Annotated in this window: 47 protein-coding genes and 1 pseudogene; 22 read left to right on the top strand and 26 right to left on the bottom strand. The window is 72.1% G+C overall.

Annotation, left to right across the window (positions count from 1 at the left end):
• Nucleotides 1–331: 331 nt before the first annotated feature.
• A complete protein-coding gene (locus ACIA6T_RS32700; protein ID WP_399450147.1) occupies nt 332–1,339 on the bottom strand; it encodes a stage II sporulation protein M in 1,008 nt (335 codons plus the stop codon).
• A 149-nt stretch (nt 1,340–1,488) separates the two neighbouring features.
• On the opposite strand from ACIA6T_RS32700, the gene ACIA6T_RS32705 reads away from it, so the two are divergent.
• Complete coding sequence (locus ACIA6T_RS32705) at nt 1,489–2,451, top strand: RDD family protein (protein WP_399450191.1); 963 nt, start codon at nt 1,489–1,491, stop codon at nt 2,449–2,451.
• A 20-nt stretch (nt 2,452–2,471) separates the two neighbouring features.
• Here ACIA6T_RS32705 and ACIA6T_RS32710 read toward each other — a convergent pair whose 3' ends face one another.
• The gene (locus ACIA6T_RS32710; RefSeq protein WP_399450148.1) at nt 2,472–3,086 is read right to left on the bottom strand and encodes a hypothetical protein; all 615 of its coding nucleotides are present in this window, start codon (nt 3,084–3,086) and stop codon (nt 2,472–2,474) included.
• Between the two features lie 151 nt (nt 3,087–3,237).
• A complete protein-coding gene (gene ahcY, locus ACIA6T_RS32715) occupies nt 3,238–4,695 on the bottom strand; it encodes an adenosylhomocysteinase (protein WP_399450149.1) in 1,458 nt (485 codons plus the stop codon).
• Nucleotides 4,696–5,043: 348 nt separating this feature from the next.
• On the opposite strand from ahcY, the gene lepB reads away from it, so the two are divergent.
• Entirely contained in the window at nt 5,044–5,718 is a 675-nt protein-coding gene (gene lepB / locus ACIA6T_RS32720; protein ID WP_399450150.1) for a signal peptidase I, read from the top strand.
• A 95-nt stretch (nt 5,719–5,813) separates the two neighbouring features.
• Here the strand turns inward: lepB and ACIA6T_RS32725 are convergent, their stop codons facing one another.
• The 7 genes from ACIA6T_RS32725 to ACIA6T_RS32755 all read right to left on the bottom strand — a co-directional run bounded on the left by ACIA6T_RS32725 (nt 5,814) and on the right by ACIA6T_RS32755 (nt 13,557).
• The gene (locus ACIA6T_RS32725; protein WP_399450151.1) at nt 5,814–6,794 is read right to left on the bottom strand and encodes a cation diffusion facilitator family transporter; all 981 of its coding nucleotides are present in this window, start codon (nt 6,792–6,794) and stop codon (nt 5,814–5,816) included.
• A gap of 144 nt (nt 6,795–6,938) precedes the next feature.
• Complete coding sequence (gene manA / locus ACIA6T_RS32730; protein WP_399450152.1) at nt 6,939–8,090, bottom strand: mannose-6-phosphate isomerase, class I; 1,152 nt, start codon at nt 8,088–8,090, stop codon at nt 6,939–6,941.
• A gap of 112 nt (nt 8,091–8,202) precedes the next feature.
• On the bottom strand, nt 8,203–9,330 hold the full coding sequence (locus ACIA6T_RS32735; protein ID WP_399450153.1) for an SIS domain-containing protein: 1,128 nt from the start codon (nt 9,328–9,330) through the stop codon (nt 8,203–8,205).
• Nucleotides 9,331–9,386: 56 nt separating this feature from the next.
• The gene (locus ACIA6T_RS32740) at nt 9,387–9,557 is read right to left on the bottom strand and encodes a Trm112 family protein (protein ID WP_385058477.1); all 171 of its coding nucleotides are present in this window, start codon (nt 9,555–9,557) and stop codon (nt 9,387–9,389) included.
• 380 nt (nt 9,558–9,937) lie between these two features.
• A complete protein-coding gene (locus ACIA6T_RS32745) occupies nt 9,938–11,305 on the bottom strand; it encodes a phosphomannomutase/phosphoglucomutase (protein WP_399450154.1) in 1,368 nt (455 codons plus the stop codon).
• A gap of 72 nt (nt 11,306–11,377) precedes the next feature.
• Complete coding sequence (locus tag ACIA6T_RS32750) at nt 11,378–12,994, bottom strand: L-lactate permease (RefSeq protein ID WP_399450155.1); 1,617 nt, start codon at nt 12,992–12,994, stop codon at nt 11,378–11,380.
• Between the two features lie 140 nt (nt 12,995–13,134).
• Nucleotides 13,135–13,557 (bottom strand): DUF3499 domain-containing protein, encoded by a 423-nt coding sequence (locus tag ACIA6T_RS32755; RefSeq protein WP_184765947.1) that lies wholly within the window; start codon nt 13,555–13,557, stop codon nt 13,135–13,137.
• A gap of 283 nt (nt 13,558–13,840) precedes the next feature.
• On the opposite strand from ACIA6T_RS32755, the gene ACIA6T_RS32760 reads away from it, so the two are divergent.
• Nucleotides 13,841–14,296, top strand: coding sequence for a metallopeptidase family protein (locus ACIA6T_RS32760; RefSeq protein ID WP_385058472.1), 456 nt, complete (start codon nt 13,841–13,843; stop codon nt 14,294–14,296).
• A gap of 267 nt (nt 14,297–14,563) precedes the next feature.
• On the opposite strand, the gene ACIA6T_RS32765 is transcribed toward ACIA6T_RS32760, so the two are convergent.
• The 3 genes from ACIA6T_RS32765 to ACIA6T_RS32775 all read right to left on the bottom strand — a co-directional run bounded on the left by ACIA6T_RS32765 (nt 14,564) and on the right by ACIA6T_RS32775 (nt 20,264).
• A complete protein-coding gene (locus tag ACIA6T_RS32765) occupies nt 14,564–16,078 on the bottom strand; it encodes a DUF5719 family protein (protein WP_399450157.1) in 1,515 nt (504 codons plus the stop codon).
• The gene (locus ACIA6T_RS32770) at nt 16,075–19,743 is read right to left on the bottom strand and encodes a glycosyltransferase (protein WP_399450158.1); all 3,669 of its coding nucleotides are present in this window, start codon (nt 19,741–19,743) and stop codon (nt 16,075–16,077) included. Before ACIA6T_RS32770 ends, ACIA6T_RS32765 begins: the two co-directional genes overlap by 4 nt.
• A gap of 257 nt (nt 19,744–20,000) precedes the next feature.
• On the bottom strand, nt 20,001–20,264 hold the full coding sequence (locus ACIA6T_RS32775) for a WhiB family transcriptional regulator (RefSeq protein ID WP_003975777.1): 264 nt from the start codon (nt 20,262–20,264) through the stop codon (nt 20,001–20,003).
• A gap of 723 nt (nt 20,265–20,987) precedes the next feature.
• On the opposite strand from ACIA6T_RS32775, the gene ACIA6T_RS32780 reads away from it, so the two are divergent.
• Genes ACIA6T_RS32780 through ACIA6T_RS32795 form a run of 4 tightly spaced genes read left to right on the top strand, consistent with a single transcriptional unit; the run spans nt 20,988 to nt 24,913 of the window.
• On the top strand, nt 20,988–21,566 hold the full coding sequence (locus ACIA6T_RS32780) for a cysteine dioxygenase (RefSeq protein WP_399450159.1): 579 nt from the start codon (nt 20,988–20,990) through the stop codon (nt 21,564–21,566).
• A gap of 33 nt (nt 21,567–21,599) precedes the next feature.
• On the top strand, nt 21,600–22,559 hold the full coding sequence (cofD, locus tag ACIA6T_RS32785; protein WP_399450160.1) for a 2-phospho-L-lactate transferase: 960 nt from the start codon (nt 21,600–21,602) through the stop codon (nt 22,557–22,559).
• Entirely contained in the window at nt 22,556–23,857 is a 1,302-nt protein-coding gene (locus ACIA6T_RS32790; RefSeq protein WP_399450161.1) for a coenzyme F420-0:L-glutamate ligase, read from the top strand. Before cofD ends, ACIA6T_RS32790 begins: the two co-directional genes overlap by 4 nt.
• 54 nt (nt 23,858–23,911) lie before the next feature.
• A complete protein-coding gene (locus tag ACIA6T_RS32795; protein ID WP_399450162.1) occupies nt 23,912–24,913 on the top strand; it encodes a DNA-3-methyladenine glycosylase family protein in 1,002 nt (333 codons plus the stop codon).
• Nucleotides 24,914–25,491: 578 nt separating this feature from the next.
• On the opposite strand, the gene ACIA6T_RS32800 is transcribed toward ACIA6T_RS32795, so the two are convergent.
• Together ACIA6T_RS32800 and ACIA6T_RS32805 are read right to left on the bottom strand one after the other, a co-directional pair.
• Nucleotides 25,492–26,574, bottom strand: a complete 1,083-nt coding sequence (locus ACIA6T_RS32800) for a sugar phosphate nucleotidyltransferase (protein ID WP_399450163.1) — start codon at nt 26,572–26,574, stop codon at nt 25,492–25,494.
• Nucleotides 26,575–26,670: 96 nt separating this feature from the next.
• Nucleotides 26,671–28,056, bottom strand: a complete 1,386-nt coding sequence (locus ACIA6T_RS32805) for a peptidoglycan recognition protein (protein ID WP_399450164.1) — start codon at nt 28,054–28,056, stop codon at nt 26,671–26,673.
• A gap of 129 nt (nt 28,057–28,185) precedes the next feature.
• Between ACIA6T_RS32805 and ACIA6T_RS32810 the strand changes: the two genes are divergently transcribed.
• From ACIA6T_RS32810 to ACIA6T_RS32835, 6 genes and pseudogenes are all read left to right on the top strand, one after another.
• Nucleotides 28,186–28,947, top strand: a complete 762-nt coding sequence (locus tag ACIA6T_RS32810; protein WP_399450165.1) for a TIGR03089 family protein — start codon at nt 28,186–28,188, stop codon at nt 28,945–28,947.
• A gap of 383 nt (nt 28,948–29,330) precedes the next feature.
• Entirely contained in the window at nt 29,331–30,494 is a 1,164-nt protein-coding gene (locus ACIA6T_RS32815; protein WP_399450166.1) for an LCP family protein, read from the top strand.
• Between the two features lie 242 nt (nt 30,495–30,736).
• Nucleotides 30,737–32,497, top strand: coding sequence for an LCP family protein (locus ACIA6T_RS32820; RefSeq protein ID WP_399450167.1), 1,761 nt, complete (start codon nt 30,737–30,739; stop codon nt 32,495–32,497).
• A gap of 122 nt (nt 32,498–32,619) precedes the next feature.
• A pseudogene (locus ACIA6T_RS32825) lies at nt 32,620–33,045 on the top strand (LytR C-terminal domain-containing protein); the annotation flags it as partial.
• Nucleotides 33,046–33,203: 158 nt separating this feature from the next.
• Nucleotides 33,204–34,802, top strand: coding sequence for an LCP family protein (locus ACIA6T_RS32830; RefSeq protein WP_399450168.1), 1,599 nt, complete (start codon nt 33,204–33,206; stop codon nt 34,800–34,802).
• Between the two features lie 380 nt (nt 34,803–35,182).
• Nucleotides 35,183–35,602 carry a spore-associated protein A gene (locus ACIA6T_RS32835; RefSeq protein ID WP_399450169.1) on the top strand — a complete coding sequence of 140 codons (420 nt, stop codon included), beginning with the start codon at nt 35,183–35,185 and terminating at the stop codon, nt 35,600–35,602.
• A 141-nt stretch (nt 35,603–35,743) separates the two neighbouring features.
• On the opposite strand, the gene ACIA6T_RS32840 is transcribed toward ACIA6T_RS32835, so the two are convergent.
• Nucleotides 35,744–36,781, bottom strand: a complete 1,038-nt coding sequence (locus tag ACIA6T_RS32840; protein ID WP_399450171.1) for a glycosyltransferase family 2 protein — start codon at nt 36,779–36,781, stop codon at nt 35,744–35,746.
• Between the two features lie 260 nt (nt 36,782–37,041).
• Here ACIA6T_RS32840 and ACIA6T_RS32845 point away from each other — a divergent pair, with 260 nt between their 5' ends.
• Nucleotides 37,042–38,403, top strand: coding sequence for an LCP family protein (locus ACIA6T_RS32845; protein ID WP_399450173.1), 1,362 nt, complete (start codon nt 37,042–37,044; stop codon nt 38,401–38,403).
• 435 nt (nt 38,404–38,838) lie between these two features.
• Here ACIA6T_RS32845 and ACIA6T_RS32850 read toward each other — a convergent pair whose 3' ends face one another.
• Nucleotides 38,839–39,396, bottom strand: coding sequence for an acyl-CoA thioesterase (locus ACIA6T_RS32850; protein ID WP_385059155.1), 558 nt, complete (start codon nt 39,394–39,396; stop codon nt 38,839–38,841).
• 119 nt (nt 39,397–39,515) lie between these two features.
• Between ACIA6T_RS32850 and ACIA6T_RS32855 the strand changes: the two genes are divergently transcribed.
• Nucleotides 39,516–40,793: an LCP family protein gene (locus tag ACIA6T_RS32855; RefSeq protein WP_399450174.1), complete on the top strand. Its 1,278-nt coding sequence runs from the start codon at nt 39,516–39,518 to the stop codon at nt 40,791–40,793.
• 54 nt (nt 40,794–40,847) lie between these two features.
• Here ACIA6T_RS32855 and ACIA6T_RS32860 read toward each other — a convergent pair whose 3' ends face one another.
• Entirely contained in the window at nt 40,848–41,213 is a 366-nt protein-coding gene (locus tag ACIA6T_RS32860; RefSeq protein WP_399450176.1) for a four-helix bundle copper-binding protein, read from the bottom strand.
• A 169-nt stretch (nt 41,214–41,382) separates the two neighbouring features.
• Here ACIA6T_RS32860 and ACIA6T_RS32865 point away from each other — a divergent pair, with 169 nt between their 5' ends.
• The gene (locus tag ACIA6T_RS32865) at nt 41,383–42,546 is read left to right on the top strand and encodes a phosphatidylserine/phosphatidylglycerophosphate/cardiolipin synthase family protein (protein ID WP_385059368.1); all 1,164 of its coding nucleotides are present in this window, start codon (nt 41,383–41,385) and stop codon (nt 42,544–42,546) included.
• A gap of 72 nt (nt 42,547–42,618) precedes the next feature.
• Here ACIA6T_RS32865 and ACIA6T_RS32870 read toward each other — a convergent pair whose 3' ends face one another.
• Complete coding sequence (locus ACIA6T_RS32870) at nt 42,619–43,776, bottom strand: acyl-CoA dehydrogenase (RefSeq protein ID WP_399450177.1); 1,158 nt, start codon at nt 43,774–43,776, stop codon at nt 42,619–42,621.
• 181 nt (nt 43,777–43,957) lie between these two features.
• Between ACIA6T_RS32870 and ACIA6T_RS32875 the strand changes: the two genes are divergently transcribed.
• Nucleotides 43,958–45,301 carry a UDP-glucose dehydrogenase family protein gene (locus ACIA6T_RS32875; protein WP_399450179.1) on the top strand — a complete coding sequence of 448 codons (1,344 nt, stop codon included), beginning with the start codon at nt 43,958–43,960 and terminating at the stop codon, nt 45,299–45,301.
• A 445-nt stretch (nt 45,302–45,746) separates the two neighbouring features.
• Here ACIA6T_RS32875 and ACIA6T_RS32880 read toward each other — a convergent pair whose 3' ends face one another.
• A complete protein-coding gene (locus ACIA6T_RS32880) occupies nt 45,747–46,253 on the bottom strand; it encodes a CGNR zinc finger domain-containing protein (protein WP_399450180.1) in 507 nt (168 codons plus the stop codon).
• A gap of 116 nt (nt 46,254–46,369) precedes the next feature.
• Here ACIA6T_RS32880 and ACIA6T_RS32885 point away from each other — a divergent pair, with 116 nt between their 5' ends.
• Both ACIA6T_RS32885 and ACIA6T_RS32890 read left to right on the top strand, forming a co-directional pair.
• Complete coding sequence (locus ACIA6T_RS32885; protein WP_399450181.1) at nt 46,370–46,729, top strand: VOC family protein; 360 nt, start codon at nt 46,370–46,372, stop codon at nt 46,727–46,729.
• A gap of 30 nt (nt 46,730–46,759) precedes the next feature.
• On the top strand, nt 46,760–47,152 hold the full coding sequence (locus tag ACIA6T_RS32890; RefSeq protein ID WP_399450183.1) for a VOC family protein: 393 nt from the start codon (nt 46,760–46,762) through the stop codon (nt 47,150–47,152).
• A gap of 170 nt (nt 47,153–47,322) precedes the next feature.
• Here ACIA6T_RS32890 and ACIA6T_RS32895 read toward each other — a convergent pair whose 3' ends face one another.
• The gene (locus tag ACIA6T_RS32895; RefSeq protein WP_399450192.1) at nt 47,323–47,682 is read right to left on the bottom strand and encodes a MerR family transcriptional regulator; all 360 of its coding nucleotides are present in this window, start codon (nt 47,680–47,682) and stop codon (nt 47,323–47,325) included.
• Nucleotides 47,683–47,737: 55 nt separating this feature from the next.
• On the opposite strand from ACIA6T_RS32895, the gene ACIA6T_RS32900 reads away from it, so the two are divergent.
• Nucleotides 47,738–48,871 carry an alkene reductase gene (locus ACIA6T_RS32900; RefSeq protein WP_399450184.1) on the top strand — a complete coding sequence of 378 codons (1,134 nt, stop codon included), beginning with the start codon at nt 47,738–47,740 and terminating at the stop codon, nt 48,869–48,871.
• On the opposite strand, the gene ACIA6T_RS32905 is transcribed toward ACIA6T_RS32900, so the two are convergent.
• From ACIA6T_RS32905 to ACIA6T_RS32915, 3 genes are read right to left on the bottom strand one after another with little or no spacing between them, the layout of a single operon-like run.
• Nucleotides 48,820–50,001, bottom strand: coding sequence for a dipeptidase (locus ACIA6T_RS32905; protein WP_399450185.1), 1,182 nt, complete (start codon nt 49,999–50,001; stop codon nt 48,820–48,822). The two genes, ACIA6T_RS32900 and ACIA6T_RS32905, sit on opposite strands and share 52 nt — an antisense overlap.
• A 5-nt stretch (nt 50,002–50,006) precedes the next feature.
• Nucleotides 50,007–50,531: a 5-(carboxyamino)imidazole ribonucleotide mutase gene (purE, locus tag ACIA6T_RS32910; RefSeq protein WP_399450186.1), complete on the bottom strand. Its 525-nt coding sequence runs from the start codon at nt 50,529–50,531 to the stop codon at nt 50,007–50,009.
• Entirely contained in the window at nt 50,528–51,667 is a 1,140-nt protein-coding gene (locus ACIA6T_RS32915; RefSeq protein ID WP_399450187.1) for a 5-(carboxyamino)imidazole ribonucleotide synthase, read from the bottom strand. Before ACIA6T_RS32915 ends, purE begins: the two co-directional genes overlap by 4 nt.
• Nucleotides 51,668–52,009: 342 nt before the next feature.
• On the opposite strand from ACIA6T_RS32915, the gene ACIA6T_RS32920 reads away from it, so the two are divergent.
• The gene (locus ACIA6T_RS32920; protein WP_399450188.1) at nt 52,010–52,549 is read left to right on the top strand and encodes a GtrA family protein; all 540 of its coding nucleotides are present in this window, start codon (nt 52,010–52,012) and stop codon (nt 52,547–52,549) included.
• Nucleotides 52,550–52,552: 3 nt separating this feature from the next.
• On the opposite strand, the gene ACIA6T_RS32925 is transcribed toward ACIA6T_RS32920, so the two are convergent.
• Nucleotides 52,553–53,827: an ATP-binding protein gene (locus tag ACIA6T_RS32925; RefSeq protein WP_399450189.1), complete on the bottom strand. Its 1,275-nt coding sequence runs from the start codon at nt 53,825–53,827 to the stop codon at nt 52,553–52,555.
• Nucleotides 53,828–53,881: 54 nt separating this feature from the next.
• Complete coding sequence (locus ACIA6T_RS32930) at nt 53,882–54,559, bottom strand: response regulator transcription factor (RefSeq protein WP_030821646.1); 678 nt, start codon at nt 54,557–54,559, stop codon at nt 53,882–53,884.
• Nucleotides 54,560–55,074: 515 nt separating this feature from the next.
• On the opposite strand from ACIA6T_RS32930, the gene ACIA6T_RS32935 reads away from it, so the two are divergent.
• Nucleotides 55,075–56,571, top strand: coding sequence for an oligopeptide:H+ symporter (locus ACIA6T_RS32935; RefSeq protein WP_399450190.1), 1,497 nt, complete (start codon nt 55,075–55,077; stop codon nt 56,569–56,571).
• Nucleotides 56,572–56,706 lie beyond the last annotated feature (135 nt).

Consider the following 56,706-nt stretch of genomic DNA (forward strand, 5'->3'; position numbering starts at 1 on the left):
CCCTTCGGTCTTGCGTTTCCGACTCTATCAGATCTTTCCGATCCGATTTCCTCGGTGCTTTCCGGGGTTCCGCTCTCGCGTTTCCCTTTCCGGCGATTCCCACTTTATCAGAAGTTTCAGGGCGGACTTACCGGCCTTCGTTTTCCGATTTATCGGGAGGTGCTTCTTCGAAATCAGTGTTTCGATGAGAAGCTGATAGACGCTCACTGTCGCCCTCCGGGTCAGACCCCGTCTCCAGGCAACTGTTTGAATCTACCTCCCCGCCTGCTCCGTGTCAACGGTTCCTGCGGGGCGAAGAGGAGACTAGCAGCTCAGCGGGGTCTCGCGCACATCAGGCGGCCGCGGGCACGTCGGCGCTGCGTTCGAACGCCTCCAGGTCACCGGTCTCGCCGGCGCGCGCCGCACGTCCGCCCAGGACATAGACGTAGGCCAGGAAAGCCAGCTCGGCGATGACTCCGATGGTGATGCGCGCCCAGGTGGGCAGATCCGACGGGGTGACGAAGCCTTCGATGGCGCCGGAGACGAAGAGGACCAGGGCGAGGCCGATCGCCATGGCCAGGGCTGCCCGGCCTTCCGCCGCCAAGGCTGTGCGTCGGGTGCGGGGGCCCGGGTCGATGACGGTCCAGCCGAGGCGGAGGCCGGTTCCGGCCGCGACGAAGACCGCGGTGAGTTCCAGGAGGCCGTGCGGCAGGACCAGGCCGAGGAAGGTGTCGAGACGGCCGGCGGAGGACATCAGACCGAAGCCGACACCCAGGTTGAGCATGTTCTGGAAGAGGATCCAGAGGACCGGCAGGCCCAGGAAGACACCCAGGATCAGGCAGAGGGCCGCGGCCCACGCGTTGTTCGTCCAGACCTGGGCGGCGAAGGAGGCCGCGGGGTGGCTCGAGTAGTACGTCTCGTACTGGCCGCCGGGACGGGTGAGCTCGCGCAGCTCGCTGGGGGCCGCTATGGACGCCTGTACTTCGGGGTGGGTGCCTATCCACCAGCCGAGGAGCGCCGCGACGGCTGTGGAGAGGAGTGCTGTGGGCACCCACCAGTGCCGTGACGTGTAGACGGCGGCCGGGAAGCTGTGGGACAGGAAGCGTGTGACGTCCCGCCAGGAGGCGCGGCGGGCGCCGGTCACCGCACTGCGCGCGCGTGCCACCAGTTGGCTGAGCCGGCCGGTCAGCTGCGGGTCGGGGGCGGCCGACTGGATCAGGGAGAGATGGGTGGCCGTGCGCTGATAGAGGACGACGAGTTCGTCGGCCTCCGCGCCGGTGAGGCGGCGCTGGCGCCGGAGCAGGGCGTCGAGGCGGTCCCACTCCGCGCGGTGGGCGGAGACGAAGACGTCGAGGTCCATCGGTGTGCCTGCTCCTCGGCTGTTCGTCGGCGGTCGGCCTGACCGGTGGAAGGATGATCGGCTTGATCTGCTGGTCGTACTGCGGTGCGATGTGCCATCAGCTTGGCAGACTGGCGGTGTCCGGGGCAGGCCAGGGAAGGGCGGCGGGCGTGAGTGAGCTGGTGACGGGCGAGGCGGTGGCATTGGAGCTGCGCCCCGCGAGGCTGCCCAGCAGGGCGCTGGCCGTGCTGCTCGATCTGGTGGCGGCCGTGGCCGTCTATGTCGTGGTGACCATCGCTCTGGTGGCTGCCACGGCCTCGTTGGACGAGGCCGCGCAGACCGCGATCTCGATCGCCTTGTTCGTCCTCGTGCTGGTCGGTGGGCCGATCCTGGTCGAGACGCTCAGCCATGGGCGGTCGCTCGGGAAGATGGCCTGCGGACTGCGGGTGGTGCGGGACGACGGGGGGCCGATCCGGTTCCGGCACGCGTTGGTGCGAGGCCTGATCGGTGTGATCGAGATCCTGATGACGCTCGGGGTCGTGGCCTGCATCGCGTCTCTGGTTTCGGCGCGGGGACGGCGGCTCGGAGACGTGTTCGCGGGGACTCTCGTCGTGCGGGAGCGGGTGCCGGCCGGGCAGGCGGGGTTCGTGCCGCCGCCTCCGCCGTGGCTGACCGGGCGTTTCTCGGGGCTCGATCTGTCGGCGGTGCCCGATGGTCTGTGGCTTGCCGTCCGGCAGTACCTGACGCGGATGGGGCAGCTCGATCCGCAGGTCGGTTGGTCGATGGCGGAGCGGCTGGCCGCGGACCTGGCCGGGCGCACGGGGGCGCCGGTGCCGCCGGGGGTGCCGCCCGCGGCGTATCTCGCGGCGGTGGTGCAGGAGCGGCAGGCCCGGGAGGCCCGGCGGGCGTTCGGACAGGGGTCGGCCGGGGGTGGCGGACCCGTGGGTACGGCTGGTCCGGCGGGTGCCTACGCTCCGCCGGTGTATCCCGTCGCGGCCGTCGCGCCGGATGCGCGGCCGGCTGTGTATCCGCCGACGGATCCGGGAGCCGTGGTACGTGGGGAGCGGGCCGCCCCGCCGCCGGAGGGATCGTCGGCCGACCGGCCCTCGACGGGGTTCGCTCCGCCCGCGTAGGCGCCTTCGAAAGGCGCCGGTCAGTCGAGGACCGACGGTGGTGATTCGAGGTCCTCCAGTTCGATGCCGGGGGCCGCGAGGACCACGTCCCCGGCGATGTGCACGGAGTGCTGTTCGCCCGTGTCCAGGGCTGTGACCTGGTATTCGTCCACGGTCAGGGGGCCGTTGTCAGTGGTGTGTGCTTCTCTTTTCACCAACGCCCAGGACTGGTCCAGGGTACGCGGGGCGAGGACCGGGTCCGTGAAGGCGACGAGGCGTACACGGGTGGCTGATGCCGAGGGGGTGAGGCGCAGGAGGCGAGCGGTGGCGATGAGGAAGGCGGGGGACGAGCCGGTGAAGGCGTGAGCGCGCACATTGCCTTCGGTGGCGTGGGTTCCGGTGGGGTCGGTGCGGACCCAGGTGACGCCGTCGAGGGCGGCGCCGCGGACCTGCCAGCTCGCGGCGTGGAGTTCGAGGCGGATGGGGCGGCCGAGTTCGTCGAGGGCGAGGTCGACCGAGCCCAGATGATCGCCTGCGGGGGCGGTGAGCTGCGAGACGTAGCGCCAGCCGGAGGGGCCGGGGGCGCAGTGGAAGTGTTCTTCTGCGAGGGGGGTGTGATCGTGCGGATCGTGGAGCGAATAGCGGCCGCGGGGCATGGGGGTCCTGGGTCGTGACGGGCTGGGCCGGTCGCCGGTCCGCCAAAGGGGCAGGCCCCCGGCACGGGGGTGCGGGGGCCTGCCTCGGAGGACCTGCTGCCGGGGAGCGCGTCCGTGCACCGGACGCGCTCCCCGCGGCGGGAGCGTGGGCTCAGTAGCGGTAGTGGTCCGACTTGAACGGGCCCTCGACCTGCACGCCGATGTACTCGGCCTGCTCCGGGCGGAGCGTGGTCAGCTTGACGCCGAGTGCGTCGAGGTGGAGGCGGGCGACCTTCTCGTCGAGGTGCTTGGGCAGCACGTAGACGCCGGTCGGGTACTCGTCGGGCTTGGTGAACAGCTCGATCTGGGCCAGCGTCTGGTCCGCGAAGGAGTTGGACATCACGAACGACGGGTGGCCGGTGGCGTTGCCCAGGTTCAGCAGGCGGCCCTCGGAGAGGACGATGATCTTCTTGCCGTCGGGGAAGGTCCAGGTGTGGACCTGCGGCTTGATTTCGTCCTTGACGATACCGGGGACCTTGGCGAGGCCGGCCATGTCGATCTCGTTGTCGAAGTGGCCGATGTTGCCGACGATGGCCTGGTGCTTCATCTTGGCCATGTCGGCGGCCATGATGATGTCCTTGTTGCCGGTCGTGGTGACGAAGATGTCGGCCTTGTCGACGACCTCGTCGAGCGTCGTGACCTGGTAGCCGTCCATCGCGGCCTGCAGGGCGCAGATCGGGTCGATCTCGGTGACGATCACGCGGGCGCCCTGACCGCGCAGGGACTCCGCGCAGCCCTTGCCCACGTCGCCGTAGCCGAACACGACCGCGGTCTTGCCGCCGATCAGGGTGTCGGTGGCGCGGTTGATGCCGTCGACCAGGGAGTGGCGGCAACCGTACTTGTTGTCGAACTTCGACTTGGTGACGGCGTCGTTGACGTTGATCGCCGGGAACAGGAGGGTGCCGTCGCGCTGCATCTCGTACAGGCGGTGGACGCCGGTCGTGGTCTCCTCGGTGACACCGCGGATCTCGGAGGCGAGCTGGGTCCACTTCTGCGGGCTCTCGCTCAGGGTGCGGTTGAGCAGTTCGAGGATGACGCGGTGCTCGTCGGACTCGGCGGTGTCGGGCGAGGGGGCCTTGCCGTCCTTCTCGTACTCGACGCCCTTGTGGACGAGGAGGGTGGCGTCACCACCGTCGTCGAGGATCATGTTGGGGCCGCCGGTGGGGCTGTCCGGCCAGGTCAGCGCCTGCTCCGTGCACCACCAGTACTCCTCCAGGGTCTCGCCCTTCCAGGCGAAGACGGGAACGCCCTGCGGGTTGTCGGGCGTGCCGTTCGGGCCGACGGCGATGGCGGCCGCGGCGTGGTCCTGGGTGGAGAAGATGTTGCAGGACGCCCAGCGGACCCGGGCGCCGAGGGCGACCAGGGTCTCGATGAGGACGGCGGTCTGCACGGTCATGTGCAGGGAGCCGGTGACGCGGGCGCCGGCCAGGGGCTGGGCGTCGGCGTACTCCCTGCGGATCGCCATCAGGCCGGGCATCTCGTGCTCGGCGAGGGTGATCTCCTTGCGGCCGAACTCGGCCAGGGAGAGGTCGGCGACCTTGAAGTCCTGTCGGTTGTCGACAGTCGTCATTGCGAGCTGCTCCTCGGGGTGTGGGTCGAGGTGGGTACGGCTGGTCTGCGCGGCGGCGGACACAGGGGTGCCCTGAGGAGGACACAGGCATGCCCGCGTGCGCGCAGCGCAGTCCGTCGGAGGCCCTCTCTCCCTCGGCCGGTCCGCGGTGGGACCGCCCGACCGCCATCAGCAGCGACGTCTGGCTCCGTCCCAAGCTACACCGCCGGGCCCGGCCGGCCCCAGTCCGCCCGCGTACACATCAGGCCGATCTGACGGGCGCCCCCCTCACCGGTCCCCGGCGGCCGTCGCCGAGCGGACCGCTAGCCTCACCCCGCGCGGGTGGTCCGCGCGGGGAGGGACGCGGGCATGGACACGGGGCGGGGAATGCTGGTCACGGGGTGGGTGATGCTCGCGGCGGGACTGCTGTCGGTGGTGGCGTCCCTGGGGGCGCTGCGGCTGAACTACGGGACGGCCGATGTGCGGGGCGAGAGCATGACGCCGACGTACCGGCTCGGTGACGACGTCTTCTACGCGCGCGTGGAGGGTGACGAGGTGCGGCGCGGTGACGTGGTGCTGTTCGCGGCGCCCGACCGCTATCCGGGAGGCGGGCTCGTCGTGCAGCGGGTCATCGGGGTGGGCGGTGACCGGATCGTGTGCTGCGAGGGGGAGGGGTCCGCGCGGCGGCTCACGGTGAACGGCAGGGCGTTCGAGGAGCCGTACGTCAAGGACGGGGACGCCAACGGCCCCTTTCCGCAGCGGTACGACGTCCGGGTGCCGCCGGGGCGACTGTTCCTGCTGGGCGACCACCGTCTGAACTCGCGGGACTCCCGTTTCTTCACCGATGACCACGGCGGCACGGTGCCCGTGGAGGCGGTGCGGGGCCGGGTGACGGAGGACCGCCTGGGTGTGGTGCTGCTCGCCGGGGCCACGCTGTTCGGGCTGCTGCTGGCGATCGCGGGTCTGATCTGTGCGCTCGCGGGGCGGACCAGGCGGCACCGGCCGGCGGAGTTCGACACGGAGTTGTGGCCCGCGCACCTCTGAGGCGTGGGGCCGCCCAGGACGGCGGAGGGGCCCGCCGCTGTGATGCGGCGGGCCCCTTCGTCGTAGGGTCCTGCGGGTCCCGGTGGGGCCGGGACTCAGTGAGCGGTGTCGTGGGAGGCGGGGCCGCCGGGGGTGGCCTCGGGGTCGGCGCCCTTAGTGGCCTCGGTCTCGCTGTAGATGTCGGGCTCGAGGTAGATCACGCGGGCGATCGGGACGGCCTCGCGGATGCGGGACTCGGCGGCGTCGATGGCGGAGGCGATCTCGGTGGCCGTGTCGTCGTGCCGGACGGCGATCTTCGCGGCGACCAGCAGCTCCTCGGGACCGATGTGGAGGGTGCGCATGTGGATGATGCGGGTGACGGTGTCTCCGTCGACGACGGCGGCCTCGATCTTCTGGGTCGCCTCGGGGCCCGCGGCCTCACCGAGCAGCAGCGACTTCGTCTCGACGGCGAGGACCAGGGCGATCAGGATGAGCAGGACGCCGATGCAGAGGGTGCCGATGCCGTCCCAGACGCTGTCGCCGGTGGCCAGGGCCATGCCGACACCGCCGAGGGCGAGGATCAGGCCCACGAGCGCGCCGAGGTCCTCCAGGAGGACGACCGGCAGCTCGGGTGCCTTCGCGTGACGGACGAACTCCTTCCAGGAGCGGTCGCCGCGCAGGGGGTTGGACTCCTTGATGGCGGTGCGGAAGGAGAAGGACTCCGCGATGATCGCGAAGACGAGGACGCCGACCGGCCAGTACCAGTGCTCCAGCTCGTGCGGGTGCTTGATCTTCTCGTAGCCCTCGTAGAGGGCGAACATGCCGCCGACCGAGAAGAGCACGATGGAGACGAGGAAGGCGTAGATGTAGCGCTCGCGGCCGTAGCCGAAGGGGTGCTGCGGGGTCGCCTGGCGCTGGGCCCTCTTGCCGCCCACCAGCAGCAGCCCCTGGTTGCCGGAGTCGGCGAGCGAGTGCACGGACTCGGCGAGCATCGATGACGAGCCGCTGAAGAGGAACGCCACGAACTTCGCTACCGCGATCGCGAGGTTGGCGGCGAGTGCCGCCACGATCGCCTTGGTGCCGCCTGACGCGCTCATGTGTTCGCGTTGTCCCTTCGTACGCCGTGTGGGGCCCGGGCAGACGTGTGTGTACGCCGCCCGGGACTTTGCCCGTCCTTTGACGGTGGGCCATTGTTGCAGCCCGGTTCGGCGACGGCGTGTCAGGTCGCCGTCACGGGGTGATCAGGCGACGACGGTGGCCCTGAACAGGGTTCCGGTACCCGACACTTCGGCCTTTTCACCCGAAGGGACGAACACGGATGTGCCCGGGGTCAGTTCGTGCTCGCCCGCCCGTACGGAGCCGGCGGTGCAGAGCAGGATCTGCGGGGTGGTCAGGGTGAGGTCGTGGGTGGCGCCGCCCGCGGGGAGGACGTAGCGGGAGAGGCGGAACTCGTCGATGGGGGTCTCGTAGACCTCCTCGCCGTCCGGACCGGCCTCCGGGCGCAGTACGCCGGGGTCGCCGGCCTCGAAGCGGACGATGCGCAGGAGTTCGGGGACGTCGACGTGCTTGGGGGTCAGGCCGCAGCGCAGGACGTTGTCGGAGTTGGCCATGATCTCGACGCCCAGGCCGTCGAGGTAGGCGTGCGGGACGCCGGCGCCGAGGAAGAGGGCCTCGCCGGGCTGGAGCCGGACGTGGTTGAGGAGCATCGCGGCGATGACGCCGGGGTCGCCCGGGTAGTGGTGGGCGATGTCGGCGTACGGGGCGTAGGCGCCGCCGAGGCGGTCGCAGGCAGCGGCCGTCTCCGTGACGGTGCGGGTCATCTCCTCGGGGTCGGCGGCGAGGATCGCGGTGAGGACCTCCCGCAGGGCCGCCTCCTCGGGGTGGGCGTGCAGCAGGTCGACGTACGGCTTGAGGGAGTCGACGCCGAGGCCGTCGAGGAGTGCGGCGGCGCGCCGCGGGTCGCGGAAGCCGCACAGACCGTCGAACTCGGTGAGGGCGCAGATCAGTTCGGGCTTGTGGTTGGCGTCCTTGTAGTTGCGGTGCGGGGCGGCCACGGGGACGCCGCGGCGCTCCTCGTCCGCGTAGCCCTCCTTCGCCTGGGCCAGGTCGGGGTGGACCTGGAGGGAGAGCGGGGCTCCGGCGGCGAGGAGTTTGAGCAGGAAGGGCAGGCGGGGGCCGAACTTGGCGACCGAGTCCGGGCCGAGTTCCCGCTCCGGGTCGGCGTCGATGACCTCGACGAGCGTGCCCCGGCCGGTGCGTGAGGGTGCGCCGGGGTGGGCGCCCATCCACATCTCCGCCTGCGGCTCGCCGGTCGGTTCGGTGCCGAGCAGCCGCGGGAGGGCCGTGGTGGAACCCCAGGCGTAGGGGCGGACGGTGTTGTCGAGGCGGTCCATGGGATTCTCCGCGTTCCTTCTGCCGGTTCTCGTGCGGGCGCGCGGTGTCGGTGCGTGTCGTGCTTGTCGTGCGTCCGCGCGGAGGGAGGGTCTCAGGGGGTCCCGGGCATGATCAGGCTCCCGAGGCGAGCGCCAGGTAAACGGCGGCGAAATCCGTGACGGCGATCAGTTCCGCGAGGGTCTCCAACTCGCCGCCCGCCTCCGGTTCCAGCTCGCTGATCGGCGTGTCGTGGGTGAGCGCCAGGTCGCGGGCGGCGGGGGCGGCGGTGAGGCCGCCGATGGGACGGTCGCGGAGCAGTACCACGCGCGCGTGCAGGGCGGGTGCTTCCTCCACGCGGTCGCGGAAGAAGTCGTCCGGGTCCGCGCCGGCGGCGAGCCGGCCGGCCAGCAGGGCGCTGTGCGCGGCGAGCGCCTCGGGGAGTTCGGCGACGACGGCGGGGGTGCCGGACAGTTCGGCGAGCGCGGCGGCGAACCGGCGGCCGGCCGGGCCCGCCGAGACGCCCTCGGTCCATACGACGGGCAGCGCTTCGGCCAGTTCGGCGGCCAGGGTCTTGGCGGGGTTGCTGTACGTCGCGATGGCCGGACCGCAGCGTTCGGCGATGCCGTCGAGGCGGTCGGCGATCTTCTCCAGGGCCTCGGGCGGGGCGGTGAGCAGGCCGGTGCGGTCCAGGAGCGCGAGCAGCGGGGTGAGCAGCGCCCACAGGACGCCGGGGGCGGAGGCGGCGAGGGGTTCGTCCTGGTCGTAGGGCGCGGTGGCCATGGGGACGAACAGGCCGTGGGAGCCGCCGACCGCCTCGGCGAGCGGGCTGTCGGCGGGGGCCACGGCGACGACGGTGCAGCCGCGGCGGTAGGCCTGCTCGGAGAGCAGGGACAGGCCCGGTTCGGTGCCGTCGGGGGTGGCGATGAGGAGCAGGTCCACGGAGCCGGCCCAGCCGGGCAGTTCCCAGCGCAGGGCGCCTGGCGCGGGGGCGACGCCGGTGGGCGCGAGGCGGGTGACGGGGCTGCCGGCGCCGGCCAGGGTGCCGAGGAGGTCGGCGGTCTGGGTGGCGGCGGCGCCGGGGCCTGCGATGAGGACGGCGCGGGGGCGGCCGTCGGGTTTGAGGTTGTTGACGCCGGCCTCGGCGGCGTGCCGCGCGGCGGTGCGGACGCGGGCGCCGGCTTCGGCGGCGCCGCGGAGCAGGGCGCGGCGGTCGGCCTCGGCGAGGCCCTCCGGTGAGTCGAGCAGCGATTCGTCGAGCATGGGCGGCGGGCTCCGATCTCCGGTCGGCGGGGCGTCGTCGGTGCGCGGTGTACCGGTTACTCGGGGCGGCGGGCCTCGTCCACGAGGAGTACGGGGATGTCGTCGCGGACAGGGTAGGCCAGGCCGCAGCTCTCGCCGGTGCAGATCAGTTCGGTTTCCTGCTCTTTGAGGGGGGAGTGGCAGGCGGGGCAGGCGAGGATTTCCAGGAGGCCGGCTTCGAGTGGCATGGGCGTTTCCTTCGGTGGGTGGATGTGCTGGTCAGGGTACCGCTGGTGGGGGTGCGGGGCGTTGGGGCCGGGCGGGGGTGGGTCGCGCGGCCCTGCGCGTTACGGGGTACCCCGTGTCGGTGTGGGCCGGGGGTGGGGTTGCACGGCCCGGCGCCTACGGGGTGCCGTCGCGCCCACCCGTGCCGCCCTGGGGGTACCTCCCAGGCCCTTAAGGCACTGGGGGAGGCACGACTGCCCGCAATGGGCGGCGGCATGCGGCTGCCCGCGGGAACGGCGGGGACGGCGGCTGCCCGCGGGAACGGCGGGGACGGCGGCACAGCTGTCTGCGGAACGGGGCGGGGGCGGAACGCGGAACGCGGGCAGCTGTCTGTGGATGGGGGTCATGACCTGATGATGGTCAGGGCCTCGTCGCGGATTCTGGTCATCGTCGTCTCGTCCCGGGCCTCTGCGTTCAGGCGGAGGAGAGGTTCGGTGTTGGAGGGGCGGACGTTGAACCACCAGTCGGGGGCGGTGACGGTGAGGCCGTCCAGGTCGTCGAGGGTGATGCCGTCGCGGCCCTCGTACGCGGCCCTGACCGCGGCGAGGCGGGCGGTCTGGTCGTCGACCGTGGAGTTGATCTCGCCGGAGCCGGCGTAGCGGTCGTACTGGGCGACCAGGGCCGACAGGGTGCCCTGCTGGCCGCCGAGGGCGGCGAGGACGTGCAGGGCGGCCAGCATGCCCGTGTCGGCGTTCCAGAAGTCGCGGAAGTAGTAGTGCGCGGAGTGCTCACCGCCGAAGATCGCGCCGGTCCTGGCCATCTCGGCCTTGATGAAGGAGTGGCCCACGCGGGTGCGCTCGGGGGTGCCGCCGTTCTCCCGTACGACCTCGGGGACCGACCAGGACGTGATCAGGTTGTGGATGACCGTGCCCTTGCCGCCGTTGCGGGCGAGTTCGCGGGAGGCGACCAGGGCGGTGATCGCGGACGGGGAGACCGGTTCGCCCCGCTCGTCGACGACGAAGCAGCGGTCGGCGTCGCCGTCGAAGGCGAGGCCGAGGTCGGCGCCCTCCTCGCGGACCCGCTTCCGCAGGTCGACGAGGTTGGCCGGGTCGAGGGGGTTGGCCTCGTGGTTGGGGAAGGTGCCGTCGAGTTCGAAGTACATCGGGACGAGGGTGAGCGGCAGGCCGGCGAAGACCGTCGGGACGGTGTGCCCGCCCATGCCGTTGCCCGCGTCGACGACGACCTTCAGGGGGCGGATCGAGGTCAGGTCGACGAGCGAGCGCAGGTGTGCCGCGTAGTCGTCCAACGTGTCGCGCCGGGTGATCGTTCCCCGGGTTCCGGTCGTCGGTTCCGGGGCGCCCGAGGCGCTCCACCGCTCGACGAGTTCCCGGATCTCCGCCAGGCCCGTGTCCTGGCCGACCGGCGCCGCGCCCGCGCGGCACAGCTTGATGCCGTTGTACCGCGCCGGGTTGTGCGAGGCCGTGAACATCGCGCCAGGGAGGTGCAGGGCGCCCGAGGCGTAGTAGAGCTGGTCCGTGGAGCACAGGCCGATCTCGGTGACGTCGGCGCCCAGGGCCGCCGCACCTCGCGCGAAGGCGCCGGACAGGCCGGGGGACGACGGCCGCATGTCGTGACCGGTGACGACGGCACTCGCGCCGGTCACCCGGACGAAGGCGGCGCCGAAGAGCTCGGCGAGGGACTCGTCCCACTGGTCGGGGACGACTCCGCGCACGTCGTACGCCTTCACGATCTGCGACAGATCAGCAGCCACGGCCAGCCCTTCCGGAAGTCCTGTCGGTCACCACAAACTACCCGTAGAGGGTGACACGGACGTCGTGGAGGCTCAGGGCAGCATCCAGCCGAGCACCGCCGTGCTCTGGCCCACCACGATCAGGCACATCACGAGCAGCAGGCCGAGGCTCCAGGGCAGCACCTTGCGCAGCAGGTCGCCCTCGCGGCCCGCCAGCCCGACGGCCGCGCAGGCGATGGTGAGGTTCTGCGGCGAGATCATCTTGCCGAGGACGCCGCCGGAGCTGTTGGCGGCGGCGAGCAGTTCGGGCGAGAGCCCGGACTGCTGGGCGGCGGTCACCTGGAGGGCGCCGAAGAGGGCGTTGGAGGAGGTGTCCGAGCCGGAGACGGCGACGCCGAACCAGCCGAGGACCGGGGACAGGAAGGCGAGGCCGGCGCCTGCCGCCGCGACGAAGTGGCCGATCGTCGCCGCCTGGCCCGAGAGGTTCATGACGTAGGCCAGGGCCAGGACGGACGTCACCGTGAGGATCGCGAACCGCAGTTCGTGGACCGTCGCCAGCCACTCCTTGACCGCCACGCGCGCGTGCACCCCGATCACCGCCGCCGTGAGCACTCCGGCGAACAGGACGAGGGTGCCGCCGGTGGAGACGACCGGCCAGGTGAACACGTTGCCGCCGACGGGGTCGCCGTCCGGGCCCGCGACGTCCAGGAAGGGCCAGTCGTAGGTCCGGGTGGTACCGGCGAGCCGGTCCTTCACCGCCGGGATCTGGGAGACGGAGAAGATCACGACGATCAGCGCGTACGGGGCGTAGGCGCGTACCACCTCTCCGCGCGGGTCCTCCTCGTCCAGTTCATCGCTGCGCGCGCCGGTCAGCACGGAGGTCCGTACGGCCTCGGTGGCGGGCACGCGCGCGTGCGGTACGGCGACCAGGGCGCCCGCGCCGGCCAGGGCGGCGCCGATGTCGGCGAGCTGCGCGGAGACGTGGTTGGAGGCGACGAACTGGGCCACGGCGAAGGCGGCTCCGCAGACCAGTGCGGGGATCCAGGTCTCGCGCAGACCGCGGCGCCCGTCCACCAGCCAGACCAGCACGAGCGGCACCACCAGGGCGAGCAGCGGCGTCTGGCGGCCGACGACGGACGCCACGGAGTCCAGTGGCAGGCCGGTGACCTGGGCGAGCGTGACGACCGGCGTGCCCATGGCGCCGAACGCCACCGGCGCGGTGTTGGCGACCAGCGCGACCACGGCGGCGCGTACGGGGTCGAAGCCGAGGGCCACCAGCATCACGGCGGAGATCGCGACGGGGGCGCCGAACCCGGCGAGGGCCTCCAGCAGGGCGCCGAAGCAGAACGCGATGACGAGTGCCTGGATGCGGGGGTCGTCGGAGAGGCGGCCGAAGGAGCGGCGGAGGATGTCGAAGTGGCGGGTGCGGACGGTCATCCGGTAGACCCACAGGGCGTTGACGACGATCCACATGATGGGGAAGACGCCGAAGACGGCGCCCTGGACGCCGCTGGAGAGCGTCTGGCCCAGTGGCATGCCGTACGCCAGGCAGGCCACCAGTACCGCCGCCAGCAGGCCGGTCAGGCCCGCGAGGTGCGCCTTCATCCGGACGCCGCCGAGCAGGACCAGGACGATCACGAGCGGCAAAACCGCCACCAGGGCGGAGAGGCCGAGCGAGCCGGCGACGGGTTCCAGTTCCTGGATGTACACGGGCGCCTCCCGGATTCCGCCATGCGAAAGCGATTTCTCGCCGGGTACCAACGGAATGGTCGTGTCCGCGACAAGGAGGCGTCAATGGGTGTGCGGGGGTTTACGCGGCGCCTGGGGTACGGGGAGGAGGCCCGCCCCGGTCAGTTGTCCGGGGAGCGGAGTACGCGCAGGTGGCCGCGGCGTGCGACCTCCATGGGGTCCGCGGTGCGGGAACCGCCGCCCGCCCCCGCCGCCCGCTCCTGCGGACGGGCCGCCTCGCGCACCGCGTTCGCAAGCGCTTCCAGATCGTCTCCGCTGGGCTGGGCCGGGGCCGAGCCGTCGAGCAGGCGGACGACCTCCCAGCCGCGCGGTGCGGTGAGGCGCTCGGAGTGTTCCGCGCACAGGTCGTAGCAGTGGGGTTCGGCGTAGGTGGCGAGGGGGCCGAGGACCGCGGTCGAGTCGGCGTAGACGTACGTCAGCGTCGCGACGGCGGGACGGCCGCAGGCGGTGCGCGAACAGCGACGTACAGGGCTCACGACGTTGGACGGTACCGCACTCTTGAGCGGGCCGCGACGACTCTCCACCAGGCCACTCCACCGTGTCGCGGCACGAAACGCCCCACATGCCCCTTTGGGGGCACCTTGCCGACCTGGTTCGACGCGAGGGTTCGGGGGGTTCGACGGTACTGATTCCGGTCACCAATTGGTACAAACACTGCCGATTGCCTTGAGGTCATCGGTCTCGGGGAGATACGGAATCGAGCCCAACCTTGGCTGGAATGGTCATGTTGTGACATGCCGTGCGGGTCGGCCGGAAGGCGTGCGGTGATCGGGCGGGGCGGCGACGTGGCGACTACGCTTCGCGGTGATGGACAGCTCTGTGACGCCCCGTGCCGCCGGACCCGGCCCCGCCCCCGGGCCCCGACGCCGTGATCGCCACGGCCGGGGCATGCGCGGCCCGATCGCGCCTCCGCAGGTGCCGCTCGCCGCGAGCCGTGCGGAGACGTTCGCGGATCTCGTGCAGGACTCCGTGGAGCGGCTGGAGCGGCGGTGGCCGCAGTTGGCCGACGTCGATTTCCTGGTGCTGGACGTGCCGCGGCCGGGTGGGGGGGCCTGGAGTGATGAGGCGGTGCCGCTGGGCGGGACCGTGGCCGCTCGTGACGGGCGGCCGGCGCGGGTGGTGGTCTATCGGCGGCCGGTGGAGATCCGTACCAAGGGACGGGACGAGCGGGCGGCGCTTGTGCATGAGGTCGTGGTCGAGCAGGTGGCGGAGGTGTTGGGGCTGACGCCGGAGACGGTGGATCCCCGGTACGGGGAGGACTGACGCCGCGTGGGTGCCGGGGGCGCCTTATGGGGTGCCCCGCGTGTGTGGGCCGGAAATGGGTCTGTGCTGCCCGGCGCTGTACGGGGTGCCCCGCGTTGGTGCGGGGCGGGGGGTGTTCGCGCGGTCCGGCGCTTGCGGGGTGCCGTCGCGCCCACCCGTGCCGCCCCAGCGGCACGACTGCCCGCGGGAACGGCGGCACGGCGGCGACTGCCCGCGGGAACGCGGGGAGGTGGGGCGGTTCCGGATCAGGGCCGCCCCGGTTCGGGGTCAGTTCTGCAGGATCGACAGGTCCTCGTTCGACTGGGGTACCGAGACCGTCCCCCGGTCGTCCGGGAGGGGTTGGACCGTGAAGAACGGGATGTCGTTCTTCGTCGCGGTCAGTGTTCGGGACGCGTAGACCGGTGTGTCCGACTGGGGTTCCACCGTGAGGGCGTAGGTGCCCTTCGACCCGGCCGGGACCGGTGCCTCGATGTCCTGCGTCGTGCCCGACTTGATCGTGTACGTCTTCGAGGCCTCCGTACCGCCCTCGGTGCCCGCCGAGGCCGTGACCTTGATCTTCGCCGTGCCCTCGGGAGCCGTCACCGAGAGCGTCGTGCCCTTGTCCGTGTTGTCCACGGACGTCGCGCGCGTGCCGACCGGTCGCGCCGCCGGGATGAAGGCCGACTCCTGGTTGTCGCCCTTGCCGCGCAGCACCCGTACCGCCGCCACGACCGGGACGGAGTCGTCCGCCGCCGTCAGGACCAGGGAGCCCGCCTCACCGCGCGTGATGTCCTCCAGGTCGACGGCCGCCGTCATGCCGCCCTTCACGTGGAGGGTGTCGTGGCCGGCCGGGGTGATCAGGCCGGAGGGGGAGGCGAGGCGCACCTTCAGGTCGACGTCGGCGTCACCGGAGGTGAAGGCGACCAGGCGTACGGCGGTGGCGTCCTTCGGGATGCCGGGCAGGACCAGGCTGCCGGACGGGTCGGTCGACGCGGGCAGCCAGTCGCCGCCCAGCTTGTCGTCCAGGGCCTGTACGGCGGCGCCGACCCGGCCGCTGCGGACCACCACGTGCACGGTCACGTCGGTCTGCTTCTCGTCGGTGAGCGTCGGGAGCAGGACCGGCTCGGCGGAGTGCGGCTGGACCGTGATGCCCTCCCCCACCGTCGTCTCGAGGGCGCCGTCCTTGCCGTAGAGCTCGATGTCCACGACCGCCGCCGAGTCGTCGGGGTTGGTCAGATGGACGTAGTCGGTGCGGTCGGCGCCGGTGCTCGCGCCGGGGAACCAGAACTCCGTGTCCGGGGCGGTGCAGGTGACGCCGTGCATGCCCCGGCCCGTGCCCGCGGTGACCGTGGTCGTCTCCTGCACGGTCCAGCCCGGCGCGAAGCGGCCCTCGGCGGTGCCGAGGAGGGCGGGGGACTCTCCGCCGGTCGTCTCCCCGGTGGCCGGCTTGCCGGGTTCCTCCGGCTCCAGTACGGGCTTCTCGGACTCGGCGTCCTTGTCGTCCTCGGAGTCGTCCTCGGACTTCGACTCGTCCTGCTTCTGCTCCGTGGCCGCCTGGAGTTCGGCCCCGCCCCCCTTCTCCGTGCCCTTCGTGACCGGGGTGAAGGACGTGTACGTCGTCTCGGCCAGGTCGGAGGAGCTGGGAGAGGGGCACACCAGGCTCGTGCGCTCCACGGGGAGGTGGGCCGCCGCCTCCGCCGTCCCGTCCGTGGCCTTGGTGTCCGGTGAGGACACCGCGGCGAAGCCGGTGACGGCGGCGAGCGCGGTCACGCCCGCGATCAGGGACAGGGTGGTGCGGTTCACTGCTGGCTCCCGTCGGGACGCTCACTGCCCGTGCCGTGGGGGTCGTACGACGTGTCGTAGCCCTGCGTGTAGTTCTGGTCGTAGCCCTGGGTGTAGGTCTGGTCGTACGGCGCCTGCTGGGTGCCGTAGGCGTACGGGTCGTACTCGCCGCCCTGGGGGTAGGCCTCCGCCGGGTAGGTCCCGCCGTAGGCGTCCGCCGGGTACTGCTGGTACTGCTGCTCGTCCGGGTAGGCGTTCGGGTACTGCGCCGCCGCGTCCCAGTCGCCGTGGTCGGGCTGTTGCGGGACGGGGGCGGGGGGCTGCTCGGGCGGGGCGGGGAAGTCCTCGTCGGCGCCCGGTTCTCCGGTGCCGGACTCCGCCGCGGCCTCGGCCTCGGTCTCCGCCTCGGCCTGGGCGCGCAGGCGGCGGGCGCGGCGGCCCTCGCCGGCCATCGCCTCGGCGGGGACGGCCGGTTCCTCGGGCAGGTCGTCGTCGATGTCGCGGCGGCGGCCGGGCAGGGCCATGACGACGAGGACGACGGCGAGCAGACCCTGGGCCCACAGCCAGGCGGTGTGGGTGATGGGGTCGTCGTAGGTGACGTCCAGCGTGCCGCCGGAGGCGGGGAGTTCGAAGCCCTGGGCCCAGCCGTCGACCGTCGTACGGGTCAGCGGCTTGCCGTCCAGGGTGGCGGTCCAGCCCTCGGCGGCGGTGTCGGCGAGGCGCAGGACGCGGCCCTCGGCACCGTCCGGGATCTTGGTGTGGATCTCGACCGGGCCTGCCGCCACGGGCACGGGATCGCCGTCGCCGTCCTTGGCGGGGACGATGCTCGCGCGGGCGACCTGCCGGTCCACCCGCCACAGCGCGCCGCCCGCCTGCTGGCTGAGCCGGGACAGGCCGGGGGTGGCGTCCAGGACGCGGGTGACCTCGCGCGGTGCGCCCGGGTGGACGAGGACGTAGCGGACGGCGAAGCCGCCGAGCTGGTCGGCCTGGTCCGCGCCGGAGCCGGCGACGAGGTTGGCGACGACCTTGTCGAGCCCGGTGTTCTCGCCGTCCACCGCGGCGATCTCCGCGTCGCCCATGCGGGCGCCGGAGCCGCGGACCAGGACGTAGCCGACCCGGGCGGTGGAGTCGCTGTCGAGGACGAGGGTGCGGGCCTGGTCGCGGGTGCCGCTCTCCTCGGCGACGAACGCGGGCACCTGGACGGGGTCGCGCCGCTCCACGGGGCCGTCGGCGCCGCGGATCACCCAGCCGGCGACGGCGACCAGCGGGCCGATCGCGCAGGCGAGGGCGATCAGCGCGGCGACCGGCTGGCGCCAGCCGAAGCTCTGCTCCGCGACCCGCGCGCGTGCCCCGTCGGCGCCGAGCGTGGCGGCGGCCAGGACGGCGATGCCGTAGACGAGGGTCGCGGGACCCGCCCAGACGGAGTTGTTGGACAGGACCGCGAAGACGAGGCCCACCAGGGCCGCCGCCCACGCGGTGAGGATCGCCGTCCGGCGCTCGGAGCGGAGCAGGGCCGCGAGTGCGGCGAGCACCAGGCCGATGAGCAGCGTGCCGCCGACGGTGCCGGGGCCGCCCGGGCTCGCCCCGAGCAGGTCGAGGGCGGAGGCGGCGGAGGGGCCGTACTCCAGGCCCGCTTCCCTGAAGAAGCCGAACGGGAGGAGGGAGAGCGACCACGGGGCGAGGACCAGCAGGGGGGTGCCCAGCTGGGCCAGGAAGCGGAGTCCGTAGGCCGGGATCTCGGTCCTGCGCAGGGCCAGCACGCCGACGCCGAGGACCAGGGCGACGGGCCACACGATCGGGGTGAACGCCGCGGCGATCGTCAGCAGCAGGGCGTACGCCCAGGTGGCGCGCCAACTGCCGCGGGTGCCCTCCGGGTTCGCGAGGCCGCTCGCCGCGATGCCCGCGCGGGCGATCAGCGGCAGCAGTACGGCGAGTACGGCGGTGCCGATGCGGCCGCCGGCCAGGGCGCCGGTCGCGGCGGGCAGGAAGGCGTAGGCGACGGCCGCCCACGCGCGCAGCAGCCGGGACTCGACGAGCGGACGGGAGGCGAAGTACGCGGTGAGGCCGGCCAGCGGTACCGAGCAGACCAGGAGGATCGTGACGGCGAGGCCGGTGGAGCCGAGCAGGAGGGAGGCGAAGGCCGCGACGATCGCCAGGTAGGGCGGTGCGGATCCGGTGCCGCCGGCGCCCACGGCGTGCCAGGCGTCGGTGTAACGGGCCCACAGCTCACCGGCGCCGGCGGGCGCGGGGAGCAGGGCGCCGCCGGCGAGCGCGCCGCCGCCGAGGAGCTGGCGGCAGGCCGCCAGGGAGACGAGCAGCAGCACCAGGAAGAGCACCGGGCCCGGCTTGCGGGCGATGCGCTTGAGGCGGGCGAACTGCTCGACCTCCAGGAAGTCGGCGTCGTCGCCGCCGGGTCCGGACTCGACGGCGCTGCCGTGGCGTCCCGCGCCGGAGGCGGCTTCGGGGTCGGAGCGGCCGACGAGGCCGCTCGCGACCTGTTCCACGGTGACGCGGACGGTCGCGCCGGGCGGCGGGAACAGCGGCCGCATCTCGCCCTTGTCGGTCTGCGGGCTGCCGCGGTGGCGCCGTCCGGCGAGGATCCGCTCGGGCCGCAGCAGGGTGCCCATGAGGCCGCGGATCTCGTCGACGGCCTGTCCGGGGGCCTTGCCGACGAGGTAGGCGAGGGTACGGAGCAGGGTGCCGAGGACGACGCGCAGCAGCACCCAGGGCAGGACGGCCGTACGGGCGTTGACGAGCAGGGTGTAGACGGCGCCCGCCTTGTCCACCTTGTGCGGGGAGGCGGAGGTGCGGCCCACGCAGTCGACGGTGCGGCGCTCGCGGGAGGCGGCCTCGGCGTGCCGGACGACCGCGTCGGGTGCGATCAGGACCCGGTGTCCCGCGGAGTGGGCGCGCCAGCACAGGTCGACGTCGTCGCGCATGAGGGGCAGGTGCCGGTCGAATCCGCCGAGCCGGTCGAAGACGTCACGGCGGACCAGCATGCCGGCGGTGGACACCGACAGCACGGGCCGTACGTGGTCGTGCTGGCCCTGGTCCTGTTCGCGGCGGTCCAGACCGGTCCAGCGGCGGCCGGAGTTGGCGATGGAGACGCCGACCTCGAGGAGCTGCCTGCGGTCGTACCAGCCGCGGAGCTTGGGGCCGACGACGGCCACGTCGTCACGGCCGAGCTCGTACTCGTTCTCCACGACGCGCAGCATCTGGGCCAGCGCGTCGGGTTCGGGCGCACAGTCGTCGTGCAGCAGCCACAGCCACTGCACCGGCTCCCCGTGCGGCAGTTCCGGCAGGTCGTAGGCGTCGTCGCGCCAACTGCGGGTGACCGGGTCCCAGCCGCTCGGCCGCTTCAGGTACGGCAGGTCGTCCGGCGTGAGATGCGGGGCGCTGCGGTTGCACTCCTCGACCGCCTGGCCGAAGCCGGTGCGCCGGGCGAGGTGCAGCACGTGGTCGTCGCCGAGGGCCTCGGCGACCAGCCGGGCGGAGTCGTCCGCGCTGCCGGTGTCGGCGCCCATGGCGAACTGGACGGGGCGCTCCTGGCCGAGCAGCCCGGCGAGCGCGTCGGGCAGCCAGCGGGCGCCGTCGTGGGAGACGAGGACCGCGGTCACCACGTGACGCGGGAACTCAGGTGAGGCAGCGAGGTCTTGCCGGGCTGCCGTGTGGCTGTGCACGGACATCGAGGTACGGGCCCCGGTTCGGTGGTCTGGGGGGAACGCCTGTGCCCGATGGGGGCAGCGGGGCGTCTCGGACGAGCGACCACACTATCGGCAGATTGAACGGGGCGGCGCGGAGCGTCTCGTCGAGGGGCGGTGGCCGGGCGACGGGCGGGCAGAACGGCCCGCCGCCTGTGGACAAACCACCCGCGACGGGCCTTGAGCGACGTATGTACGAAGTGGTGCGTGTGCTGTACGTACGGCGGTGATGTGCCGGTTCGTCAGACCGCGGCCTTCTTCAGCCGGCGGCGCTCCCGCTCGGACAGGCCGCCCCAGATCCCGAAGCGCTCGTCGTTGGCGAGGGCGTATTCGAGGCACTCGGAGCGGACCTCGCACGCGAGGCAGACCTTCTTGGCCTCCCGGGTCGAGCCGCCCTTCTCGGGGAAGAAGGACTCGGGGTCGGTCTGGGCGCACAGCGCGCGCTCCTGCCAGCCGAGCTCCTCGTCCGCGTCGTCGACCAGCAGTTGCTGCACCAGCTCGGTCATGTGCGCCCCTCGTCCGTCCTTCGCGTCCCCGTGATCCAGCCGTTACCGATTCCGGCTGAACGACACGAGTGAAATTACAAGTGTGCTGCTCCGGGCGAGTCAAGCCGAGATCTGCTATTGGGCCCCTTATTCACTCTGCGGAACCAAGGCCGAGCGGAAAGTGTTCAAATCGTCCTAAACCTTGACACGCGTACGGGACCCGTGAGGGCTTCCGACCTCACACAGAGTCTCTGCGGGAGAGACGCCCAGGGCATCGATCCCGTTGCGACACCCGCGCCGAAGCGAACCGGATCACAGTCGGATCACGGGATCGCAACGGCGTGCGGGACGCCCGGCCGTGGGCACCATGTGTCCCGGGAAACGACTGAGCAAACCTTTCGCCTGCGAGATGAACCGGATGAGGTGAACCATGTCCCACATACCGGGCGCCGAGTTGACAGTGGAGGAGTGAACCGCTGTCCTAGTGGGCATGCTCGCGAATTCGGCACTCACCTCGACCCGCTCCGCCGGGTTCCTCGGTGCTGCCCGCGCTCGCTGTAGCTGTCTCTGTTCCGGCTGTTGAGCCCCACGCGCTCCCGCCGCCGCCGGGTCCCACGCGACTCGGCCGCTTCTTCCTTCGCTCCCACCGGGGCACCCCTCGCCGCCGCCCGCCCGCGACCCGGGCGTGACGCGCCGCGACACCCGCACCCCCCACCGCTTCTCCGCCAAGGAAACTCCGCCTCCATGAACAGCGACAGCGACCTCCAGATCGCCGGCGACATCCTCGAAGTCCCGCACCTGCTCCAGCCCCCGCGCGAGCACCCGGCCACCGTCGCCGAGTTCGTCGGCCTGGCCCGTTCCATCGCCGCCGACCGCTCCCAGTGGGAGCACCTCGTCGAGTACGACGCCGGCAGCCGCTGGTACCACCGGCTGCGCACCGGCCCCGGCTACGAGGTGTGGCTGCTCTCCTGGGTGCCCGGCCAGGGCAGCGGGCCGCACGACCACGGCCGCTCCTCCGGCCTGTTCACCGTCCTGGACGGCACCCTGACCGAGCGCACGGAGCGCGGCACGCGCGCGCTGACGGCTGGCGCGGTGGGGGTCCCCCCGCTCGAGCGAAGCCGAGAGTGGGGGAAGGTGTTCGCACCCGGCTATGTGCACGAGGTCGTCAACGACGCCCTCGAACCAGCGGTCAGCCTGCACATCTACTACCCGGGCCTGACCGAGATGCCCATGCTCCCCCGGTCCCGGCTTCGTTCGGCCGGGGGAACCCCCATCGCCCCCCACTGCGAGGCGCGTCCGGCACCCGGCCCGGTAACTGCCTGACGCGATGTCGTAGCCGCCTGCGAGGATGGCCCCATGCGCATTGTGGTTCTGGCAGGCGGCATCGGCGGTGCCCGTTTCCTGCGCGGTCTGAAGCGGGCCGTGCCGGACGCGGACATCACGGTCATCGGCAACACCGGGGACGACATCCACCTCTTCGGGCTGAAGGTCTGCCCGGATCTCGACACGGTGATGTACACGCTCGGCGGCGGCATCAACGAGGAGCAGGGCTGGGGGCGGGCCGACGAGACATTCCACCTCAAGGAGGAGCTCGCAGCGTACGGCGTCGGCCCGGAGTGGTTCGGGCTCGGCGACCGGGACTTCGCCACGCACATCGTGCGGACGCAGATGCTCGGCGCCGGGTTCCCGCTCAGCGCGGTGACCGAGGCGCTCTGCGACCGCTGGCAGCCCGGCGTGCGCCTCATCCCCATGACCGACGACCGCGTGGAGACCCATGTGGCCGTCGAGCTGGACGGGGAACGCAAGGCGGTCCACTTCCAGGAGTACTGGGTGCGGCTGCGGGCCTCGGTGCCGGCCGAGGCGGTCGTGCCGGTCGGCGCGGAGCAGGCGAAGCCGGCGCCGGGTGTCCTGGAGGCGATCGCCGAGGCCGACGTGATCCTCTTCCCGCCGTCCAACCCCGTCGTCTCCGTCGGCACCATCCTCGCCGTCCCCGGCATCCGGGAGGCGATCGCCGACGCGGGCGTGCCGGTGATCGGCCTGTCGCCGATCGTCGGGGACGCGCCCGTGCGCGGCATGGCCGACAAGGTGCTGGCGGCGGTCGGCGTGGAGTCCACGGCCCCGGCGGTGGCCGAGCACTACGGCTCGGGCCTGCTGGACGGCTGGCTGGTCGACACGGTCGACGCGGGCTGTGTGGAGCGTGTCGAGGCGGCCGGGATCCGCTGCCGGGCCGTACCGCTGATGATGACCGACGTCGACGCGGCCGCGCGGATGGCGCGGGAGGCGCTGACGCTGGCGGAGGAGGTGCGCGCGGTATGAGCGGCACGGGCTACCGGGTCCGGCCCGTGGCGGGCCTGCCCGAGATCCGCGAGGGCGACGACCTGGCCAAGCTGATCGCGGCCGCCGCACCGGACCTGTCCGACGGCGACATCCTCCTCGTCACCTCGAAGATCGTCTCCAAGGCGGAGGGCCGGATCGTCGAGGCGACGGACCGGGAGGCCGCGATCGACGCGGAGACGGTGCGCGTGGTGGCCCGGCGCGGCCCCCTGCGCATCGTGGAGAACCGGCAGGGCCTGGTCATGGCCGCGGCCGGAGTCGACGCCTCCAACACCCCCGCCGGTACGGTCCTGCTGCTGCCGGAGGACCCGGACGCCTCCGCGCGGGCGATACGCGAGGGCCTGCGTGACGCCCTGGGCGTCGAGGTCGGCGTGATCATCACGGACACCTTCGGCCGCCCCTGGCGCGCGGGGCTGACGGACGTGGCGATCGGCGCGGCGGGCGTCCGCGTGCTGGACGACCTGCGCGGCGGCACCGACGCGCACGGCAACCCGCTCGGCGCCACCGTCGTCGCCACGGCCGACGAGCTCGCCGCGGCGGGCGACCTGGTCAAGGGCAAGGCGTCCGGCCTCCCGGTGGCCGTGGTCCGCGGGCTGCCGCACCTGGTGGCGGCCGACGACGGCGAGGGCGCGCGGGCGATGGTCCGCGGCGCGCGCGACGACATGTTCCGCCTCGGCACGTCCGAGGCGGTACGGCAGGCGGTGACCCAGCGCCGTACGGTACGGGCCTTCACGGACGAGCCGGTCGACCCCGGAGCCGTACGCCGCGCGGTGGCCGCGGCGGTCACCGCACCGGCCCCGCACCACACCACGCCGTGGCGGTTCGTGCTGCTGGAGTCGCCCGGATCCCGCACCCGTCTCCTGGACGCCATGCGCGAGGCCTGGATCGCGGACCTGCGCCGCGACGGCAAGGCGGAGGAGTCGATCGCCAAGCGCGTCCGCCGCGGCGACGTCCTGCGTAACGCGCCGTACCTGGTCGTCCCCTGCCTGGTCATGGACGGTTCGCACACCTACGGGGACGCGCGGCGGGACGGCGCGGAGCGGGAGATGTTCGTGGTCGCCACGGGCGCCGGCGTGCAGAACTTCCTGGTCGCGCTGGCCGGGGAGCGGCTGGGCTCGGCGTGGGTGTCGTCGACGATGTTCTGCCGCGAGGTGGTCCGCGAGGTCCTGGACCTGCCGGCGGACTGGGACCCGATGGGCGCGGTGGCGGTCGGCCACCCGGCGGAGGAACCGCGCCCGCGGCCGGAACGGGACGCGGGCGGTTTCATCGAGGTGCGGTGAGCGTGCGCCTACCCTCATAGGGCCCCCGCTTCACTTCCACCCCTGGGATCTCTCGTGGCAGGACGTTTCGCACCCCGCCCGACTCGTACGACGGTGCGTGGCGGGCATGTCACCGTGCCCGGGGGAACCCCCCGCCCGGCACCGGCACCGGCCCGCGTACGGACATGGGTACCGGAGGGCCCCCTGGACCTCGGGCTGGTCCTCGGACCGCTGCGACGAGGGCCGGGCGATCCGACGTTCCGGGCGCTGCCGGACGGTTCCGTGTGGCGGGCCAGCCTGACGCCGGCGGGTCCGGGGACGCTCCGGGTGACGGGGCGTGCCGGGGAGATCCGGGGGGAGGCGTGGGGGCCGGGCGCCGACTGGCTCCTGGACGGACTGCCGGAGATGCTCGGTGCCGCCGACGATCCGTCCGCCTTCGTGCCCCGGCACAAGCTGCTGGCGCTGACCCGGCACCGGCGTCCGGGGCTGCGGCTGACGCGGACCGGGCTGGTGCTGGAGTCGCTGATTCCGTCGGTTCTGGAGCAGAAGGTCACGACGGGTGAGGCGTATCGGGCGTGGCGGCTGCTGGTACGGAAGTACGGGGAGCCGGCGCCCGGGCCCGCGCCGGAACGGATGTCGGTGATGCCGGCGCCGCGGACGTGGGCGTTGATTCCCTCCTGGGAGTGGCACCGGGCCGGGGTCGACGACAAGCGGGCGTCGACGGTTCTGCGGGCGGTGCGGGTCGCTGCGCGGCTGGAGGAGGCGGTGGGGATGCCTGCCGCCGAAGCGCAGGCGCGGTTGGAGCTGGTGTCGGGGATCGGGCCGTGGACGTCGGCGGAGACGGTGCAGCGGAGTCACGGGGCGGTGGACGCGGTGACCGTGGGAGATCTGCATCTGCCGGGGATCGTGGGGTGGGCGCTCGCGGGGGACCGGTACGCGGATGACGCGGTGATGCTGTCGCTGTTGGAGCCGTACGCGGGGCAGCGGCATCGGGCCGCGCGGTTGATCCTGTTGAGCGGGAGGGTGCCGGGGCGGCGGGCGCCGCGGATGCCGTACGGGGATATCGGGCGGCTTTGAGGGTTGGCTGGGCCGGTGTTCCGGGGCGTGGCCCCGCGTTGGTGTGGGGCGGGGGTGGGTTGCGCGGCCCGGCGCTTACGGGGTGCCGTCGCGCCCACCCGTGCCGCCCCAGCGGCACGACTGCCCGCGGATAGTGGAAGACGGCGGGAAGGGGACGGGGCGGGGGTGGCCGCCCGCAGCGGCTGGCGCGTCCGCGCCCCGCACCCCCTCCGAGCAACGTGATCCGTGCCAGTCCGAGGGCGGACACCCCCGACCCCGCCCCCCCCCCCCCCCCCCCCCCCCCCCCCCCCCCCCCCCCCCCCCCCCCCCCCGACCCACCCACCGACCGCAGGCGCTACGCACGCCCCCACCGGACCGAAAGCTGCGCCGCAGGCATCCCACCCACCGGACCGAACGCCGCAGTGCGGGCATCCCCCACCGGACGTTGCAGCGCGGGCATCCCCCACCGGACGCCGCAGCGCGGGCATCCCCCACCGGACGTTGCAGCGCGGGCATCCCCCACCGGACGCCGCAGCGCGGGCATCCCCCACCGGACGTTGCAGTGCGGGCATCCTCCACCGGACGTTGCAGTGCGGGTGTTACTGGTCTGAGGAGAAGCGGACCGCTCCCGCCGGGATCGTCGCGTCGCACCAGACTCGGGCGCCCTCGCGGAGTTCGTTGTGGGGGCCTACGGTCGCGCCGTCGCCTATGACCGTGCCGGTGAGGACCGAGCGTTCGCCCACCCGTGCCCGCGTACCGATCAGCGAGTCGGTGATGACCGCGCCCGGCTCGATCACCGCCCCCGGCAGGATCGTGCTGCCGAAGACGCGCGCGCCCTCCGCCACGAACGCGCCCTCGCCCACCACCGTCCCGCCCGCCAGTTTCGCGTCCGGTGCCACGGTCGCCGTGGGCAGCACCAGCCGGTCCCCGCAGTGTCCGGGCACCGCCGGTGACGGCGCACGGCCCAGCACCAGATCCGCCGAGCCCCGTACGAAGGCCGCCGGGGTCCCCAGGTCCAGCCAGTACGTGGAGTCGACCATCCCCTGCAGGTGCGCCCCTGCCGCCAGCAGCCCCGGGAACGTCTCCCGCTCCACCGACACCGCCCGCCCCGCCGGGATCGTGTCGATCACCGACCGGCGGAACACGTACGCCCCCGCGTTGATCTGGTCGGTGACGATCTCCTCCGGTGTCTGCGGCTTCTCCAGGAAGGCGAGCACCCTCCCCGTACCGTCCGTGGGCACCAGCCCGTACGCCCGTGGATCCGTCACCTTCGTCAGGTGCAGCGAGACGTCCGCGCCGGTCGTCTCGTGCGTCCGTACCAGCGCCCGGATGTCCAGCCCCGTCAGGATGTCCCCGTTGAAGATCAGCACCGGCTCGTCCGGCCCGGAGTGCAGCCGGGACGCGACGTTCCGGATGGCGCCGCCCGTGCCGAGCGGCTCCTCCTCCGTCACGTACTCGATGTGCAGCCCCAGGGCCGCCCCGTCGCCGAAGTACGGCTCGAAGACCTCGGCCAGGTAGGACGTGGCCAGGACGATGTGCTCGACGCCCGCCGCTCTCGCTCTCGCGAGCTGGTGCGTGAGGAAAGGCACTCCGGCCGCCGGGACCATGGGTTTGGGCGTGTGCACCGTGAGCGGTCGCAGCCGCGTGCCCTTGCCGCCGACCAGGAGGATCGCTTCTGTCACCTGTCGTCTCTGCTTCCTGCCGGGACCGGCCGAACTGTCTTTCGGCCGGCCAGTGTATGCAGACCGGCTCCGGCAGGAAGGAGCGCCCGGCCCGCCTCAGCGGCCCTGGTAGCGGGCCGCCTTGGAGCGCGCGGTGCCGAGCTTCTTGTAGAGCTTCCCCCCTGGGCACGAGGTGTTGAACCCGTCCCGGTGACCGGAGATCACGTTCAGTCGCACCTTCTTACCTTTTCGGTAGAGATTGCCACCGGCGGACTTCAGATATGTCTTGGCGCGCGGATTCATCCCGTGCAGTCCGAGTTTCCACGCGGTGATCCGGGCGACGGCCTTCACGGCGGAGGAGGACGGCTTCTTGGAGCCGTAGGAACCGATCACCGCGATGCCCGTGGTGTCGGTGTTGAAGCCCATGGTGTGGGCCCCCTTGACCGGCTTCGCCACTCCCCCGGCCCGGCCCTCGTAGATCCTGCCGCACTTGTCGACGAGGAAGTTGTAGCCGATGTCCCGCCAGCCCAGGCTCCGTACGTGGTAGCGGTAGAACCCGCGGATGAGCGAAGGGGCCTGCGAGCACTTGTAGTTGTTGCCGGAGGCGGTGTGGTGCACGAAGGCCGCCTTGACCTTGCCGGTGTACACGAACCGCTTCTCCCGCAGGCTCTCGTCGGCTCCCCAGCCGCGCCGGGTGACGATGGCGGGGCGCGGCCCGATGTACGGCTTGGCCCGCTGCTGCTCGGTCGGTTCGGTCCCGCGCAGGGTGAGGTACTCCTGCCGGGTCTGCTCGCCGTCCAGCTCGGGGATCTCCAGGGTGCCGAGCGGCGCGAGGGCGGAGTTGGCCGCGGAGGCGGCGGTCGCCTCGGCGCTCATGACGCCGGTGCGCGGGCCCTCCAGGGCCTCGTCCCCCGGGTCGACGAGTTCGAGCCGCAGCCCGGGGGGCAGCACCGAGTGGTCGCCGGCCCCGGGCTCATCGACCCCTGTCACCTCGCCCTCGCCCACGCCCTCACCGGGCTCCGGCAGCACCCGGATCTCCACCCCGTCCGACTCCCCCACCCACAGCGGTGCCGTGGCGCCGCGCACCCCGTCCGCGGTCCCCTCCGCGCTGCCCGGATCGGCCCCGTGGTCGGCGTAGTGCGTCTCGACGTACCGCCAGTCCGACCAGGCGCCGGTGCCGGCCTCCCGGGTGCGGACCTGGACGCGGCCGTGGAGTTCGGCGGCGGGGTCGTCCCAGACGACGCCGAGGAGGGAGAAGGGCCGTACGGCCCGTGGGGCGAGGCCGAGGACGTCGGCACCGGAGGCGCGGTCACGGGTGAGGGGTCTCAGGGGCAGCGACTGGGTGCTGCCGGGGACGTCGGGCCGGGCCGTCACCGCTGCGCGCGTGGCCGCTTCTGCCGTCGGCGCCGGTCTCGCGTCCGCCGCGGTTGCGGGCGGGGCGAGCGGGAGGGCGAGGGCGGCGGCGCAGGTGACACCGATTGAGGAAGCAAGAATTCCACGCATGCCCCCGAGCTTGGACATAGTCAGACAAATCTGTCCATCGGGGAGTTGACGGCCCGTCGGAGCGCGTTCCCCCGAACCGGTGCCCCCGACGGGCGGTGCGCGCGGGCGGGTCCGCGTACGCTTGCGCGGGTGAACGCCACCGACCGCACCCCTGCCGACCTGCTGAGTTCCGCGCTGACCGCGGACCCGGGACGCCCCCTGGTGACCTTCTACGACGACGCCACGGGCGAACGCGTCGAATTGTCCGTGGCCACCTTCGCCAATTGGGTGGCCAAGACCGCCAATCTCCTCCAGGACGAGCTGTCCGTGGAGCCCGGTGACCGGGTGGCCCTGCTGCTGCCCGCGCACTGGCAGACGGCGGTCTGGCTGCTGGCGTGCGCGTCGGTGGGCGTGGTCGCGGACGTGGCCGGGAACCCGGCGGCGGCGGATGCGGTGGTGAGCGGTCCGGAGCCGGAGTCGCTGTCGGCGGCGCGGGGCTGTTCGGGGCCGCGGATCGCGCTGGCGCTCAGGCCGCTCGGCGGGCGGTTTCCGCAGCGGCCGGACGGCTTCGCCGATTACGCGGTCGAGGTGCCGGGGCAGGGGGACCGGTTCGTGCCGTACACGCCGGTGGATCCGGAGGAACCCGCGCTGATCGTGGCGGGGCGGGAGTTCAGCGGGGCGGAGGTGGTGGAGCGGGCTCGGGCGGAGGCGGCGGGACTGGGGCTCACGGGGCCGGGGGCGCGGGTGCTGTCCGGGTTGTCCTACGACACGTGGGAGGGGCTGTGCGCGGGGCTGTACGGGCCGTTGGCGAGCGGTGGGTCCGTGGTGCTGTGCCGTCATCTGAGGGCGCTGGGGAGTGAGGGGTTGGACAAGCGGGTGGAGAGTGAGCGGGTGACTGTGATCGCGCGCTGACGCCCGCCCCCACCGGGGGGTGTTCGGGGCGTTTCGAGCCGGCCCGGGCTGCCGTGAGCCGGGGGTGGGTAGCGCGGCCGGCGCTTACGGGGTGCCTCCCCCACTCTCGACTTCGCTCGAGCGGGAGGTACCCCCATGAGCGGGAGGTACCCCCACCGCCCACCTTCCCCCACCGCCCTGGGGTACCTCCCAGGCCCTTGAGGCACTGGGGGAGGCACGACTGCCCGCGGAGTGCGGGGGTGCGGGCCCGACTCCCGCGGAAAGCGGGGCGTGTCGGCCGTTCGTGTTGGGTTCTCCTTCGTTCGGCGCAGCAGCGCCCCGCCCGGCGCGGGGGTGCGCGGCATCGTCGTACGGGACCGTACGTGGTGAGGGGTGGCGCTGGGATGAGTGAGCCCGCGGGCGTGCACGGGGCCTCGGCGAGCGGGCGTGGGCGGGCCCGGCGCCGGCGGCGGCGGTGGGCGCTCGGGGCCGGGCTGGGTGTCGGCGTCGTGCTGCTCGGCGCGGCGGCCGCCGGGTGGGTGGTGTACATGAAGCTGGAGCGGAACATCACCCCGGACGAGGCGGCGGCCGCCGAACTCGCCCGGTACGACGAGGAGCGCCCCACCGCGCTCGTCAAGGACGCCCGGAACATCCTCCTGATCGGCTCGGACTCCCGCTCGGGGGAGGAGAACGCCCATTACGGGCACGACGCGGGGTCGGAGCGGTCGGACACCGTGATCCTGCTGCATCTGTCGACGGGCCGGCGCAGCGCCACCGCGGTGTCCATCCCCCGGGACCTGATGGTGCACGTGCCCGGCTGCCGCCGCCCCGGCGGCGCGCGTTCCGAGCCGGCGTTCACGATGTTCAACTCCGCTTTTTCCGTGGGTGGTTCGGCGTGCACCATCCGTACGGTGGAGAAGCTCACCGACATCCGTGTCGACCATCACGTGGTCGTCGACTTCGCCGGGTTCAGGGACATGGTCGACGCGGTGGACGGCGTCGAGGTGTGCCTGCGCGAGCCCGTCGACGACGAGGACGCCGAGCTGAAGTTGCCGGCGGGCCGGGTGACGCTGGACGGGGAGCAGGCGCTCGGTTACGTCCGGGCCCGCAAGTCCCTCGGCGACGGCAGCGACACCAGCCGTATGGAGCGGCAGCAGCGCTTCCTCGGCGCGCTCGTCAACAAGGTGAGCGGCAATGACGTACTGCTGAATCCGGTGAAGCTGTATCCCGTTCTGGACGCGGCCACCTCGTCCCTCACCACCGACCCGGGACTGGCCAGTCTGCGCAGTCTGTACGACCTCGTGCGCGGGCTGCGGGACATCCCCACGGAAGGCGTGCGATTCCTGACCGTTCCCCGGGAGCCGTACGCCGGGAACGCGAATCGGGACCAACTCGCGCAGCCCGCCGCGGAGGAACTGTTCGAGCGGCTGCGCAGGGACGCACCCGTGGTCGTCGCCACGGACGGTGACCGGAAGGGCACGGAAAAGGAATCCGGGAAGGCGTCCGGCAACCCCTCTCCGGCGCCGACGTTCTCGGGGAACTCGGCCGCCGAGGACACCTGTGCGTAAAGCCTGCTCCAAGGCAACTCCAAGGCGCCGCACCTTTGTCCGAGGAAATGGGCGGATTGCCCACTTGTGAGGAAGTGGAATTCGTCACCGCCGTCGCTTCCACTCGATCAGGACCGTTAGTGTGAGCGCTCCGGTGCGTCCGTTCCTTCAGGCCTGTCCTGAGAATCCCGCACTGTGTGACAGACCCGAGCGCCTTGGGAGGGGAAAGGCGCCGCGTGGGCCCGACGGAGGATTCAAGCGACGTGGACGCGCAAGGCCGTGGGCGGGCGGAGAACATCGATCCCGCAGACCAGTGGGTGCTCAACCCGGACACCGGCGAATACGAACTGCGACTGGGCCCTTCCGCACCGCAATCGGCGGTCCCCGGCCCACGTCGGCCACGCCCCCCGGGCGCGGGGCGTGGCCGACCGGCGCCGTCGGGCCGCGCGCCCGGACGCGAGCGGGAGGCACCGGACCGGGAGACCCCGGACCGTGAGGTGCCGCCGCAGCGCAGACGCCGGGGCGCGCCGGAGGAGCCGCCCCCGGGGCGGCGCGGGCGCCGGCCGGCGAAGAAGAAGTCGAAGACGAGGAAAGCCCTGCTGTGGACCGGCGGCACGATGGCGTTCGTGGTGCTCGCGGCCGGTACGGCCGGGTACCTCTATCTGGAGCATCTGAACGACAACATCCAGGCCGTCTCCGACGACGGCGCCAGCACGGGCGGCTTCAGCAAGGACAAGGCGATCAACATCCTGCTGATCGGCACCGACAAGCGCACCGGCTCGGGCAACGACGGCTACGGCGACAAAGGCAGCGAGGGGCACGCCGACACCACGCTCCTGCTGCACGTCTCCAAGGACCGCTCCAACGCGACCGCGTTGAGCATTCCGCGTGACCTGATAGTCGACGTCCCCGACTGCCCGACGGAGCAGGAGGACGGCAGCGAGAAGATCATCCCGGGCTCCGTCGGCGTCCGCTTCAACACCAGCCTCGGCCAGGACGGCCGTACGCCCAGCTGCACCATGCGGACGGTGACGGAGCTGACCGGCATCACGCCGGACAACTTCATGGTGGCCGACTTCAACGCGGTGAAGACGCTGACGTCGGCCGTCGGCGGCGTCGAGGTGTGTCTGGCCAAGGACATCGACGACCCGGACTCGCATCTGAAGCTGCCCAAGGGCACGCACACCATCGAGGGTGAGGACGCGCTGGCGTTCGTCCGTACCCGGCACTCGGTCGGCTTCGGCGGCGACCTGAGCCGGATCGAGCTGCAGCAGCAGTTCCTGAGCTCGCTGATGCGGAAGCTGAAGTCGAACGACACGCTCACCAGCCCGACGAAGATGATCAAGCTGGCGGAGGCGGGCACCAAGGCGCTCACCGTCGACTCCCAGCTGGACAGCATCAACAAGCTCAAGGACCTCGGTCTGGAGCTGGGCAAGCTCAACGTCAAGAACCTGACCTTCGCGACCGTGCCGGTGAAGGACAACCCGGCCGAGAAGACGCCGGTGACCGTCGTGCTGAAGGAGGAATCCGCCCAGCAGGTCTTCGACATGGTCAAGAACGACGTCTCCTTCACCGAGGTCAAGCAGCAGGAGAAGAAGGAGAAGGCCGCCGTCGCCGCCCGGCTGAAGGGCGAGAAGGCGCCGGCCTCCGAGGTCCGGGTGCAGATCATGAACGGCGGCGCCGAAGCCGGCAGCGCCCAGGAGACCCTCAGCTGGCTGCAGGTGGACCAGGGCGTCGAGAAGTCGGAGAACGCCGGCAACGCGCCCGAGGAACTGAGCAAGACGACGCTGGAGTACGCCCCTGACCAGGCCGCCCAGGCACGCCGTCTGGCCGACATCCTGGGTCTGTCGGGGGCGGCGATGAAGCCGGGCGAGAGCGTCACCAACGCGCAGGGCCTGCCCGCGATGACGCTGACCCTCGGCAAGGACTTCAAGGGCGCGGGCGTCAAACTCAACGCGGCCGCAGCGGACGTGCCCGATGACGCTCAGAAGTCCACGGCGGACAAGGTCGAGTGCGCCAAGTGACCTGAGGGGCCTGTTCCGCGTCCTACAGGGCGCGGGGCAGGCCCGTCGCGTGGCGCGAGGGGGAGACGGTGACGCGGAGCGGTGTGCGGGAAGAGCCGGGACCCGGCCTGCCGGACGACGGCCCGCCGGCCCCGGACGCCGAGATCGGCGTCCTCGTCCAGAACGCCACCCGGTCCGCGACTCTCGGCCCCGTCAGCGGCCGGGCGAGCGCGATCGCCCGGTCCCTGGTGACGAAGGGCTTCACCCGCGCCGCGCCGGACACCTCCCGCGCGCTCGCCGAGGAGCGGACCGTCGTACGGTATCCGGCCGCCGGCTCGCAGGGGGACGCCCGGCGGGTGGCCGAGTCACTGGGCGTTCCGGCGAGTTCGGTCGAGCAGTCCGCCGACGTCTCCGGTGTCACGGTCGTGATCGGCGCGGACTGGCGTGAGGGCACGGCCTATCCGAAGCAGTCGACGCCCGCCGCCGGCGATCTGCCGGACGACGCCGACGCCCTCAACGGCGCGGAGACGGGCAAGTGCATGGACGTGTACAAGCCGTACCGCTGGTAGCGCGCCGCGGGCTCCTGGCCTCCCGCCGCCCCCGCATAACTTGTTGAAGTCGGTTGGATTACCGGGGCAACTGACGGGCCCGTCGTGCGTCTAACAGGACGCAGGACGGGCCTGCTTCACGAGGCGAGGGGTTGCCAGGAGTGGGGAGAACGGCGGCAGTGACGCGGAGCGCCGCACCAAATACGCTCGGTGACGGCGAGCGTGAGGTGGACCCGGACGAAAGTCCGACCGAGGGCGCGGACGAAGGCAGAGGCAAAGGTGCGGACGGCACCCGCCCGCGCCGCGCACGCCGACTGCTCAAATGGTTCGCGGCCGTCCTCGCCCTGCTCACAGTCGGTACGGCGGGGGCGGGTTACCTGTACTACCGGCAGCTGAACCACAACATCAAGAAGGACGCCCTGAACCTGGGCGACACCAAGGTCGCCGAGCCGACGCCGAACGCGGCCGGGCAGACCCCGCTGAACATCCTGCTCATCGGCAGCGACGCGCGGGACACCGAGGAGAACCGGCAACTCGGCGGTGCCCGCGAGACGTTCGGCTCCACCCCGCTCGCCGACGTGCAGATGCTGGTGCATCTGTCCGCCGACCGCTCCAACATGTCCGTGGTGAGCATGCCGCGCGACACCCTGCTCGAGATCCCCAAGTGCACCGACCCGGACGACGGGACGGTGTACCCGGCGAGCGATGGGCGGACGATGACCAACCAGAGCCTCGGCCACGGCGGTCCGGGCTGCGCGGTGGCCACCTGGCAGGAGCTCACCGGCATCCACATCGACCACTTCGTCATGGTCGACTTCGCCGGCGTGGTCTCCATGGCGGACGCGGTCGGCGGAGTCCCGGTGTGCGTCGACGCCAACATCCACTCGCGCGACGGCCAGGGCCACGGCTCCGGACTGAAGCTGGAGAAGGGCACCCACCCGGTGAAGGGCGAGCAGGCCCTGCAATGGCTGCGCACGCGCTACGGCTTCGAGGACGGCAGCGACCTCGCCCGCGCCAAGGCGCAGCACATGTACATGAACTCGCTGGTCCGCGAGTTGCGTGAGAACGCCACGCTGAGCAACCCCAACAAGCTGCGCAGGCTCGCCGAGAAGGCCACCGAGGCGCTCACCGTCGACCCCGGCCTCGACACGGTGAAGAAGCTCTACGACCTGAGCACCGAGCTGCGCAAGGTGGAGCCGGAGCGCATCACCATGACGACGATGCCCAACCGGTACGTGGGCGCCCGCGTGGAACCGACCGAGGACGCCGAGCAGTTGTTCCGTCTGGTACGCGAGGACATCGCCCTCGACGGCAAGGACGCCGAGCCGGTGAAGACCGAGGAGAAGACGCCGTCGGACCCGGTCGCCGACGACGCCGACATCGCCGTACAGGTCCGCAACGGCACCCGCACCGACACCCTCGCCGCCGCCCCGGGGCGGACCAGCACGGTCGTGGCGGCGCTGAAGGAGCAGGGCTTCACCGCGGCGACCCCCGACACCACCAGCGCCCTCAGCGAGAAGCGGACGGTGGTGGAGTACCCCAGCGCCGACCTGGAGGGCGACGCCCGCCGTATCGCCGACGCCCTCGGCGTCCCGGCGAGCGCGGTGCAGCACTCCACCGAGGTGTCCGGCGTCACGCTCGTCGTGGGCGCCGACTGGCGCGAGGGCACGACGTACAAGGCGCCGAAGGAGGACAACACCACCCCCGAGTCGGCGCAGGCGCTCAACGGCGCCGACGACAAGGCGTGCATGCACGTCAGCCCGGGCTTCACCTGGTGAACGCACGACCGGAGTGAACGCGACGATCCCCTTCCCGGCCGCCATCGCGCACACCGCGGTCGGGAGGGCGGGACGGCGCCGGTCGTCGGGCTCCTGGGCAGGCAGGCCGTTCCGCACCGGTGATGCGCTTATCGGCCATCGACCCCGCCTTTCCAGCCATCTCCCCGTACGGGGTTCCCCTGCCCGCCTCCGCCATATAATGATCTTGGGCGGCTCCAGGCCAAGGTCCTCCGCCAGGGTCTCGTAAGGCCCCACCAGTGACCGGACTCGCGCCGGTGCGATCGCGGGGCCACGGCATCCCTGCCGGCCGCCCCAGGCGACAACCGGCCTTCCAGCCCGTCGCCTTCGCCATCACGACAAGCCCGACACAGGAGAACGTCATGCGCATTCCGAGACGGCTCACGTCCGCCGCCGCAGTCCTCGGCCTCGCCATCACCGGAACGGTCCTCATGACCGGTACCGCGGCGGCCGCCTCGTACAACAGCGCCTGTGGTTCAGGTTACAAAGTGATCGACTCGATGGATGTGGGCGAGGGCAACACGTTCCTGACCTACAACAGCTCCACCGGATACAACTGTGTCGTGACCGTGGGCGACGCCCCGGGCACGCCCCAGATCCTGGGCGCCAACCTGCGGCGTCACAGCACGTCGACCTCGTGGCCGGCCGGCACGCAGGACGACGGCGTCTACAACTACTACGCGGGGCCCGTCTACCTCTACGCCCCGGGTGCCTGCATCGACTGGGGCGGCCGCGCCGAGTCCAACTACACGCGCATCAACTACGGCGTCCACTGCGGCTGACGGCGCTCGCCCGACGGCCCACGAGCCCCGCCCGTCGCGGCTCGTGGGCCGTCGTCCGATCGACGGCCCACGAAAAGCCCTCCGGGACCCGCACCGCCAAGGTTCCGTCCCCTTCCGGCCGGGGCGGCCGGCGCGATGACGTCAGGCGGCCGGCGCGTCCGCGGTGACGGCGGGCCGGCGCGACGCGATGACCTTCTTCGCCAGGGACTTCGGGCTGGTCAGGAAGCCCCAGCCCCACGACATGTGCATGGTGGCCAGCGCCACCGGGATCTGCAGCCGCGCCCTGAGCGGCAGCCCCTTGCCGGCCGGTACGGACCCCAGCGCGATCGCCGCGAGGTAGCCGCCGGGCACCACGAAGCCCCACGGGGTCAGCGCGGCGCCGACCACGACCCCGGCCGCGATCGCGCACACCGCGGCCGGCGGGGCCAGGTAGCGCAGGTTGATGGAACCGGAGTGGTAGCGGGCCACGACGTGCCGCCAACGCCCGTAGTCCTTGTACTGCTTGGCCAGCGCCCGCACGCTCGGCCGGGGCCGGTACGACACCTTCAGCTCCGGCGAGAACCAGATCAGCCCGCCGGCCTCACGGATGCGGAAGTTCAGCTCCCAGTCCTGGGCGCGGATGAACTCCACGTTGTACCCGCCCTGCTGCTCCAGCGCCTCGCGCCGGAACACACCCAGGTACACCGTCTCGGCGGGGGCGGCCTCGCCGCCGGTGTGGAAGGCGGCGTTGCCCACACCTATCTTCGACGTCATCGCGGCGGCGACGGCGTGCTCCCAGTCGTTCTCCCCCTCGGCGTGCATGATGCCGCCGACGTTCTGCGCGCCGGTCTCCTCCAGGAGCCGTACGGCGGTCGCGATGTAGTTCGGGGAGAGCATCCCGTGCCCGTCGACGCGGACCACGACCGGATGGCGCGAGGCCTTGATCGCCGCGTTGAGGGCGGCCGGGGTGCGGCCGGTCGGATTGGGCACGGTGTGCACCCGCGGGTCCTCGGCCACGAGCTCGGCCGCGATCTCGTCCGTGCGGTCCGTGGACGGACCGAGGGCGATCACGACCTCCATCTCGCCGGCGTACTCCTGGGCGAGGATCGCGCGGACGGCGCCGCGCAGGTGCCGCTCCTCGTTGAGGACGGGCATGATCACGGAAACGGCGGGGAGCCGCACGTCGGGATTGGCGTTCATAGGGCCCTCACGTTACCGCGAACGGGGGACACCGACGCGCGCGCCGGGGGCGATGTGCCGGGCCGCAGATCGTATCGGCCTACCGTGCTCACGATCCCACGCACGGCCGTCGTCCGGAGGTGTCCCCCTTGCCCACGCCGCCGCGGTCCCCCCGGCCCCGCACCGCACCGCAGCGTCCCCCGCGGCCGGCCCGCGAGGGCCGGCGGCCCACCGCGTCGACCGCGTCCCCCGCGCCGCCGCGCGGGAAGCCGCGCTGGGTCATGCGCACCGTCACCACGCTGTCGGTCGTGGTGCTCGCCTCCGCCGGGATCGGGCACGCGGTGATGAGCGGCCTCGACGAGGACATCGCCCGGGTCGACCCGTTCCGCGACATGAAGAACCGCCCCGAGGCCGGTCACGGCATGAACATCCTGCTCGTCGGCACCGACGGCCGGGAGAGGATCGGCGAGGCCGACCGGGAGAGGTACCGGCTCGGCGGGGAGCCCTGCCACTGCACCGACACGATCATGATCGTGCACATCTCGGCGGACCGCGAGCGGGCCGCCGTGGTCAGCCTGCCCCGCGACTCGTACGCCGTGACGCCCCCGCACACCGACCGCGTGAGCGGCGAGCGGCACAAGGGGCACCCCGTCAGACTGAACGCGGCGTACGCCGAGGGCGGGCCCCGGCTGACCGTGCGTACGGTCGAGAAGATGACCCGGGTGAAGATCGACCACTACCTGGAGGTCGACTTCACCAGCTTCATGAAGACCGTGGACGTGGTCGGCGGCGTCGAGGTCTGCACCGACAGACGGCTGAAGGACGGCAACACCGGCCTCGACCTGCCCGCCGGCCGGCACACCCTCGAAGGCGGCCAGGCCCTGCAGTACGTCCGCTCCCGGCACGTCGACGGCGCCTCCGACCTCGGCCGGATGAGGCGCCAGCAGCACTTCATGGCGGCCCTGGTGGACCGGGTCACCTCCTCCGGCATCCTGCTGAACCCGCTGAAGTTCCGGGACGTGACCCGGGCGGTGCTCGGCTCGGTCCGCGCCGACAAGGGGTTCGGCACCGGCGAGCTCCTGGACCTCGGCCGGGCGATGCGGAACTTCTCGCCCTCCTCCTCCGAGTTCACCACCGTGCCGATCTCCGACATGAGACACACCGTGAAGGGCGCCGGCTCGACGCTGAAGTGGGACACCGGGAAGTCCGAGCGCATCTTCGAGGCGCTGCGCCGGGACGAGCCGCTCTCCGTGCGCCGCACCCCCGACGCGGCGCTCCGCGTCCCGGTGGACCCCCGGCAGATCCGCGTCCAGGTCGAGAACGGCACCCGCACCACGGGCCTCGGCCGGCGGGTGGACGCCGCGCTGGCGGCGACCGGCTTCGCCACCACCCGCGCCCCGGCCAACGCGGCGCACCAGGACGTGAGACGGACGGTCGTCGCCTACGACCCCCGCTGGGACCGCTCCGCGAAATCCCTCGCGGCGGCCCTTCCCGGCAGCGAGCTGCGCGCGGTGAAGGGCCAGGGCGCCACGCTGAAGGTGATCGCGGGCGCCGACTTCGAGAAGGTCCGCAAGGTACGGGCGCAGGACCCGGGCCAGGGCGAGTTCGGGGTGGTGCGGGGGGACGAGGTGGGTTGTTCCTGAACGCCGGGCCGTCCGGCGGGCCGGGCGGTTCGGGCCGTCCGGCGGGCCAGGCGGGTCGGGCCGGGCCGGGCGGGCCGGGCGGGCCGGGCGGGCCAGGCGGGCCGGGCGGGCCAGGCGGGCCGGGCGGGCCGGGCGGGCCAGGCGGGCCAGGCGGGCCAGGCGGGCCAGGCGGGCCAGGCGGGCCAGGCGGGCCAGGCGGGCCAGGCGGGCCAGGCGGGGCAGGCGGGCCAGGCGGGGCAGGCGGGGCAGGCGGGCCGGGCGGGTCGGGCCGTTGCGCGGTTTTTCGCCCCCGCCGCCCCTTCCCTTCCCGTCCCTGGGAGCTCCGCCCCCAGACCCCCTTGCGCAGTTCCCCGCGCCCCTTTGGGACCAGGCCCCCTTCGCGTCCACGCGGCGGAGCCGTACAGCGGCACAGCTCCGCGCCCCCTGTGGCGAGGGTCAGTCCTCGAAGCCCTCCGCGGCTCGTTTCTCGCGGAGTTCCATGATCGCCCGGCGGCGGGCCAGCCGGTGGGCGCGGCGGATCTGGGCCTCCTGGTAGCGGCGCCTGTCCCGCTCGGTCTCCGGCGTCACCTGCGGCACCCGGCGCGGCTTCCCGTCGGCGTCGACGGCCGCGAACACCAGGTACGCCGAGCCGACCTGGGTGGCCGGCGCGGACTCGTTCCAGCGCTCGGCCAGCACCCGCACCCCGACCTCCATCGAGGTCCGTCCGGTCCAGTTGACCTGGGCCTTCACATGGACCAGATCACCGACGCGGACCGGCTCCAGAAAGGCCATCTCGTCCATGGAGGCGGTGACGGCAGGCCCTCCGGAGTGCCGTCCGGCGACGGCGCCCGCCGCGTCGTCGACCAGCTTCATGATCACCCCACCGTGTACCGTGCCCAGCAGGTTGGTGTCGTTGTGGGTCATGATGTGGCTGAGGGTCGTACGGGACGCCGAGGTGGGCTTGCCCGGGATGTCCGGACTCTCCGTGGCTGCGGCAGGGGCCTGGTCTGTCATGGCCTCCACCTTATGCCGAGGTCACATCTGCGGAATTTGTGTCAGCTTCGCAACAGCGGGGCCCTGATTTTCCGACGACCCTTGTATGGCGCACAGCCGGGACCTGCACACTGTCTTCCATGACTGATTGGCCCGAGGCACGGTCCGACGACAACCGCGGCGGACGTTACGGACGCGGCAGCGCGAGCGCACGGCCCGAGGGCGCCCGTGTCATGCGGCAGGTCCGCCGCGGCCCGGCGGCCCCTCCCGGGCAGGGCGCGTACGGCGGTGTCCCGCAGCAGCCGTCGTACGTGGACGGACACGGCAGTGGCGGCGGCTACGACAGCGGCTACAACACCGGCCAGGTCTACGGCACGCCCGGCGGCGGTGTCCCCGGCGGGCCGGGCGGCGACGGCGGTTACGCCCCGCAGCGTCCCGCGCCGGACTGGCGCCGCCGCATCAAGTGGACGGCGATCACCGTCGTCACCGTGCTGGTCGTGACGACCGTCGGCACGTACTTCTGGGCCGACTCCAAGCTCAACCGCGACGTCGACCTGTCGAAGGTGATCGACCGCCCCGAGAAGGGCGAGGGCACCAACTACCTCATCGTCGGCTCCGACAGCCGCGAGGGCATGACCGCCGAGGACAAGAAGAAGCTGCACACCGGGTCCGCCGACGGCAAGCGCACGGACTCGATGATGATCCTGCACACCGGCGACAACGGCCCCACCCTGATCTCGCTGCCCCGGGACTCGAACGTCGAGATCCCGTCCTTCGTGGGCTCCGAGTCGGGCAAGAGCTACCCCGGCACCGGCCGGCAGGTGAAGCTCAACGCCGCCTACGCCGAGGACGGGCCCGAACTGCTGGTCCGCACGGTCGAGTTCAACACCGGCCTGCACATCGACCACTACGTGGAGATCGGTTTCGGCGGCTTCGCGAGCATCGTGGACGCGGTCGGCGGCGTGGAGATGGACATCCCGCAGGACATCAAGGACACCAAGTCCGGCGCCGACCTCAAGAAGGGCAAGCAGACCCTGAACGGCGAGGAGGCCCTCGCCTTCGTCCGCACCCGGTACGCGCTGGCGGGCTCCGACCTGGACCGTACGAAGAACCAGCAGAAGTTCCTCTCCGCCCTCGCCAACCAGGTGGCCACGCCCGGCACGGTCCTCAACCCCTTCAAGCTCTACCCGACGATGGGCGCCGGGCTGGACTCCCTGATCGTCGACAAGGACATGGGCCTGTTCGACCTGGCCGACATGTTCTGGTCGATGAAGGGCGTCAGCGGCGGCGAGGGCACGTCCATGAACATGCCGATCGCGGGCTCCACCGGCGGCAACCTGCTCTGGGACAAGACGAAGGTGAAGCAGTTGGTGAGCCAGCTGAACAACGACGAGAAGGTCACCGTCAAGGGCAACTGAAACCGGCTGTGGGCACCCCGCGCGGGGTGCCCACGGCCGTGTCCGGCGACGGCGTCACATCGTGGCGCCCGCCATGGAGCGGCACATCTCGGAGCAGCGACGGCAGGACTCGGCACAGCGCGTCATCCGCTCGTCGTCCGGCATGGACATGCACGCCTCGGCGCACATGTCGCAGGCCTGCGCGCACATCATGCACATCTCGTTCGCCAGCGGCGAGCGGCGCATCATCATGTCCGCGCACATGCGGGTCATCTCCGAGCAGTCCATGAGCGCCCGCATGATCGGCATCCGGGCCTCGCCGCCCGTCTGCAGACAGGAGCTCATGGTCTCCTCGCACACACCGTGGCAGGCCATGCACGCCTGGACGCAGTCCTGCGTCTCCTGGCTCATCGGTTCCGTGGTCGGCTGCTGCTGGGTCATGGTTCCTCCCAGGGGGACGGAGAGGGCCGGGGTTCGGCCCCCGCCCTCTCCGTCCTACGCCCCCGTCCCCATGACCACCACAGGACGGCCCGGACCACGTCCCTGCTTGGAAGCACCGGCAGCGGAAAAAAGAGACGGGGCGGGAACGAACGGATCAGGGAAGGCGCACATGACACCACAGGCGGAGAGACAGCGGCTGCGCAGACGGCTGGAACGGCTCATCGGCATCGCCGCGACCGAGGGCAACGAACTCGTGCCGCTGCGCAACGGCGACCGGATCTTCCCCGCGATGCTGGAGGCCATCCGCGCCGCGGAACACACCGTCGACATGATGACGTTCGTGTACTGGCGCGGCGACATCGCGCGGGAGTTCGCCGACGCCCTGGCCGAGCGGGCCCGCTCGGGGGTCCGGGTACGGCTGCTGCTGGACGGTTTCGGCGCCAAGGAGATCGAGCCGGAGCTGCTGGACGCCATGGACGACGCCGGCGTCCAGGTGGCCTGGTTCCGCAAGCCCCTCCATCTGTCGCCGATGCGGCAGAACCACCGCTGCCACCGCAAGGTCCTGGTGACCGACGAGCACACCGCGTTCACCGGGGGCGTCGGCATAGCCCAGGAGTGGTGCGGCGACGCCCGCGGCCCCGGTGAGTGGCGCGACACCCACGTACGGGTCCGGGGGCCCGCCGTGGACGGGATCGCGGCGGCCTTCGCCCAGAACTGGGCCGAGTGCCACGACGACCTGTACGACGAGCACGACCGCTTCACCCCCCAGGAACAGCCGGGGAACGCCACGGTCCAGGTGGTACGGGGCTCGGCCAGCTTCGGCTGGCAGGACATGCAGACACTGCTGCGCGTCATGATCACCTCGGCGCGGGAGCGCTTCCGGCTGTCCACGGCCTACTTCGCGCCCGACACCTACTTCATCGACCTCCTGGCCGCCGCCGCCCGCCGGGGCGTGCGGGTGGAGATCCTGCTGCCGGGGCCGCACACCGACCAGCGGGCCTGCCGGCTGGCCGGCCGGCAGCACTACCAGACCCTGGTCGACGCGGGCGTGGAGGTGCTGGAGTACCAGCCGACCATGCTGCACACGAAGGTCATCACCGTGGACGGCGTCTGCTCCCTCATCGGCTCCACCAACTTCAACCGCCGCTCCCTGGAGCACGACGAGGAGGTCATGCTGGCCGTCCTCGACGAGGACTTCACGGCCGCGCTGGACGCCGACTTCGACGCCGACCGCAAGCTGGGCGAGCCCGTCGACCCGGCCCGCTGGCGGCGCCGTCCCCTGACCGAACGCCTCGCCGAGGCCGCGGTCACCCCGATCCGCCGCTTCCTGTGACGGCGCGCGGCGGCCGGAAAGAGCGGAGGGCGCCCGGCCCCGGACGCCCTCCGCCGCCCGGTCCGCCCGCCGTTACGGCAGGTTGCGGGCCATGACGATGCGCTGGACCTGGTTGGTGCCCTCGTAGATCTGGGTGATCTTGGCGTCGCGCATCATGCGCTCGACCGGGTAGTCGCGGGTGTAGCCGTAGCCGCCGAGGAGCTGGACGGCGTCGGTGGTGACCTCCATGGCGACGTCGGAGGCGAAGCACTTGGCGGCGGCGCCCTGGAAGGTGAGGTCGCTGTCGCCGCGCTCGGACTTCGCCGCGGCGGCGTAGGTGAGCTGGCGGGCGGCCTCGATCTTCATGGCCATGTCGGCGAGCATGAACTGGACGCCCTGGAAGTCGGCGATCGGCCTGCCGAACTGCTTGCGCTCGGTGACGTAGCCCTTGGCGTAGTCGAGGGCGCCCTGGGCGATGCCGAGGGCCTGGGCGGCGATGGTGATGCGGGTGTGGTCCAGCGTCCTCATCGCGGTGGCGAAGCCGGTGCCCTCCTCGCCGATCATGCGGTCGGCGGGGATGCGGACGTCGTCCAGGTAGACCTCGCGGGTCGGGGAGCCCTTGATGCCGAGCTTCTTCTCCGGGGCGCCGAAGGAGACGCCCGCGTCGGACTTCTCGACGACGAAGGCGGAGATGCCCTTCGAGCGCTTGGTGGGGTCGGTGACCGCCATCACCGTGTAGTACTCGGACTCGCCGGCGTTGGTGATCCAGCGCTTCACACCGCTCAGGACCCAGGTGTCGCCGTCTCGGACCGCCCGGGTCTTCATGCCGGCCGCGTCCGAGCCGGCGTCGGGCTCGGACAGGCAGTACGAGAACATGCCGTCGCCCTGGGCGAGCGGGGTCAGGTACTTCTTCTTCAGCGCCTCGGAGCCGGAGAGGATCACCGGCAGCGAGCCCAGCTTGTTCACGGCCGGGATGAGGGAGGAGGAGGCGCAGACGCGGGCCACCTCCTCGATCACGATCACCGTGGCGAGCGCGTCCGCGCCGGCGCCGCCGTACTCCTCGGGTACGTGTACGGCGTGCAGGTCGTTCGCGGTCAGGGCGTCCAGGGCCTCCTGCGGGAAGCGGGCCTCCTCGTCCACCGCGGCGGCGTACGGCGCGATCTTCGCCTCGGCCAGCGCGCGGACGGCGTCACGGAGCATGTCGTGCTCCTCGGACGGGCGGTACAGGTCGAAGTCAGCCGATCCGGCCAAGGTCTCTCACGCTCCAAAACACTGCGATGCTGGTCACGCTAACTACCGTTAAGTAACTCAAATTTTAGAGCGTCATCCACGGTTGTGGATAGGTGAGCTGGGCGACAGCCCGCCGGTGGCGGTGCCGGGCCCCCGGTTATGCTCAGGCCCGCACTGCATGCCGTATACCCCTGGAGCACTCATGGCCCTCAAGATCACCGTGATCGGCACCGGTTATCTCGGTGCGACCCACGCGGCGGCCATGGCGGAGCTGGGGTTCGAGGTGCTGGGCCTCGATGTCGTACCGGAGAAGATCGACAAGCTCCGGCGCGGTGAGGTCCCGATGTACGAGCCGGGACTGGACGAGCTGCTGCGCAGGCACGTCGCCGGGATCGAGGGGTCCAGCGGGCGGCTGCGGTTCACGATGGACTGGGCCGAGCTCGGGGAGTTCGGCGACGTCCACTTCGTCTGTGTGAACACTCCGCAGCGGCACGGCGAGTACGCCTGCGACATGTCGTACGTCGACTCCGCGTTCGCCTCGCTCGCGCCGCATCTGAAGGGCCCCGCGCTGGTCGTGGGCAAGTCGACGGTGCCCGTCGGCTCGGCCGACCGGCTGGCCGCCTACCTGGCCGAGCACGCCCCTGCCGGGGAGGACGCGGAGCTGGCGTGGAACCCGGAGTTCCTGCGCGAGGGCTTCGCCGTGCAGGACACGCTGCACCCGGACCGGATCGTGGTGGGCGTGCGCAGTGAGCGGGCGGAGAAGGTGCTGCGGGAGGTGTACGCCACGCCGGTCGAGGAGGGCTCGCCGTTCGTGGTGACCGACTTCGCGACCGCGGAGCTGGTGAAGACCTCGGCGAACTCCTTCCTGGCCACGAAGATCTCGTTCATCAACGCGATGGCCGAGGTGTGCGAGGCCGCGGACGGTGACGTGGCCAAGCTGGCGGAGGCCATCGGCTACGACGACCGGATCGGCGCGAAGTTCCTGCGGGCCGGGATCGGTTTCGGTGGCGGCTGTCTGCCGAAGGACATCCGGGCGTTCATGGCGCGCGCCGGTGAGCTGGGCGCGGACCAGGCGCTGACGTTCCTGCGGGAGATCGACTCGATCAACATGCGGCAGCGCGGCCGGATGGTGGAGCTGACGAGGCAGGCCCTGGGCGGCGGGTCGTTCCTGGGCAGGCGGGTGGCCGTGCTGGGCGCGACCTTCAAGCCGGACTCGGACGACGTCCGGGACTCGCCGGCGCTGAACGTGGCCGGGCAGATCCACCTCCAGGGCGGCCAGGTCACGGTGTACGACCCGAAGGGCATGGACAACGCCCGCAGCCTCTTCCCGACCCTGGGGTACGCCGACTCGGCGCTGGAGGCGGTGCGCGGCGCGGACGTCGTGCTGCATCTGACGGAGTGGCGGGAGTTCCGCGAGCTGGACGCGGCGGCGCTGGGCGAGGTGGCGGCGGAGCGGCTGATCCTCGACGGGCGCAACGCGCTCGACCCGGAGGTGTGGCGCCGGGCCGGCTGGCGCTACCGCGCGATGGGACGCCCCACCGCGTAGACGAAGAGCGGAGGGCGCCGGTTCGGCCGAGGCTCAGTCGGCCGAACCGGCGCCTCGCCGCATTCTGCCAAACCACGCGCGAACACGGTGCGGCTACGCGCCCTTCCCGGCGACCCCGACCGCAGTGCACCGCGGTCCGGCAACGCCCCGAAGGGGCGCGGGACCGTACCGACGTGCGGCTACCGCCGCGCCTCCAGCGGACCCCGCAAAGCCCACTGCGGCACGGCAGCGCCCATAGGGGCGCGGGGAACTGCGCGACCAGCCACGACGGCGCGGCAGACGACCAACGACACACCACCGCATCCCCGGAGAGCCCGACGCAGCCCACCGGGGCCCGGCAGCACCCCGAAGGGGCGCGGGACCGTACCGACGTGCGGCTACCGCCGCGTGGGCGCGACCAGCCACGACGGCGCGGCACACGACCAACCGCACCCCAGCGGAGCGTTCACGCCCCCTTCGCCCGATAGCGCCGCATCTTCGCGCGGGCCCCGCACACCTGCATGGAGCACCAGCGGCCGCGTCCGGCGGGGCTGCGGTCGTAGTACGCCCAGAGGCAGTCGTCGGCCTCGCAGGCCTTCAGCCGGTTCCAGGTGCCCGCCGTGACCGCCTCCGCGACGGCCGCTGCCATGCGGGAGAGCAGGGCCCCGTCGTCGACGGGGGCGAGTGCGGCGGAGCCGTCCGCCGGGTCGACCGTGACCACCAGGGGCGCCCGGGCGAGCAGCTCGCCGAGCGGGGTGACCGCGCGGTGCGGCGGGTGTCCGGCGTGGGCGAGCAGCGTGGCGCGCAGGGACTCGCGCAGTTCGCGGGCGGAAGCGACGGTGCCCTCGGTGAGCCCGAAGGGCGCGCGGCCGTCCGCCGTGTCCAGCGCGTCGGCGCCCGACTCGACGTCCAGCGTGTTGACCAGGGCCTGGACCAGGGCCAGCTTCCCGGGCGGGGCCGCTCTCTCACTCATGCCTGGACGCCGCCTCTCCCTTTCCCTTTTCCCCTTGCGACGTTACCTCCGATACGGGAGCATGCGGTAACCGTTACTGGTTACCCGTCCCTGACGGTAACAACGAGGAGGAAGTCATGTCCGTTGCCAAGGTGGGCGCCGTCGTCCTGGACTGTCCGGACCCGCGCGCGCTGGCCGGTTTCTACGCCGGGCTGGTGGGCGGCACGGTGGTGGACGAGGGCGAGTGGGTGGACCTGAAGGTGGACAACGGCCCGACGCTGGCCTTCCAGGCGTCCCCGGAGCACGTACCGCCGCGGTGGCCGTCGGCCGACGGCTCCCAGCAGTTCCACCTGGACCTGACGGTCGAGGACCTGGACGCGGCCGAGAAGGAGGTGCTGGCGCTGGGCGCGAGGCCGCTGGACGCCGACGACCGCTCGCGGACCTTCCGGGTTTACGCGGATCCGGCCGGGCACCCGTTCTGCCTGTGCGCCTGCTGACCCGCTGACCCGCTGCCCCCTGGAGGATCCATGGCCCCCGTGGCCCGTCTGCGTTCCGTCGTTCTCGACTGCCCCGACCCGCGTGAACTGGCCGTCTTCTACGCGGCCGTCGGCGGCGGCACGCCCGTGGAGGAGGACCCGGACTGGGTGGTGCTGCAGGTCCCCGCGGGGCCCCGGCTCGCCTTCCAGCGGGCGTCGGGGCACACCCCGCCGGACTGGCCGAGCGCCGGCCACGGCTCCCAGCAGTTCCACCTCGACTTCGACGCCGGCGGGACCTGGGAGGAGCTCGACGCGGCGGAGGAGAAGGTGCTGGCGCTGGGGGCGCGGGTGCTGGACCGGGAGGACTACGAGAGCAAGGACTTCCGGGTGTACGCCGATCCGGCGGGGCATCCGTTCTGCCTCTGCCGCATCGAACAACCCTAGGGGGGCGTCCGGATCCTGCCGGGGTTCCGCCCCGGCGCCCTCCTCCGCCGTGCGGCGTACGGCACCGGATCCCGCCCGGCTCGGCCGCGAGGCGCCGCTGCCCCGAGCCGGGCCGATCCGGACGACGCCCCCGGCCGTCCGGGTCCGTGACGGTCGCCGTCGGCGGCGGATCAGCGCGCGCGGGCCGCCTCGATCACCTCGTCCAGGGTGTCCCGGGAGCGGACCAGGTCGGCGATCGTCCGGTCGATGCGGTCCCGCTCGGCGACGAGGTCGGCGACCAGCTTCGGCGTGGCGACGGCCGAAGGGCCGCCGTCCGCGTCCCGCATACAGGGCAGGAGCCGCGCGATCCTGTCGCTGTGCAGACCGGCCGCGTACAGCTCCTGGATCCGGACGACCCGGTCGACGGCCGCCTCCGGGTACTCGCGGTGTCCGCCCGGCGTCCGCTCGGCCGTGAGCAGGCCCTGCTGCTCGTAATAGCGCAGCGACCGCTCGCTCACTCCGGTGCGCCGGGCCAGTTCGCCGATCCGCATCCGTCCCACCCCCGGGCTTGATTCTGACATCAGTGTCAGGTTCTAGCGTACGGCCATGACGCATACGCCAGCGCTCTTCGAACCCGCCCGGCTGGGCCCGCTCGTCCTCCCCAACCGTCTTCTGATGGCGCCGCTGACCCGGAACCGCGCCGCCGCCGACGGCACCCCGACCGAGCTCATGGCCGCCTACTACGCCCAGCGCGCCTCCGCGGGACTGATCATCGCCGAGGCCACGACGCCCAACGCGGTCGGACAGACGTACCCGAACATCACCGCCATCCACACGCCGTCGCACGTGGCGGGCTGGCGGCGGGTCACCGACGCGGTGCGGGACGCCGGCGGCGGCGGGATGTTCCTCCAGCTCCAGCACGGCGGCCGGGTCGGCCATCCCGCGACCAGCGGGCTGACGCCGGTGGCGCCCTCACCGGTGCCGCTCCCCGAGACGATCGTCACGCCCGGCGGGCGCCGTCCGGCCGTCGTACCGCGCGAGATGACGGCCGCGGACATCCGGGCGACCGTCGCCGACTTCGCGAAGGCGGCCCGCAACGCGCTCGACGCCGGGTTCGAGGGCGTGGAGGTGCACTCCGCCAACGGGCACCTGCTGCACCAGTTCCTGGCCCACAACACCAACCGCCGCACCGACGGCTACGGTGGGCCGGCCGAGCGGCGGATCCGGTTCGCGGTGGAGGTCACGGAGGCTGTGGCCGCCGAGATCGGGGCAGCCCGGGTGGGGCTGCGGATCTCCCCCGGCAACACCGTCAACGGCATCGAGGAGGGCGGGACCGAGGAGATCCACCCGGCGCTCGCCGAACGGCTCGGCGGGCTCGGGCTGGCGTACCTGCACCTGGTGTTCGCCGACCCGGACGCGCCGGTGTTCGCAAAGATCCGTGCCGCGTGGCCGGGGACGCTCGTCGCCAACCCGGTGCTGGAGGAGATGTCCTCCGACGCCGTGCACCGCGCGTCCGGGCGGCTGCTGGACGCCGGGGCCGATCTGATCGCCCTCGGCCGGCCCTTCCTCGCCAATCCCGACCTGGTGCGGCGGCTGCGTCTCGACGCGCCCCTGAACCAGGTGCGGGACCGCTACCTGATGTACGTGGGCGGGGCGGACGGCTACACCGACTACCCCACCCTCGACGATCAGCCGTCCAGGTCCTCGATCGTCGCGTTCGACGGGCCCCGCGTGGTCTGAAGGTCCCGGGCCACGTCCTCCGCGGCGCCCAGTACCCGTACCGCGTTCTTCCAGGTGAGCTTGGACAGGTCGGCCTTCGACCAACCGCGGTCGAGGAGCTCGCCGATCAGGTTCGGGTAGGTGGAGACGTCGTTCAGGCCGTCGGGGGTGAAGGCCGTGCCGTCGTAGTCGCCGCCGATGCCGAGGTGGTCGATGCCGGCGACCTCGCGCATGTGGTCCAGGTGGTCCGCCACCGTGGAGACGGTGGCGACCGGGCGCGGGTTGGCCTCCTCGAAGGCGCGGTGGATCCTCATCCCCTCGGCGGTGGTGTCGAGGTGGTGGAAGCCGTGCGCGCGCATGTTCTCGTCGGCCGCGGCCGTCCAGTCGACGGCCGCCTGGAGCACGAACTTCGGCACGAACGTCACCATCGCGACACCGCCGTTGGCGGGCAGCCGCTCCAGCACGTCGTCGGGGATGTTGCGCGGGTGGTCGCAGACCGCGCGGGCGGAGGAGTGGGAGAAGATCACCGGCGCGGACGTGGCGTCCAGCGCGTCCCGCATGGTCGTGGCGGCGACGTGGGAGAGGTCGACCAGCATGCCGAGCCGGTTCATCTCCCGCACCACCTCGCGGCCGAAGGCCGACAGGCCGCCCACGCCGGGCTCGTCGGTCGCCGAGTCCGCCCACGCCACGTTGAAGTTGTGGGTGAGGGTCAGGTAGCGGACGCCGAGGTCGTACAACCCCCGCAGCGTGCCGAGGGAGTTGGCTATGGAGTGGCCGCCCTCCGCCCCCATGAGGGAGGCGATACGGCCCTGGCTCCGCGCGGCCTCCATGTCGGCGGCGGTCAGCGCGGGCGCCAGCTCCTCCGGATGACGGGCCAGCAACTGCCGTACGCAGTCGATCTGTTCCAGCGTGGACGGCACCGCGTCGGGCAGGTCCGCGCGGACGTACACCGACCAGAACTGCGCGCCGACGCCGCCCGCCCGCAGGCGGGGTATGTCGGTGTGCAGATGGGCGGACTGGTCGCCGGCGATGTCGCGGGCGCCGAGGTCGTAGCGGACCTGTTCGCGCAGCGCCCACGGCAGGTCGTTGTGGCCGTCGACGACGGGGAACTCGCGCAGCAGTTCGCGGGCCTGTTCCAGTGGGGAGGTCATCCGTGTCACTTCCCGAAGCCGAAGCCGGCGGCGGAGCCCTCGGCCTTGGCGCGCAGCCGCTTGCCCTTCTCGGTGGCCTGGTCGTTGAGCTCCTGCTGGAAATCCCGCATGCGGCCGAGGAGTTCCTCGTCGTGGGCGGCGAGCATCCGGACCGCGAGCAGACCCGCGTTGCGGGCGCCGGCGACGGAGACGGTGGCGACCGGGACACCGGCCGGCATCTGCACGATGGACAGCAGCGAGTCCATGCCGTCGAGGTACTTCAGCGGCACGGGCACGCCGATGACCGGCAGCGGGGTCACCGAGGCGAGCATGCCGGGGAGATGGGCGGCGCCGCCCGCGCCCGCGATGATCGCCTTGAGGCCCCGGTCCGCGGCCTGCTCGCCGTACGCGATCATCTCGCGGGGCATGCGGTGCGCGGAGACGACGTCGACCTCGTAGGCGATCTCGAACTCGTCGAGGGCCTTGGCCGCCGCTTCCATGACGGGCCAGTCGGAGTCCGACCCCATGACGATGCCGACAACTGGGCTCATTCGGTGATCGTGCCTCTCAGGTAGCCGGCTGCGTGACGGGCGCGCTCCAGCACGTCGTCCAGGTCGTCGCCGTAGGTGTTGACGTGGCCCACCTTGCGGCCGGGCTTCACGTCCTTGCCGTACATGTGGATCTTCAGCTGGGGGTCGCGGGCCATGCAGTGCAGGTACGCGGAGTACATGTCCGGGTAGTCGCCGCCGAGGACGTTGACCATGACCGTCCACTTCGCGCGCGGGCGGGGGTCGCCGAGCGGGAGGTCGAGGACGGCGCGGACGTGGTTGGCGAACTGCGAGGTGATCGCGCCGTCCATGGACCAGTGTCCGGAGTTGTGCGGGCGCATCGCGAGCTCGTTGACGAGGATGCGGCCGTCGCGGGTCTGGAACAGCTCCACCGCGAGGTGACCGACGACGCCGAGCTCCTTGGCGATGTTCAGCGCCATCTCCTCGGCGCGCATCGCGAGCTCCTCGTCGAGGTCCGGCGCGGGCGCGATCACGGTGTCACAGACGCCGTTCACCTGCTGCGACTCCACTACCGGGTAGGCGACGGCCTGGCCGTGCGGGGAGCGGACCACGTTGGCGGCCAGCTCGCGCACGAAGTCGACCTTCTCCTCGGCGAGGACGGCGACCCCCGCCCTGAACGGCTCGGCTGCCTCCTCGGCGGAGTCGACGACCCACACGCCCTTGCCGTCGTAGCCGCCGCGGACCGTCTTGAGGACGACGGGGAAGCCCTCCCCCTCGGCCGCGAACGCCGCCACGTCCTCGGGGTCGGCGACGATGCGGTGCCGTGGGCACGGCACCCCGATCGCGTCGAGCTTCGCCCGCATCACGCCCTTGTCCTGGGCGTGCACCAGCGCGTCGGGGCCCGGGCGGACGGGGATGCCGTCCGCCTCCAGGGCCCTGAGGTGCTCGGTGGGCACGTGCTCGTGGTCGAAGGTGATCACGTCGCAGCCGCGCGCGAACGCGCGCAGCGTCTCCAGGTCGCGGTAGTCGCCGACGACGACATCGCCGACGACCTGCGCCGCGGAATCCTGCGGAGTGTCACTGAGGAGCTTGAACCTGATGCCGAACGGGATGCCCGCCTCGTGTGTCATACGAGCGAGCTGGCCACCGCCGACCATGCCGACTACCGGGAACGTCACGCCCCCAGGGTATCGGCCGAGCCACCGTGGCCGGTTTACCGGCCTCTTCCCGGACGATCCGCGGGCGATCCACGAGTGATCCGCGGGCGATCACACGAGTGATCCTCGGTCGAACCGCGGTCGATCTGCGGTCGGTCCGCGGCGATCCGCGGGCGATCTGCGGTCGGTCCGCGGCGATCCGCGGGCGATCCGCGGTCGGTCCGCGGCGATCCGCGGCGATCCGCGGCCGCGATCCTCGTCCGCAGGAAGGCGGTCGCGATCCTCGTCCGCAGGAAGATCGCGGAGACGGGTGGTTAGCATGGTCTGGTTGACGCCAACCGACGGACGGGGGCCAGCACCACCATGGGACACGGTTCCTCCGGGCCTCCGACCACGGCCCCGGCTCCGACCCCGCGCGGCACCGTGCGGGAGCGGTTCGACCGGCTGGTCCGTGAGGTCGTGAAGTTCGGCGCGGTCGGCGGAGCCGGTCTGCTGGTCAATCTCCTCGTGTTCAACCTGGTCCGGCAGGTGACGGACCTCCAGGTGGTGCGGGCGAGCGTCATCGCCACCATCGTGGCGATCGTCTTCAACTACATCGGCTTCCGCTACTTCGCCTACCGGGACCGCGACAAGTCCGGGCGCACCCGGGAGATGACGCTGTTCCTGCTGTTCAGCGCGGTCGGCCTGGTGATCGAGAACGGTGTGCTGTACACGGCGACGTACGGCTTCGGCTGGGACAGCCCGCTGCAGAGCAACATCTTCAAGTTCCTGGGCATCGGTGTGGCGACCCTGTTCCGCTTCTGGTCGTACCGCGCCTGGGTGTTCCGCGCGCTGCCGGTGCGGGAGCCGGTGACACGGGGCGCCCCCGCCGACGGCTCCCGCGCGACGCAGCGCGTGCCGTAGCCGTCAGCGCACCGTCCGGCGGGACTCGTCGTCCGGGGACTTCTGCGGCGGCGTGCGGGAGAGGAACAGGCCGAAGACGGCCGGACTGGCCTGGAGCATCTCCAGGCGGCCACCGTCCGCCTCCGCGAGGTCGCGGGCGACGGCGAGGCCGATGCCGGTGGAGTTGCGGCCGCTGATCGCCCGTTCGAAGATCCGCGCGCCCAGGTCGGCGGGGACGCCGGGCCCCTCGTCGGTGACCTCGACGACGACCTGGTTGCCGGTGACGCGGGTGCGCAGGGCGACCGTGCCGCCCCCGTGCATCAGCGAGTTCTCGATCAGCGCCGCCAGCACCTGGGCGACCGCGCCCGGCGTGCCCACCGCCCGCAGCCGGCGCTTGCCGGAGGTGACGATCGCGCGGCCCGCGCTGCGGTAGGCGGGGCGCCACTCGGCGAGCTGCTGCTGGATCACCTCGTCGAGGTCGAAGGTGACCGCGGAGCCGGTGCGCGGGTCGCGGGAGTTGGTCAGCAGCCGCTCCACCACGTCCGTCAGCCGCTCCACCTGCGTCAGCGCGATCGTGGCCTCCTCCTTCACCGTGTCCGGGTCGTCGGTGAGGGTGATCTCCTCCAGACGCATGGACAGGGCGGTGAGAGGGGTGCGCAGCTGGTGGGAGGCGTCGGCGGCGAGGCGTCGCTCGGCGGTCAGCATGCGGGCGATGCGCTCGGCGGAGCGGTCCAGCACGTCCGCGACCCGGTCCAGCTCGGGAACGCCGTAGCGGCGGTGGCGGGGGCGGGGGTCGCCGGAGCCGAGGCGTTCGGCGGTCTCCGCGAGGTCGGTCAGCGGGGAGGCGAGCCTGCTGGCCTGGCGGATCGCCAGCAGCACCGCCGCGATCACCGCGAGCAGCGCCACCAGGCCGATGATCAGCAGCGTACGGCCGACCTCCCGGGTCACCGAGGAGCGCGGCTCCTGGACGGTGACCGTCTCGCCCTCCTCACCGGGCGCCGAGGCGCTGATGACGTCGCCGTCCGGTTTGGTGCCGACCTCGATGGGCGGCTTGCCGGGGATCTCGATGACGGCGTACCGGTCCTCGGTGACCTGGTCGCTGATGATCTCGGCGGTGACCTTGTCCTCGACGAGCAGCCGGCTGTCGACGATGCTGGCCAGCCGGACCGCCTCGGACTCCACCCGCTCCCTGGCGCTCTCGCTGATGGTGCGGGTCTCGACGATCACCAGGGAGACGCCGAAGACGGCGATCACGACGAGCACCACGGCGAGCGTGGACTGGATCAGACGGCGGCGCATGTCCTCTTACTCACTGGCGAACCCCGGTTGCCCACTGATGGGCCCCGGCGGGGTTCAGCTCTTCTCGAAACGGAAGCCCACACCGCGCACGGTCGCGATGTAGCGGGGGTTGGCCGCGTCGTCGCCCAGCTTCTTGCGCAGCCAGGAGATGTGCATGTCGAGGGTCTTGGTGGAGGACCACCAGGTGGTGTCCCAGACCTCGCGCATCAGCTGGTCGCGGGTGACGACCCGGCCCGCGTCCCGCACCAGGACCCGCAGCAGGTCGAACTCCTTCGCGGTGAGCTGGAGCTCCTCGTCGCCCATCCAGGCCCGGTGCGACTCGACGTCGATGCGCACCCCGTGGGTGGCGGGCGGCTGCTGGGGCTCGGCGGAACCGCGCCGCAGCAGGGCCCGGACCCGGGCCAGCAGCTCGGCGAGCCGGAACGGCTTGGTGACGTAGTCGTCGGCGCCCGCGTCCAGGCCGACGACCGTGTCCACCTCGTCGGCGCGCGCGGTCAGGATCAGCAGGGGAACCGTGTGCCCCTCGGAGCGGAGCCGGCGGGCGACCTCCAGACCGTCCATGCCGGGCAGTCCGAGGTCCAGCACCACCAGGTCGACGCCGCCCTGCATGCCGGCTTCGAGCGCGGTGGGTCCGTCCTCGCGCACCTCGACTTCGTATCCCTCCCGGCGCAGGGCGCGGGCCAGCGGCTCCGAGATGGACGCGTCGTCCTCGGCGAGCAGTACACGGGTCATGTCAGTGATGGTAGTCCCGCCGCCACGGGGCCCGGGGTGTGATCGCCCGCGTTGACTCTTACCTCCGGCATACCCGTTTCTCACCTGCGGCGGCCCCGGTTCGCACCTGCGGCTGTGGGGTGCGAACCTAGGAGGGACCTTCGAATGAGTGATCCCGGTTCCAGTAAAACCTGTGATCCGTGTCTCAAGTCCTTCCATATCCGGCACTGTCCTGCCGTATGGTGAATCAACGCCTGTTGCACCACGGGGACCTTTGGCGCAGTTGACGCCGAGGGTCTCTTTTGTGTGCGGGCCGGCCTGTGTGCCGGCCCCGGAAGGAATGACCTGTGGCCGGGCCCCGTCGTGCGCAGACGCACGGCGGGGCGTGGATCCCGGTGGTCGCCGTCCGCCGTTCCGCGACCCGGAGCGGCCCTCCCCCGGGCGTGGGGTGGACGGTAGGACCTCGCCGGTGCCGGCCGCCCCCCACCGGGCGCGTACACGCTCGCGCGACGCGTCCCGACCAGCAAGGATCGACCATGGCGTCCAGCCTGACGAAGGACTCGGTCACTCCGGGCACCCCCGGATCCGAGAAGACCTTCTTCGGCCACCCCCGCGGACTGGCCACTCTCTTCATGACCGAGATGTGGGAGCGTTTCTCCTACTACGGCATGAGGGCTCTGCTCCCGCTGTACCTGGTCGCGCCGGGCGGGCTCGGCCTCGGTGCCGGCACCGCGACCGCGATCTACTCGGTGTACCTCTCGCTGGTGTACCTGCTCACGATGCCGGGCGGCTGGTTCGGCGACCGTGTCTGGGGACCCCGCAAGACCGTCGCCGTCGCCGGCGGAGTCATCATGCTGGGCCACCTGACGCTGGCCCTGCCGTCCTCCGGCACCTTCTACGCGGGGCTCGGCCTGGTCGCGATCGGTTCCGGTCTGCTGAAGGCCAACATCTCCACGATGGTCGGCCAGCTCTACGAGGGTCCGGACGACCCGCGCCGGGACGGTGGCTTCACCGTCTTCTACATGGGCATCAACCTGGGTGCCTTCGCCGCGCCGCTGATCATCGGCACCATCGGTGAGAGCGTCAACTGGCACCTGGGCTTCGCGCTCGCCGCGGTCGGCATGGGCCTGGGCGTGGTCCAGTTCCTGCTCGGCAGCCGCCACCTGGCCCCCCGCTCCAGCGTGGTCCCGAAGCCGCTGTCGGCTCAGGAGAAGACCTCCACGCTGCGCAAGGCCGCGTTCTGGGCCGCGCTCGCCGTCGTCTTCTACGCGATCGTCGGCTTCTCCGGCGCCTACACCCTGAACTGGATCCTGGTCCCGCTGACCCTGCTCGGCGTGATCATCCCGGTGCTGGTGCTGACCCGCATCAAGCGTGACAAGTCCCTGGACCGCGCCGAGCAGTCCAAGATGTCGGCGTACATCTGGTTCTTCGTCGCCGCTGCCGTCTTCTGGATGATCTACGACCAGGGCGGCTCGACGCTGTCGCTCTTCGCCGACTCCTCGGCCGAGAACAGCGTCTTCGGCTGGGACTTCCCGGTCTCCTGGTACCAGTCGGTCAACCCGGTCATCATCATGGCCCTGGCCCCGGTCTTCGCCACGCTGTGGCTGGCGCTCGCCCGCCGCGGCAAGGAGCCGAGCACGATCGTCAAGTTCGCCTTCGGTCTGGTCCTGGTCGGCGCGTCCTTCTTCCTCTTCCTGGCCCCGCTGGGCATCGCGGAGGGCGGCCACAAGGCGGCGGCCATGTGGCTGGTGGCGATCTACTTCGTCCAGACCTGCGGTGAGCTGCTGCTCTCCCCGGTCGGCCTGTCGGTGACGACGAAGATGGCTCCGGTGAAGTACGCCTCGCAGATGATGGGCGTCTGGTTCCTGGCCGTCACCGCCGGTGACGCCACGACCGGTCTGCTCTCCATCGCCGGCGTCGACCTGAACAAGACGGGCATCGTCGCGATGGAGGCGAGCCTCGCGGTGGTCGCCGGTATCGCGGTGTGGATGTACCGCAACAAGGTCAAGGCCCTCATGGGCGACGTCCGCTGAGCCTTCCCCCACGGCTCGCCGAAGGGCCCCGCGTCCGAGACGGGATGCTGTTGGTTAATTCGGGCCCTCGCGTGACGTCGGCTCCCAAGACCCGGTTGTGGTCTTGGGAGCCGACGTCGTTTGGGGAGGGTGTCG

It is taken from the genome of Streptomyces sp. NPDC051740 (assembly GCF_044453165.1).
GTDB lineage: Bacteria > Actinomycetota > Actinomycetes > Streptomycetales > Streptomycetaceae > Streptomyces > Streptomyces atrovirens.

Coding starts and splice junctions, on each gene's coding strand:
- ACIA6T_RS32770 (WP_399450158.1), bottom strand. CDS start 19,743: ATGTCCGTGCACAGCCACACGGCAGCCCGGCAAGACCTCGCTGCCTCA.
- ACIA6T_RS32835 (WP_399450169.1), top strand. CDS start 35,183: ATGCGCATTCCGAGACGGCTCACGTCCGCCGCCGCAGTCCTCGGCCTC.
- ACIA6T_RS32930 (WP_030821646.1), bottom strand. CDS start 54,559: ATGACCCGTGTACTGCTCGCCGAGGACGACGCGTCCATCTCGGAGCCG.
- ACIA6T_RS32880 (WP_399450180.1), bottom strand. CDS start 46,253: ATGAGTGAGAGAGCGGCCCCGCCCGGGAAGCTGGCCCTGGTCCAGGCC.
- ACIA6T_RS32735 (WP_399450153.1), bottom strand. CDS start 9,330: ATGCTCGACGAATCGCTGCTCGACTCACCGGAGGGCCTCGCCGAGGCC.
- ACIA6T_RS32845 (WP_399450173.1), top strand. CDS start 37,042: ATGCGCACCGTCACCACGCTGTCGGTCGTGGTGCTCGCCTCCGCCGGG.
- purE (WP_399450186.1), bottom strand. CDS start 50,531: ATGAGCCCAGTTGTCGGCATCGTCATGGGGTCGGACTCCGACTGGCCC.
- ACIA6T_RS32740 (WP_385058477.1), bottom strand. CDS start 9,557: ATGCCACTCGAAGCCGGCCTCCTGGAAATCCTCGCCTGCCCCGCCTGC.
- ACIA6T_RS32760 (WP_385058472.1), top strand. CDS start 13,841: ATGGACAGCTCTGTGACGCCCCGTGCCGCCGGACCCGGCCCCGCCCCC.
- ACIA6T_RS32895 (WP_399450192.1), bottom strand. CDS start 47,682: ATGCGGATCGGCGAACTGGCCCGGCGCACCGGAGTGAGCGAGCGGTCG.
- ACIA6T_RS32935 (WP_399450190.1), top strand. CDS start 55,075: ATGGCGTCCAGCCTGACGAAGGACTCGGTCACTCCGGGCACCCCCGGA.
- ACIA6T_RS32855 (WP_399450174.1), top strand. CDS start 39,516: ATGACTGATTGGCCCGAGGCACGGTCCGACGACAACCGCGGCGGACGT.
- ACIA6T_RS32780 (WP_399450159.1), top strand. CDS start 20,988: ATGAACAGCGACAGCGACCTCCAGATCGCCGGCGACATCCTCGAAGTC.
- ahcY (WP_399450149.1), bottom strand. CDS start 4,695: ATGACGACTGTCGACAACCGACAGGACTTCAAGGTCGCCGACCTCTCC.
- ACIA6T_RS32900 (WP_399450184.1), top strand. CDS start 47,738: ATGACGCATACGCCAGCGCTCTTCGAACCCGCCCGGCTGGGCCCGCTC.
- ACIA6T_RS32875 (WP_399450179.1), top strand. CDS start 43,958: ATGGCCCTCAAGATCACCGTGATCGGCACCGGTTATCTCGGTGCGACC.
- cofD (WP_399450160.1), top strand. CDS start 21,600: ATGCGCATTGTGGTTCTGGCAGGCGGCATCGGCGGTGCCCGTTTCCTG.
- ACIA6T_RS32860 (WP_399450176.1), bottom strand. CDS start 41,213: ATGACCCAGCAGCAGCCGACCACGGAACCGATGAGCCAGGAGACGCAG.
- manA (WP_399450152.1), bottom strand. CDS start 8,090: ATGGACCGCCTCGACAACACCGTCCGCCCCTACGCCTGGGGTTCCACC.
- ACIA6T_RS32725 (WP_399450151.1), bottom strand. CDS start 6,794: ATGAGCGCGTCAGGCGGCACCAAGGCGATCGTGGCGGCACTCGCCGCC.
- ACIA6T_RS32925 (WP_399450189.1), bottom strand. CDS start 53,827: ATGCGCCGCCGTCTGATCCAGTCCACGCTCGCCGTGGTGCTCGTCGTG.
- ACIA6T_RS32700 (WP_399450147.1), bottom strand. CDS start 1,339: ATGGACCTCGACGTCTTCGTCTCCGCCCACCGCGCGGAGTGGGACCGC.
- ACIA6T_RS32885 (WP_399450181.1), top strand. CDS start 46,370: ATGTCCGTTGCCAAGGTGGGCGCCGTCGTCCTGGACTGTCCGGACCCG.
- ACIA6T_RS32790 (WP_399450161.1), top strand. CDS start 22,556: ATGAGCGGCACGGGCTACCGGGTCCGGCCCGTGGCGGGCCTGCCCGAG.
- ACIA6T_RS32710 (WP_399450148.1), bottom strand. CDS start 3,086: ATGCCCCGCGGCCGCTATTCGCTCCACGATCCGCACGATCACACCCCC.
- ACIA6T_RS32865 (WP_385059368.1), top strand. CDS start 41,383: ATGACACCACAGGCGGAGAGACAGCGGCTGCGCAGACGGCTGGAACGG.
- ACIA6T_RS32805 (WP_399450164.1), bottom strand. CDS start 28,056: ATGCGTGGAATTCTTGCTTCCTCAATCGGTGTCACCTGCGCCGCCGCC.
- lepB (WP_399450150.1), top strand. CDS start 5,044: ATGGACACGGGGCGGGGAATGCTGGTCACGGGGTGGGTGATGCTCGCG.
- ACIA6T_RS32840 (WP_399450171.1), bottom strand. CDS start 36,781: ATGAACGCCAATCCCGACGTGCGGCTCCCCGCCGTTTCCGTGATCATG.
- ACIA6T_RS32775 (WP_003975777.1), bottom strand. CDS start 20,264: ATGACCGAGCTGGTGCAGCAACTGCTGGTCGACGACGCGGACGAGGAG.
- ACIA6T_RS32905 (WP_399450185.1), bottom strand. CDS start 50,001: ATGACCTCCCCACTGGAACAGGCCCGCGAACTGCTGCGCGAGTTCCCC.
- ACIA6T_RS32815 (WP_399450166.1), top strand. CDS start 29,331: ATGAGTGAGCCCGCGGGCGTGCACGGGGCCTCGGCGAGCGGGCGTGGG.
- ACIA6T_RS32890 (WP_399450183.1), top strand. CDS start 46,760: ATGGCCCCCGTGGCCCGTCTGCGTTCCGTCGTTCTCGACTGCCCCGAC.
- ACIA6T_RS32920 (WP_399450188.1), top strand. CDS start 52,010: ATGGGACACGGTTCCTCCGGGCCTCCGACCACGGCCCCGGCTCCGACC.
- ACIA6T_RS32850 (WP_385059155.1), bottom strand. CDS start 39,396: ATGACAGACCAGGCCCCTGCCGCAGCCACGGAGAGTCCGGACATCCCG.